The sequence below is a fragment of the Aeromicrobium sp. Leaf272 genome (genome assembly GCF_001422865.1).
GTDB lineage: Bacteria > Actinomycetota > Actinomycetes > Propionibacteriales > Nocardioidaceae > Aeromicrobium.
On record NZ_LMMY01000010.1, the window covers coordinates 42258 to 98374 of the forward strand.

General features: G+C 72.2%; 56 protein-coding genes and 1 other RNA gene. 20 read left to right on the forward strand and 37 right to left on the reverse strand.

Features of this window, described 5'->3' with window-relative positions; all coding sequences use genetic code 11:
- The first annotated feature begins 2 nt into the window (after positions 1-2).
- Both ASF38_RS05470 and ASF38_RS05475 read left to right on the forward strand, forming a co-directional pair.
- Positions 3-437 (forward strand): tRNA (cytidine(34)-2'-O)-methyltransferase, encoded by a 435-nt coding sequence (locus ASF38_RS05470; protein ID WP_056574707.1) that lies wholly within the window; start codon positions 3-5, stop codon positions 435-437.
- A 107-nt stretch (positions 438-544) separates the two neighbouring features.
- Positions 545-1255, forward strand: coding sequence for an SGNH/GDSL hydrolase family protein (locus ASF38_RS05475; protein ID WP_082480466.1), 711 nt, complete (start codon positions 545-547; stop codon positions 1253-1255).
- Between the two features lie 6 nt (positions 1256-1261).
- On the opposite strand, the gene rdgB is transcribed toward ASF38_RS05475, so the two are convergent.
- From rdgB to ASF38_RS05525, 10 genes are all read right to left on the reverse strand, one after another.
- Positions 1262-1918 carry an RdgB/HAM1 family non-canonical purine NTP pyrophosphatase gene (rdgB, locus tag ASF38_RS05480; RefSeq protein WP_056574277.1) on the reverse strand — a complete coding sequence of 219 codons (657 nt, stop codon included), beginning with the start codon at positions 1916-1918 and terminating at the stop codon, positions 1262-1264.
- On the reverse strand, positions 1915-2637 hold the full coding sequence (rph, locus tag ASF38_RS05485; protein ID WP_056574280.1) for a ribonuclease PH: 723 nt from the start codon (positions 2635-2637) through the stop codon (positions 1915-1917). The genes rdgB and rph overlap by 4 nt, the downstream gene beginning before the upstream one ends.
- A gap of 24 nt (positions 2638-2661) precedes the next feature.
- Positions 2662-3411, reverse strand: coding sequence for an MBL fold metallo-hydrolase (locus ASF38_RS05490; protein WP_055968727.1), 750 nt, complete (start codon positions 3409-3411; stop codon positions 2662-2664).
- Positions 3408-4214 carry a glutamate racemase gene (gene murI / locus ASF38_RS05495; RefSeq protein ID WP_055968730.1) on the reverse strand — a complete coding sequence of 269 codons (807 nt, stop codon included), beginning with the start codon at positions 4212-4214 and terminating at the stop codon, positions 3408-3410. Before murI ends, ASF38_RS05490 begins: the two co-directional genes overlap by 4 nt.
- Before the next feature lie 59 nt (positions 4215-4273).
- Entirely contained in the window at positions 4274-5056 is a 783-nt protein-coding gene (locus ASF38_RS05500; protein ID WP_055968732.1) for an amino acid ABC transporter ATP-binding protein, read from the reverse strand.
- Positions 5053-6552 carry an ABC transporter substrate-binding protein/permease gene (locus tag ASF38_RS17100; RefSeq protein ID WP_235497446.1) on the reverse strand — a complete coding sequence of 500 codons (1500 nt, stop codon included), beginning with the start codon at positions 6550-6552 and terminating at the stop codon, positions 5053-5055. Before ASF38_RS17100 ends, ASF38_RS05500 begins: the two co-directional genes overlap by 4 nt.
- A gap of 142 nt (positions 6553-6694) precedes the next feature.
- Positions 6695-7672: a ribose-phosphate pyrophosphokinase gene (locus ASF38_RS05510; protein ID WP_056574283.1), complete on the reverse strand. Its 978-nt coding sequence runs from the start codon at positions 7670-7672 to the stop codon at positions 6695-6697.
- 85 nt (positions 7673-7757) lie between these two features.
- A complete protein-coding gene (locus ASF38_RS05515; protein ID WP_055968735.1) occupies positions 7758-8708 on the reverse strand; it encodes a PLP-dependent cysteine synthase family protein in 951 nt (316 codons plus the stop codon).
- A 5-nt stretch (positions 8709-8713) separates the two neighbouring features.
- The gene (locus ASF38_RS05520) at positions 8714-9001 is read right to left on the reverse strand and encodes a MoaD/ThiS family protein (protein ID WP_055968738.1); all 288 of its coding nucleotides are present in this window, start codon (positions 8999-9001) and stop codon (positions 8714-8716) included.
- A gap of 46 nt (positions 9002-9047) precedes the next feature.
- Complete coding sequence (locus tag ASF38_RS05525; protein ID WP_056552215.1) at positions 9048-9482, reverse strand: Mov34/MPN/PAD-1 family protein; 435 nt, start codon at positions 9480-9482, stop codon at positions 9048-9050.
- A gap of 87 nt (positions 9483-9569) precedes the next feature.
- Here ASF38_RS05525 and ASF38_RS05530 point away from each other — a divergent pair, with 87 nt between their 5' ends.
- Both ASF38_RS05530 and ASF38_RS05535 read left to right on the forward strand, forming a co-directional pair.
- The gene (locus ASF38_RS05530; protein ID WP_082480468.1) at positions 9570-10202 is read left to right on the forward strand and encodes a GntR family transcriptional regulator; all 633 of its coding nucleotides are present in this window, start codon (positions 9570-9572) and stop codon (positions 10200-10202) included.
- Entirely contained in the window at positions 10199-10975 is a 777-nt protein-coding gene (locus ASF38_RS05535) for an ankyrin repeat domain-containing protein (protein ID WP_056574286.1), read from the forward strand. The genes ASF38_RS05530 and ASF38_RS05535 overlap by 4 nt, the downstream gene beginning before the upstream one ends.
- A 12-nt stretch (positions 10976-10987) precedes the next feature.
- Here ASF38_RS05535 and ASF38_RS05540 read toward each other — a convergent pair whose 3' ends face one another.
- Genes ASF38_RS05540 through ASF38_RS05555 form a run of 4 tightly spaced genes read right to left on the reverse strand, consistent with a single transcriptional unit; the run spans position 10988 to position 14553 of the window.
- Positions 10988-11500 (reverse strand): hypothetical protein, encoded by a 513-nt coding sequence (locus ASF38_RS05540; protein WP_055968746.1) that lies wholly within the window; start codon positions 11498-11500, stop codon positions 10988-10990.
- Positions 11497-12078 (reverse strand): DUF2017 domain-containing protein, encoded by a 582-nt coding sequence (locus ASF38_RS05545; RefSeq protein ID WP_056552223.1) that lies wholly within the window; start codon positions 12076-12078, stop codon positions 11497-11499. Before ASF38_RS05545 ends, ASF38_RS05540 begins: the two co-directional genes overlap by 4 nt.
- Complete coding sequence (clpS, locus tag ASF38_RS05550; protein WP_200914431.1) at positions 12078-12377, reverse strand: ATP-dependent Clp protease adapter ClpS; 300 nt, start codon at positions 12375-12377, stop codon at positions 12078-12080. The genes ASF38_RS05545 and clpS overlap by 1 nt, the downstream gene beginning before the upstream one ends.
- Before the next feature lie 46 nt (positions 12378-12423).
- Complete coding sequence (locus ASF38_RS05555) at positions 12424-14553, reverse strand: acyltransferase family protein (RefSeq protein WP_056574288.1); 2130 nt, start codon at positions 14551-14553, stop codon at positions 12424-12426.
- An 80-nt stretch (positions 14554-14633) separates the two neighbouring features.
- Here ASF38_RS05555 and ASF38_RS05560 point away from each other — a divergent pair, with 80 nt between their 5' ends.
- Both ASF38_RS05560 and ASF38_RS05565 read left to right on the forward strand, forming a co-directional pair.
- The gene (locus tag ASF38_RS05560; protein WP_056574290.1) at positions 14634-15920 is read left to right on the forward strand and encodes a nicotinate phosphoribosyltransferase; all 1287 of its coding nucleotides are present in this window, start codon (positions 14634-14636) and stop codon (positions 15918-15920) included.
- 116 nt (positions 15921-16036) lie between these two features.
- On the forward strand, positions 16037-16603 hold the full coding sequence (locus ASF38_RS05565; protein ID WP_056552228.1) for an isochorismatase family protein: 567 nt from the start codon (positions 16037-16039) through the stop codon (positions 16601-16603).
- Here ASF38_RS05565 and ASF38_RS17440 read toward each other — a convergent pair.
- From ASF38_RS17440 to ASF38_RS05580, 4 genes are all read right to left on the reverse strand, one after another.
- Complete coding sequence (locus ASF38_RS17440; protein ID WP_156364645.1) at positions 16590-16727, reverse strand: hypothetical protein; 138 nt, start codon at positions 16725-16727, stop codon at positions 16590-16592. The two genes, ASF38_RS05565 and ASF38_RS17440, sit on opposite strands and share 14 nt — an antisense overlap.
- A 65-nt stretch (positions 16728-16792) precedes the next feature.
- On the reverse strand, positions 16793-17830 hold the full coding sequence (locus ASF38_RS05570) for an LLM class flavin-dependent oxidoreductase (RefSeq protein ID WP_056574293.1): 1038 nt from the start codon (positions 17828-17830) through the stop codon (positions 16793-16795).
- 90 nt (positions 17831-17920) lie between these two features.
- A complete protein-coding gene (locus tag ASF38_RS05575; protein ID WP_056574296.1) occupies positions 17921-20473 on the reverse strand; it encodes a hypothetical protein in 2553 nt (850 codons plus the stop codon).
- A 98-nt stretch (positions 20474-20571) separates the two neighbouring features.
- Positions 20572-21456, reverse strand: coding sequence for an oxygenase MpaB family protein (locus ASF38_RS05580; protein WP_056574299.1), 885 nt, complete (start codon positions 21454-21456; stop codon positions 20572-20574).
- A gap of 130 nt (positions 21457-21586) precedes the next feature.
- Here ASF38_RS05580 and ASF38_RS05585 point away from each other — a divergent pair, with 130 nt between their 5' ends.
- Entirely contained in the window at positions 21587-22210 is a 624-nt protein-coding gene (locus ASF38_RS05585; RefSeq protein ID WP_056574302.1) for a TetR/AcrR family transcriptional regulator, read from the forward strand.
- A 132-nt stretch (positions 22211-22342) separates the two neighbouring features.
- On the opposite strand, the gene ASF38_RS05590 is transcribed toward ASF38_RS05585, so the two are convergent.
- From ASF38_RS05590 to ASF38_RS05605, 4 genes are all read right to left on the reverse strand, one after another.
- Positions 22343-23299, reverse strand: coding sequence for an alpha/beta hydrolase (locus ASF38_RS05590; RefSeq protein ID WP_056574313.1), 957 nt, complete (start codon positions 23297-23299; stop codon positions 22343-22345).
- Positions 23300-23319: 20 nt separating this feature from the next.
- Positions 23320-25014 (reverse strand): DEAD/DEAH box helicase, encoded by a 1695-nt coding sequence (locus ASF38_RS05595; protein WP_055968767.1) that lies wholly within the window; start codon positions 25012-25014, stop codon positions 23320-23322.
- Entirely contained in the window at positions 25007-25288 is a 282-nt protein-coding gene (locus ASF38_RS05600; protein WP_235492853.1) for a DUF3039 domain-containing protein, read from the reverse strand. Before ASF38_RS05600 ends, ASF38_RS05595 begins: the two co-directional genes overlap by 8 nt.
- A 79-nt stretch (positions 25289-25367) precedes the next feature.
- On the reverse strand, positions 25368-25928 hold the full coding sequence (locus tag ASF38_RS05605) for a YqgE/AlgH family protein (RefSeq protein ID WP_055968771.1): 561 nt from the start codon (positions 25926-25928) through the stop codon (positions 25368-25370).
- A gap of 17 nt (positions 25929-25945) precedes the next feature.
- Between ASF38_RS05605 and ASF38_RS18380 the strand changes: the two genes are divergently transcribed.
- Positions 25946-26785, forward strand: coding sequence for a MerR family transcriptional regulator (locus ASF38_RS18380; RefSeq protein ID WP_056574316.1), 840 nt, complete (start codon positions 25946-25948; stop codon positions 26783-26785).
- Positions 26786-26875: 90 nt separating this feature from the next.
- Here ASF38_RS18380 and ASF38_RS05615 read toward each other — a convergent pair whose 3' ends face one another.
- Positions 26876-27406, reverse strand: a complete 531-nt coding sequence (locus tag ASF38_RS05615) for a hypothetical protein (protein ID WP_056574318.1) — start codon at positions 27404-27406, stop codon at positions 26876-26878.
- A 136-nt stretch (positions 27407-27542) separates the two neighbouring features.
- Between ASF38_RS05615 and ASF38_RS05620 the strand changes: the two genes are divergently transcribed.
- Positions 27543-28205, forward strand: coding sequence for a TetR/AcrR family transcriptional regulator (locus ASF38_RS05620; RefSeq protein ID WP_055968778.1), 663 nt, complete (start codon positions 27543-27545; stop codon positions 28203-28205).
- Positions 28206-28252: 47 nt separating this feature from the next.
- Here ASF38_RS05620 and ASF38_RS05625 read toward each other — a convergent pair whose 3' ends face one another.
- Complete coding sequence (locus ASF38_RS05625; RefSeq protein ID WP_056574322.1) at positions 28253-29293, reverse strand: DUF3048 domain-containing protein; 1041 nt, start codon at positions 29291-29293, stop codon at positions 28253-28255.
- A gap of 88 nt (positions 29294-29381) precedes the next feature.
- Here ASF38_RS05625 and ASF38_RS05630 point away from each other — a divergent pair, with 88 nt between their 5' ends.
- Together ASF38_RS05630 and ASF38_RS05635 are read left to right on the forward strand one after the other, a co-directional pair.
- Positions 29382-34145, forward strand: a complete 4764-nt coding sequence (locus ASF38_RS05630) for an ATP-dependent helicase (protein ID WP_235497447.1) — start codon at positions 29382-29384, stop codon at positions 34143-34145.
- A 65-nt stretch (positions 34146-34210) separates the two neighbouring features.
- Complete coding sequence (locus ASF38_RS05635; protein WP_056552245.1) at positions 34211-34990, forward strand: DNA-formamidopyrimidine glycosylase family protein; 780 nt, start codon at positions 34211-34213, stop codon at positions 34988-34990.
- Here ASF38_RS05635 and ASF38_RS05640 read toward each other — a convergent pair.
- Complete coding sequence (locus ASF38_RS05640; RefSeq protein WP_055968784.1) at positions 34959-35609, reverse strand: DUF998 domain-containing protein; 651 nt, start codon at positions 35607-35609, stop codon at positions 34959-34961. The genes ASF38_RS05635 and ASF38_RS05640 overlap by 32 nt on opposite strands.
- A gap of 25 nt (positions 35610-35634) precedes the next feature.
- A complete protein-coding gene (locus ASF38_RS05645) occupies positions 35635-37107 on the reverse strand; it encodes an NAD(P)/FAD-dependent oxidoreductase (protein WP_200914432.1) in 1473 nt (490 codons plus the stop codon).
- Positions 37108-37223: 116 nt separating this feature from the next.
- On the opposite strand from ASF38_RS05645, the gene ASF38_RS05650 reads away from it, so the two are divergent.
- Positions 37224-37844 (forward strand): vitamin K epoxide reductase family protein, encoded by a 621-nt coding sequence (locus ASF38_RS05650; RefSeq protein ID WP_056574328.1) that lies wholly within the window; start codon positions 37224-37226, stop codon positions 37842-37844.
- Between the two features lie 26 nt (positions 37845-37870).
- On the opposite strand, the gene ASF38_RS05655 is transcribed toward ASF38_RS05650, so the two are convergent.
- The gene (locus ASF38_RS05655; protein ID WP_055968788.1) at positions 37871-38167 is read right to left on the reverse strand and encodes a 4a-hydroxytetrahydrobiopterin dehydratase; all 297 of its coding nucleotides are present in this window, start codon (positions 38165-38167) and stop codon (positions 37871-37873) included.
- A 16-nt stretch (positions 38168-38183) separates the two neighbouring features.
- Positions 38184-39032, reverse strand: coding sequence for an alpha/beta fold hydrolase (locus ASF38_RS05660; RefSeq protein ID WP_056552254.1), 849 nt, complete (start codon positions 39030-39032; stop codon positions 38184-38186).
- Positions 39033-39181: 149 nt separating this feature from the next.
- Between ASF38_RS05660 and ASF38_RS05665 the strand changes: the two genes are divergently transcribed.
- The gene (locus ASF38_RS05665; RefSeq protein ID WP_156366809.1) at positions 39182-39781 is read left to right on the forward strand and encodes a hypothetical protein; all 600 of its coding nucleotides are present in this window, start codon (positions 39182-39184) and stop codon (positions 39779-39781) included.
- A gap of 274 nt (positions 39782-40055) precedes the next feature.
- On the opposite strand, the gene ssrA is transcribed toward ASF38_RS05665, so the two are convergent.
- The 8 genes from ssrA to ftsE form a co-directional block, all read right to left on the reverse strand.
- Positions 40056-40426: a transfer-messenger RNA gene (gene ssrA / locus ASF38_RS17105) on the reverse strand.
- A gap of 188 nt (positions 40427-40614) precedes the next feature.
- Positions 40615-41427 (reverse strand): endonuclease I family protein, encoded by an 813-nt coding sequence (locus ASF38_RS05670; RefSeq protein WP_082480473.1) that lies wholly within the window; start codon positions 41425-41427, stop codon positions 40615-40617.
- 81 nt (positions 41428-41508) lie between these two features.
- Positions 41509-42885, reverse strand: coding sequence for an MFS transporter (locus tag ASF38_RS05675; RefSeq protein WP_235497448.1), 1377 nt, complete (start codon positions 42883-42885; stop codon positions 41509-41511).
- A complete protein-coding gene (locus tag ASF38_RS05680) occupies positions 42882-43757 on the reverse strand; it encodes an amidohydrolase family protein (RefSeq protein ID WP_056574336.1) in 876 nt (291 codons plus the stop codon). The genes ASF38_RS05675 and ASF38_RS05680 overlap by 4 nt, the downstream gene beginning before the upstream one ends.
- Positions 43757-44233 (reverse strand): SsrA-binding protein SmpB, encoded by a 477-nt coding sequence (smpB, locus tag ASF38_RS05685; RefSeq protein WP_055968797.1) that lies wholly within the window; start codon positions 44231-44233, stop codon positions 43757-43759. Before smpB ends, ASF38_RS05680 begins: the two co-directional genes overlap by 1 nt.
- Before the next feature lie 35 nt (positions 44234-44268).
- A complete protein-coding gene (locus ASF38_RS05690; protein ID WP_056574339.1) occupies positions 44269-45531 on the reverse strand; it encodes a M23 family metallopeptidase in 1263 nt (420 codons plus the stop codon).
- A 194-nt stretch (positions 45532-45725) separates the two neighbouring features.
- The gene (ftsX, locus tag ASF38_RS05695) at positions 45726-46640 is read right to left on the reverse strand and encodes a permease-like cell division protein FtsX (protein ID WP_055968800.1); all 915 of its coding nucleotides are present in this window, start codon (positions 46638-46640) and stop codon (positions 45726-45728) included.
- Between the two features lie 10 nt (positions 46641-46650).
- Positions 46651-47340, reverse strand: a complete 690-nt coding sequence (gene ftsE / locus ASF38_RS05700; RefSeq protein ID WP_056552262.1) for a cell division ATP-binding protein FtsE — start codon at positions 47338-47340, stop codon at positions 46651-46653.
- 67 nt (positions 47341-47407) lie between these two features.
- On the opposite strand from ftsE, the gene ASF38_RS05705 reads away from it, so the two are divergent.
- Positions 47408-47932: a hypothetical protein gene (locus ASF38_RS05705; RefSeq protein ID WP_055968803.1), complete on the forward strand. Its 525-nt coding sequence runs from the start codon at positions 47408-47410 to the stop codon at positions 47930-47932.
- 44 nt (positions 47933-47976) lie between these two features.
- Here ASF38_RS05705 and ASF38_RS05710 read toward each other — a convergent pair whose 3' ends face one another.
- Positions 47977-49176, reverse strand: coding sequence for an ROK family protein (locus tag ASF38_RS05710; protein WP_055970206.1), 1200 nt, complete (start codon positions 49174-49176; stop codon positions 47977-47979).
- Positions 49177-49284: 108 nt separating this feature from the next.
- On the opposite strand from ASF38_RS05710, the gene ASF38_RS05715 reads away from it, so the two are divergent.
- The 6 genes from ASF38_RS05715 to ASF38_RS05740 all read left to right on the forward strand — a co-directional run bounded on the left by ASF38_RS05715 (position 49285) and on the right by ASF38_RS05740 (position 55959).
- Positions 49285-50844, forward strand: coding sequence for a sugar ABC transporter ATP-binding protein (locus ASF38_RS05715; protein WP_056574342.1), 1560 nt, complete (start codon positions 49285-49287; stop codon positions 50842-50844).
- Complete coding sequence (locus tag ASF38_RS05720) at positions 50841-51887, forward strand: ABC transporter permease (protein ID WP_055968807.1); 1047 nt, start codon at positions 50841-50843, stop codon at positions 51885-51887. Before ASF38_RS05715 ends, ASF38_RS05720 begins: the two co-directional genes overlap by 4 nt.
- Before the next feature lie 18 nt (positions 51888-51905).
- The gene (locus tag ASF38_RS05725; RefSeq protein WP_055968809.1) at positions 51906-52949 is read left to right on the forward strand and encodes a substrate-binding domain-containing protein; all 1044 of its coding nucleotides are present in this window, start codon (positions 51906-51908) and stop codon (positions 52947-52949) included.
- A gap of 73 nt (positions 52950-53022) precedes the next feature.
- Positions 53023-54240, forward strand: a complete 1218-nt coding sequence (locus tag ASF38_RS05730) for a Gfo/Idh/MocA family protein (protein WP_056552268.1) — start codon at positions 53023-53025, stop codon at positions 54238-54240.
- A gap of 2 nt (positions 54241-54242) precedes the next feature.
- Entirely contained in the window at positions 54243-55250 is a 1008-nt protein-coding gene (locus ASF38_RS05735; RefSeq protein WP_055968812.1) for a sugar phosphate isomerase/epimerase, read from the forward strand.
- Positions 55251-55320: 70 nt separating this feature from the next.
- Positions 55321-55959 (forward strand): DinB family protein, encoded by a 639-nt coding sequence (locus ASF38_RS05740; protein ID WP_082480474.1) that lies wholly within the window; start codon positions 55321-55323, stop codon positions 55957-55959.
- Positions 55960-56117 lie beyond the last annotated feature (158 nt).

Here is a 56117-nt window from a genome sequence, read left to right on the forward strand (position 1 = left end):
GCATCCCGGGCAACACCGGGAACACGATCCGACTCGCCGCCGCCACCGGGGCGGAGCTGCACCTGGTGGAGCCGCTCGGCTTCGACCTGTCCGAGCCGAAGCTGAAGCGCGCCGGGCTGGACTACCACGACCTGGCGACCCTCCACGTGCACGCCGACCTCGACACGGCGCTGGCCGCACTCGGTGACGCGCGGGTGTTCGCGTTCACGACCGGGGCCACTCGCTCCTACGCCGACGTGTCGTACGAGCCGGGCGACGTGCTGCTGTTCGGCGCCGAGCCGTCAGGTCTGCCCGACGAGGTGCTCGCACACCCTCGCGTGACCGACCGGCTGCGGCTGCCCATGCTGCCGGCGCGGCGGTCCATGAACCTCGCCAACTGCGCGGCGATCGTGGTCTACGAGGCCTGGCGCCAGCACGGCTTCGCCGGCGGTTCCTGACACCGACCCCGTGCCGATGACGTTTCGGTGACTTCTCCGCATCCATCGGTTCCTGGCCGTCCGCGGACGTAGGCTGGTGCTCTTCTCGGGGAGGACAGCAGGGGACCATGGCACGACACGGACACGGACGACGCGTGCTGGTCACCGTCGCCCTGGCCCTGCTCATCAGCCTCGGCGTCACCGCAGGGCGGCAGGGTGCCATCGGCACCGAGCCCGGCACCGGACCCTTCCCCCAGGGCGTGGTCGTGGTGGGCGACTCCATCACCGCGCGCTACGACGACGACCCCGGCAGCCCCGAGCAGGGCTGGTGGAGCTTCGTCGGACGTCACTTCGACACCGAGGTGCGCACCTTCGCGCAGTCCGGCTCGGGCTACCAGCGCCCCGGCCACCGGTGCGGAGGGAACCGGTTCATCGACCGGCCCGAGGCCTTCGAGGGACCCGCACCGTCGGTCTTCATCGTCGAGGGCGGGCGCAACGACTGGGCCACCTGCCGCCAGGGCGGCCTGGTCGAGTCCACCGACGCCGCCGTCCAGCAGGCCGTCGACCGCTACTTCGACGTGGTCGAGCGGAGCCTGCCGCGCACGACCCGCATCGTGGTGCTCGGCCCACCGTGGGGCCCGCTGGACCCGTGGCAGCAGCGCCGGATCACGTCCATCGTGCACACCGCCGCGAAGCGTCACGGTCTCGAGTACGTGGCCACCAAGGGAAGCCTGGACCGGCCGGGCCGCACCGTCGACGGCGTGCACCCCACGCTCGCGGGCAGCAGGGCGCTGGGCGACGTCGTGATCGACGCCCTCTCGAACCGCCCGCCGCGCTGAGGCCCGTCAGGCCGAGAGCGCCGCGGCGACCAGCGGCGCGACCTGCGCGAGCGCCCGTCCGCGGTGGCTGATCGCATCCTTGTCGGACGGGCTCAGCTCGGCGGTCGACACGTCGAACCCGTCGGCGGCGAAGAGCGGGTCGTAGCCGAATCCGCCCTCGCCCTGCTCCCCCGCCAGGATGCGGCCGGGCATCTCGCCCCGGACGACGTGCTCCTGCCCGTCGGGCGTGCAGAACGCGACGGCGGCGACGAAGGTGGCGCTGCGTCGCTCCGGCGGGACGTCGGAGATCTGCGACAGCAGGAGCCGGTTGTTCGCCGCGTCGCCCCCCTGGTCCTTCGGCACGCCCGACCAGCGCGCGGAGAGCACGCCCGGCATGCCGTTGAGCGCGTCGACGCACAGGCCCGAGTCGTCGGCGAGCGACGGCAGCCCCGTGGCCTCGAGGCACGCCCGCGCCTTGATCAGAGCGTTGCCCTCGAACGTCGGCTCGGTCTCGGCCGGCTCCGGGTAGTCCGCGACGTCGGCGAGCCCGAGCACCTCGACCCCCGGCACGAGGGGCGCGAGGATGCGCTGCAGCTCCGCCAGCTTCTTCGCGTTGTTCGAGGCGAGCACGACGGTGCTGGTCTGCCGCCCACGGCCCGGCCCCCCCGCCGTGTCGTCGGTCATCGGGCGAGCGCCTCCTGCTGGAGGCGGGTGAGGTCGGTGCAGCCCTTCTCGGCCAGGGCCAGGAGGGCGTCGAGCTCGGAGCGGACGAAGGGCGCGCCCTCGGCGGTGCCCTGCACCTCGATGAACGCGCCGCTGCCCGTCATGACCACGTTCATGTCCGTCTCGGCGCGCACGTCCTCGACGTAGGGCAGGTCCAGCATGGGGGTGCCGTCGATGATGCCGACGCTGACCGCGGCCACCGACTGCACCAGGGGCTCCCCCGCCAGCGCACCCTTGTCGCGCAGGTGCGCGACGGCGTCGGCCAGGGCCACGTAGGCGCCGGTGATGGCCGCCGTGCGCGTGCCACCGTCGGCCTGCAGGACGTCGCAGTCGATCGTGATCGTGTTCTCACCGAGCGCCGTGTAGTCCACCGCAGCGCGCAGCGAACGGCCCACGAGCCGCGAGATCTCGTGCGTCCGGCCACCGATGCGACCCTTGACGGACTCGCGCGCGGAACGGTCGTGCGTGGCCTGCGGCAGCATCGCGTACTCGGCCGTGACCCAGCCCAGTCCCGAGCCCTTGCGCCAGCGCGGCACGCCCTCCGTGGCCGACGCGGCGCACAGCACCTTCGTCTTGCCGAACTCCACCAGGCAGGACCCCTGCGCGTGGTCGAGCCAGTGGCGGGCGATCGTGATCGGGCGGAGCTCGTCGACGGCGCGGCCGTCCTCGCGGGAGGTCATGTCCGCGACCCTACCGACGGGCGCTCAGACGTCGTAGACCTGCCCGGCCTCGACCAGGACGAAGTCCCCCGCGAAGGTGGAGCGGGTGTCGGCGGCGACCTCGTCGCGGTCGGTCCACGACGGCACGTGGGTCACGAGGAGGCGGCCGACGCCGGCGCGGGTGGCGTAGTCACCGGCCTCCGCACCGGTCAGGTGCAGGTTCGGCGGATTGGTCGCGGACTCCACGAACGAGGCCTCGCAGAGGAAGACGTCGGCGCCGAGCGCCACGTCGTCGAGCGCCTCCGTGGGTGCCGTGTCGCCGGAGTACGCCAGCACGCGTCCGTCGGCCTCGATCCGCATCCCGTAGGCCTCGACGGGATGGTCCATGAGCGACGGGGTCACCAGGAACGGACCGATCTGCACCGCCTCGCCGTGCACCCAGGAGCGGAAGTCGAACTGGTCGGCCATCTGCAGTCCCTCGGACCGCCCGTAGCTGCTCGCGAGGAACGGACCGGCGCCCTGAGGGGCGTACACGGGGATGGTCGGCAGCGCGCCCGTCGGGTGGTACTTGCTGACCACGTAGAAGCCCGACAGGTCGAAGCAGTGGTCGGCGTGCAGGTGCGAGAGCAGGACCGCGTCGACGTCGCGCAGGTCGAGGTGGCGCTGCAGGGGGCCGAGGGCTCCGCTGCCGAGGTCGACGAGCAGGCGGAAGTCGTCGTGCTCGACGAGGTAGCAGCTCGACGCCGAGTCCGGCCCGGGGAACGATCCGGCGCAGCCGACGATCGTGAGCCTCATGCCACCACCTGCGCGAACTGTCCGACCGTCTCGACCTCGGGCCCGAGGAAGCGACGGCCGAGCACACCGAACTCGTCGGGCCGGCCGGTGGTGAGGAACCGGTGCTCCGGTGCGGGCGCCTCGACGTCGCGCAGCAGCCCGCCCTGCACGAGCCGCGCGTAGACGTCCTTCGCCGTCTCCTCCGCACTCGAGACCAAGGTGACCTCCTCGCCCATGGCCAGGGCGATCGCCCCGGTCAGGAGAGGGTAGTGCGTGCAGCCGAGCACCAGGGTGTCGACACCCGCGTCGCGCAGCGGGGCCAGGTACTCCTCGGCCGCCGCGTCGACCTCGGGGCCGGTCGTGACGCCCCGTTCGACGAGGTCGACGAAGTCGGGGCAGGCCTGCGTGACGAGCTCGATGCCGGGGTTCGCGGCGAAGGCGTCGTCGTAGGCGCGCGACGCGGCCGTGGCGCGGGTGCAGATGACGCCCACCCGACCGTTGCGAGTAGCGCGGGCCGCCCGACGGGTGGCGGGGACGATGACCTCGACGACGGGGACGTCGTAGCGTTCGCGCGCGTCACGCAGCACGGCGGCGCTCGCGGAGTTGCAGGCGATGACCAGCATCTTCACGCCCTGGGCGACCAGGTGGTCGAGGCACTCGAGCGCGAACTCCCGCACCGCGGGGATCGGCTGCGGGCCGTAGGGCTGGCGGGCGGTGTCGCCGAGGTAGAGCACCGGCTCGTGCGGCAGCTGGTCGATCACGGCTCTGGCGACGGTCAGTCCGCCGAAGCCAGAGTCGAAGATCCCGATCGGTGCGTCCGCCACGAGGTGAAAGCCTACGGACGCGGCGGGGGCACGGCCACCCCTGGCCGCCGACGACGGGCTCACCCGGGGTGCAGGATGCGATCGAGGAAGCGCTGCGTCCGTTCCTCGCGCGGCGCGTCGACGACCTCGCGCCCCGGCCCCTGCTCGACCACGTGGCCGCCGTCGACGAAGACCACGGTGTCGGCGACGTCGGCCGCGAAGCGGATCTCGTGCGTCACCACGACCATGGTCCAGCCCTGGGAGGCGAGGTCGCGGACGACCGCGAGGACCTCGCCCACGAGCTCGGGGTCGAGCGCCGACGTCGGCTCGTCGAGCAGCACCACGCGCGGCCGCAGGGCGAGGGCGCGCGCGATGCCCACGCGCTGCTGCTGACCCCCGGAGAGCTGCGAGGGGTAGGCGTCCTCACGGCCCGACAGTCCCACCTGCTCCAGGAGCGCCCGGGCGCGGGCGGCGGCCTCGTCGGGGTCCTCCCCCTGCACCTGCACCGGGCCCTCGACGAGGTTGCCCAGCACGGTGCGGTGCGGGAAGAGCTCATGGGACTGGAAGACCATCCCGCTCTGACGGCGCAGCAGCTCGGCCCGGCGCCGGCCCTCCCTCCCCCTCGGCAGCGACCCGAAGTCGACCGACACGTCGCCGATCGTCACGACCCCGGCGTCGGGCACGGTCAGTGCGTTGAGCGAGCGCAGGAGCGTGGTCTTGCCCGACCCCGAGGGGCCGATGACCGCGGTCGTCGTGCCCTCTGGGACGTCGAGGTCGATGCCGTCGAGCACCGCGGTGCCGTCGAAGGCCTTGCGCAGGCCGCGGGCCTGGAGGAGCGGGGTCCGGCCGGTGGGTGCACTCATGTGGTCACGTACCTGTTCAGTCGCGTCTCGAGCCGGTTCTGCACCGCGGTGAGCAGCGTGCAGATGACCCAGTAGAAGAAGCCCAGCATCACGTACAGGGGCAGGTAGTCGAACGTGGTCGATGCGGCCTGCGTGACCACCCGGAAGGGGTCGGTCAGCAGGACGACCGAGACGAGCGAGGTGTCCTTCACGAGCGAGATCAGGGTGTTCGAGAGCGGCGGCACCGCGATCCTTCCTGCCTGCGGGAGGACCACCCGACGCAGCGTGAGGCTCCGGGACATGCCGATCGTGGCCGCTGCCTCGTGCTGACCCGCCGGAACGGCGAGCAGCGCGCCGCGCACGGTCTCCGCGGCGTAGCCGGCCACGTTGACGCTCAGCGCCAGCGTGGCCGCCAGGAACGACGGCAGCTCGACGCCGAGCTGCGGCAGGGCGAAGAACACCACGAAGAGCTGCAGCAGCAGTGGGGTGCCGCGCACCGCCGAGATGAAGAAGCGCGCCGGCCACGAGAGCAGCCGGGACGAGGAGATCCGGGCCAGCGCGATGAGCACGGCCGCGACGAGTCCGATGGCGAAGCTGAGCGCGGTGAGCGGGATCGTGATCTTCAGGAGAGCGACGAGGGTCGGCGACGCGTTGTCACGGACGGAGTCCCACCAGGAGGTGCCGGAGCGGCCGCCCACCTCGGCGGCGCCACCGTCCTCGACGGAGACGTCGGCCTTGAAGTACTTCTCGCTGATCTCGGTCAAGGTCCCGTCGGCACGCAGGGAGTCCAGGGCCTGATCGGCCTCACGGGTCAGGGCCTCGTCGTCCTGACGGAAGGCCAGCGCCTGCGCGCCGACCTCCTCGCCGGCGTCGCCGACCACCTCGATCTGGTCGTCACCGGTGGTGGCGAGGTAGTCGAGCACGGCGATGTTGTCGTTGACGATCGCGTCGACCCGGCCGCGGGCCACGAGGTCGGCAGCCTGGGCGAACTGCTCGACGTTCTCGACGCGGGCGCCGGCGTCCTTCGCGACCTGCGACCAGTTGCTGGTGGCCGATTGCGCCGTGACCTTGCCCTCGAGGTCGGCGAGGGTCCGGATGTCCGAGCCCTTCTTCGCGACGATGACGCCACGCGAGTACGTGTACGGCGTGGAGAACGCGTAGCTCTCCTCGCGCTCGGGGTTGACGGTGATCTGGTTGGCGATCACGTCGATGCGCCCGGAGTCGAGCGCCCCGAACAACGCGTCGAACTGCGACTGCACGAACCGCAGCTGCCAGCCGGCCTCGTCGGCGACGGCCTCGATGACCTCGATGTCGTAGCCGGTCAGCTCACCGCCCTCGTTGAACGAGAACGGGGGGTAGGTGCCCTCCGTGCCGACGACGACCTCGCGGCCCCCACCCTCGCCGGCACTGCCGTCGCCAGAACCGCCGTCGGCGGCCTGCGCCGGACCTGCCAGCAGCAGGGGCGCCAGCACCGCGAGCACGAGCCCGGCCAGCACCCCCATGAATCGTCGCCTCACGCGCGACCCCCTTCGTCGTCGCTCGACCCTAGTCCGGTCCCGGGACGTCGGCACGCCCGTCCCGGTGCGTGAGAGGCGACCCGCTCACCACGGACCTCCGTCGGGCGGCCATCGCCACCCCGGGGCTGGACTGCCGGAGCGCCTAGAGCGGGAGCTTGGGCTGCGGCGGCGCGTGGGTGGGGTCGACGCCGTCGAAGAGGCTGCTGACCGACTCGCCGGCGTGGATGCGGGCGATGGCCTGGGCGAACAGGGGCGCGACCGAACGGACACGCAGCTCGGGCCAGTCAGCGGGCGGCGGCACGGTGTCGGTCGTGACCACCTCGGCGATCCCCGGGTGGTCGCGCAGCCGCTCGACCGCCTTGCCGGTGAACAGCCCGTGGGTGCAGGCCACCGAGATCTCGGTGACGCCCTGGGTCTCCAGCATCGACACGAGCTCGACGATGGAGCCCCCGGTGGCGATCTCGTCGTCGAGCACGATCGCGCGCTTGCCCGAGACGTCGCCGACGATGGCGTCGATGACGACCTTGTCGTCGGCCTTGCGCTGCTTGCTGCCCGCCGCGACCGGCAGGCCGAGCAGCCGCGCGAACTGCGAGGCCGTCTTGGCGTTGCCGAAGTCGGGCGAGACGACCACGGCGTTGCTCAGGTCGGACCCGCGGTAGTGGTCGGCCAGCTCACCGATGGCGGTCAGGTGGTCGAGCGGCATCGAGAAGAACCCGTGCACCTGGGGCGCGTGCAGGGTCATGGTGACCACGCGGCTCACGCCGGCCGTGGCCATCATGTCGGCCACCAGCTTGCCGCCGATGGAGATCCGCGACGCGTCCTTCTTGTCCGAGCGCGCGTAGGCGAAGTGCGGCACCACGACGGTGATCGAGGCCGCCGACGCACCGCGCGCCGCGTCGACCATGAGCAGCAGCTCCATGAGGTGGTCCTGCGTCGGCGGCACCAGCGGCTGGACGATGTAGACGTCGCGCTGACGGCAGTTGGCGTGCAGCTGCGACTGCAGGCAGTCGTTGCTGAAGCGCACGGTCTCCGACGGGGAGAGGGTGGTGCCGAGCTCGTTGCAGATGGCCTCGGCGAGGGAGCGGTGGGCGCTTCCGGAGAAGACCACGATGTCGCGCACACCGTGAGGCTAGCGGAGGGAGCGGCGACCCGGAACCGTGAGCGGCACCGTCCCCGCCGACCAGCCCCGCCGACCAGCTGGGGGCTCAGGCCCAGAGCTGGCCGTCGAGGGCGTCCTCGGCCTCGTCGAGCGTGCCCTCGTAGGCGCCGGTCGACAGGTACTTCCAGCCGCCGTCGCAGACGATGAAGACGATGTCGGCGCGCTCGCCGGCCTTCTGGCTCTTGGCCGCCTGGGCCAGTGCGGCGTGCAGGATCGCGCCGGTGGAGATGCCGGCGAAGATGCCCTCGGCCTCGAGGAGCTCGCGCACGCGGCGCACCGCGTCACGCGGGCCGACGCTGAACCGGGCGTCGATCAACGACGCGTCGTAGAGCTCGGGCACGAAGCCCTCGTCGAGGTTGCGCAGTCCGTAGACGAGCTCGCCGTAGCGCGGCTCGGCGGCGACGATGCGCACGTCGGGCTTGGCCTCGCGGAAGTACCGTCCGGTGCCCATGAGCGTGCCGGTGGTGCCCAGCCCGGCCACGAAGTGGGTGACCTCGGGCAGGTCGGCGAGGATCTCCGGGCCCGTGCCGCGGTAGTGCGCCTCGGCGTTGGCGGGGTTGCCGTACTGGTACAGCATCACCCAGTCCGGGTGCTCCTCGGAGATGCCCTTCGCGACGCGCACGGCCTCGTTGGAGCCGCCGGCGGCGGGCGACGGGATGATCTCGGCGCCCCACATGCGCAGCAGCTGACGGCGCTCCTCCGAGGTGTTCTCGGGCATGACGCAGACCATCCGGTAGCCGCGCAGCTTGGCGACCATGGCCATGGAGATGCCCGTGTTGCCGCTGGTGGGCTCGAGGATCGTGCAGCCGGGCGTGAGCCGACCGTCGGCCTCGGCGGCCTCGATCATGGCCAGCGCAGCACGGTCCTTGATCGAGCCGGTCGGGTTCTGGTCCTCCAGCTTGGCCCAGAGGCGCACGTCGTCGCTCGGCGACAGCGCGGGCAGGCCGACGAGCGGGGTGCCGCCGACGGTGTCGGCGAGCGAGTCGAAACGCGCCACGAGGTTCAGCTACCGCCCGCGACGGCGGGCAGGATCACGACGGTGTCGCCGTCGGAGAGAGCCGTCTCGAGACCCCCGGTGAACCGGATGTCCTCGTCGTTGACGTACACGTTCACGAAGCGCCGGACGGCCACGCCCTGGTCGCCCTCCTCGACGAGGCGGTCCTTGATGCCGGCGTGGGCCGACTCCAGGTTCTCGACGAGCTCGGCCACGGTGGCGCCCTTGCTCTCGACGGCGCGCTCGCCGTCGGTGTACGTGCGCAGGATGGTCGGGATGCGGACCTCGATGGCCATCGGTGCCGTCACTCTCTTCCGGTTCTCGGGGGATGTGGTCGGGGGTTCACTCGTCGTAACGCTCGACGACGCGGACTTCTTCCTCCGTGACCTCGCCGTCGACGATCCGGTAGGAGCGGAAGTCGACCGCCGTCCCCTCGACGTCGGCGCCGTCACGGGTGGAGACGAGCACGTAGTGGGCGCCGGGCTCGGAGGCCAGGTTCACGTCGGTGCGTGACGGGTAGGCCTCGGTGGCGGTGTGCGAGTGGTAGATCACGACGGGCTCCTCGTCGCGGTCGTCCATGTCGCGGTAGAGGCGCAGCAGGTCGGTCGAGTCGAACTCGTAGAACGTGGGCGACATCGCCGCGTTCACCATGGGCACGAGCCGGGCGGGACGGTCGGAGTCGATCGGCCCCGCCACGACCCCGCACGCCTCGTCGGGGTGGTCCCGGCGGGCGTGGGCGATGATCGCGTCGTGGGTCGCGCGGTCGATGGTGAGCACGGCCGCGAGTCTATCGACGCCTGCCGCGGGCGCAGGGCGACGCCTGAGCGCTGAGACGAACGTGCATCCGTCCGGTACGATTTTGGTATGCCAAAGTCTCGCGCCCAGGGGGCTCTCGCCGTCGACGACGCCACCGACCGGCTACGCGCCCTGGTGGTCTCCGGCGAGATCGCTCCGGGCGAGCGTCTCGTGGAGCGTCACCTCGCCGGACGTCTCGGGCTGTCGCGCATCCCGGTGCGCGAGGCGTTGCAGACCCTGGTCGCCGAGGGCTTCGCCGTCGAGCGGCGCACCGGCGGAGTGGCCGTGCGCGAGCACCGGGCCGACGACGTCGCCGAGCTGCTCGAGATCGCGCACGCGCTCGACGCCGTGGCCTGCCGACGGATGCTGGTCGCGCGCACGGACGTCGCGGAGCTGCGCGAGGTGCTGGATCGCGGGGCACGGGCCCTGGCCGAGGACCGGCACGACGACGCCGTCGACCTGAATGCCCGGTTCCACGCCGTGCTGACGGACCTGGCACCGGCGCCGATGGTGCGCGAGACGACGCGTCCCCTCCGCCAGGTGCTGGGGTGGCTCCTGCGCAGGCACGCCGACCCCGGGCTCATCCACGCCCAGCACGTCTCGCTCGTCGACGCACTCGAGTCCGGTGACGGCGCACGGCTGGAGCAGGTGCTCGGCGCCCATGCCCGCACGAGCCTCGGCGCCCTGGAGGGGACCCGATGACCTCGCTCGGACCTTCCCCGGTGCTCGCTCTCGCCCTCACGACCGTGCTCGTGCTGGCGTCCTGCACCGCCGGCGACGCTCCCGAGCCCGGGCGGACGACGGCTGCCGACACCCCCGTCCCGATCGCGACCTCGACGCCGTCACCGACGCCCACGACGCCGCCCACCCGGGCCGAGCAGGAGCGCCTCGACGAGCGGCTCCTCGATGCCGCTGCACGTGGTGACGCCCGCGAGACCGCGACGGCCCTGGCGCGCGGAGCACGGATCGAGGCCCGTGACGGGCGCGACCGCACGCCGCTGCTGCTCGCCGCCGCGGCGGACCACCTCGACGTCGCGCGCCTGCTCGTGCGCCTCGGCGCCGACCCGAACGCCGTGGACGACCGGTCCGACACGCCCTGGCTCGTCACCGGCGTCACCGGGAGCGTCCCGATGGGCCGCCTCCTGCTCGCCGCCGGTGCCGACCTGACGCTGCGCAACCGGTTCGGTGGCCTCTCGCCCATCCCCGCGAGCGAGCGCGGCCACCTGGAGTACGTGCGCTGGGTCGTGGCGACCGACGTCGACCTCGACCACGTCAACGACCTGGGGTGGACGGCACTGCTGGAGGCCGTGGTGCTCGGCGACGGCGGCCGACGGCACCGCGACCTGGTGCAGGCTCTGCTCGACGCCGGGGCGGACCCGACGATCACCGATCAGCAGGGACGGACGGCGCTGCAGCTGGCCCGTCAGCGCGGGCACGCGGCGATGGCCGCGGTGCTCGAGGGCGCCGACCGCTGACCCTCCGGGGGCCTACCCGGTGGGGCTCGAGGTGATGGGGCGCGAGGTGACGCGACGGGCGCGCAGCAGGAGCGCGAGCAGGACGAGCGCGGCCAGGACCGAGGCTGCCACGGCACCGAGCGACGCGAGGTAGGCGATGTCGGTGTCGAAGGCGATCCCCTGGCGGACGCGCGGCACCGCACTGGTGCGGATCCCGTACGACGTCGCGAGCTCCTGCAGCAGCCACAGACCGAGCGCGCTCAGCACCAGCGGGACGACGGCGAGCGCGAGGTCGGCGCCGCCGGGTCTGCGCGCGGGTCGGGCCCAGGCCCGGCTCAGCCAGACGAGGTAGCCGACGGCCAGCACCTGCGCGACGAGCGTCGCCAGGAACGGCTCGGGCGTGCGCCACGTGCTCGCCACGCCCCACACCACGGTGGCGACCGGGCACACCAGGAAGAGCGACAGCCCGAGGACCTGGTGCGCCCGGCCGTCCGTGGCACCGAGGCGGCGCGGCCCTTCCGGGTACACGGTCCCGGAACCGGTCACGTGAGGGCCCCGACGAGCGTCTCCTGGACGTAGCCGAGCCAGTCGTACACGTCGGACATCGCCTGGACCGCCGGGTCGTCGCTCTCGGCGACCGAGAGGGCGTCGTCGTCGGAGTCGATGCCGAGCCGGACGGCGATCGAGAGCCTGATGTCGGTGAGCGTCCGCAGCCAGGCCTGGACCTCGGCGTCGTCGAGCTCGACCTCGACGACGACCTCGGGGCCGTCGTCCTCGTCCAGCCCCATGCCACCGGAGACGAGGGACGCGATGAGTCGCTCGGCGTTCTCGACCTTGGCGCTCGTGAGGGACCGCTCGGTGAAGCGGCGGAACTCGGCGGAGTCCTCGGCGTCGTCGCCGTAGGCGTCGGGCAGGAGGCGGCGCAGCACCGGGTCCTCCGGCGGCAGGGAGGGACCGCCCATCCCCAGCTGCGCGGCGAGCGGGTCGGGGTCGGACTCCGGCGTGCCGTTGCGGTCACGGAGCAGCTCGACGACCTGACCGGCCAGGTTGGCCAGGACGTGCGCCTCCTCGGGCTCGAACGTCGCGACGACCCCACCGCGTCGGCGGCGCTTGAACGGGCGCATCAGATCGTGTCCGACGTCTGCAGCGTGGCCCACAGGCCGTACTCGTGCATGGCCTGCACGTGGCGCTCCATCTGCTCGCGGCTCCCGCTCGACACGACCGCGCGACCCTCGTGGTGCACGGCCAGCATGAGCTCGGTCGCCTTCTCGTCGGAGTAGCCGAAGTAGGCGCGGAACACGTAGGCCACGTACGACATGAGGTTCACGGGGTCGTTCCACACGATCGTGACCCACGGGTCCTCCAGCGCGAGGCGGAGGTCGGAGGCGGGCTCGTCGAGCTCGACCGGGGCCGGAGTGGTCACCTCGCCATTGTGACGCAGCGCCGCGCGCGGGCGAAACCCGACGGGGTCACCGGGGCTGCTCCAGCGCCGCGACCAACGACGGCTCGAGGTACGGCGCCAGGGTGCGTGAGTAGGTCGCCGAGATGTGCGAGGAGTCGAAGTAGGCCAGGGCCCCTCCGATGACGGGGTAGCAGGTGTCGTCGCAGAAGAAGTCGGTCAGGTCGGCGACCGACGCGGCCGGGGTGTCGAGGTCGCGCACGGCGTCGGCCAGCGGGTCGGGGATCTCCCAGTCCTCGCGTGGCGCGGAGCACGCGGCCAGGTCGTCGGTGTGCTCGGCCACGCAGTCGGGGATGTTGGGGACGGTGCTCTGGGGGAACGGGTTGTCGCGGATGACCAGCAGGCGCGCCCCGGAGTCCAGCCACCGCTTCGCGTAGGACCGGTACCCGTCGTACCAGCCGTCGTAGGACTCGGCCCGTCCATCGACGCCGACCACCGGCAGCCCGGTGCGCGTCGACTCCACCACGAGGTCGAACGCGTCGCCGGAGGTCGCCTTCTGGACCTTCTCGCCCCATCCCACGCAGTTGCGGCGGAACTCCTCGGTCTCCAGCTGGATCATCGCGTCCGTCGGGAAGCACTGCGAGGCCAGGAAGGTGGTGATCCGCCAGCCCCGCTCCTCGGCGATCGACTGGAGCGCCGGCAACCAGTGCCCGGCGTGGGAGTTGCCGACGAGGGCGATGCTCACGTCGGCGTCACGGTCGCCGTACGTGCACGTGGTGAGGTCGTCGAACGGGCGGTAGACCCAGCAGTCGTCGGCGTAGGCGTCGGACTTGTCCTCGGCCGCCTGCGTCGGGTCGGGGATGATCGTGTCGCCCAGCACCGGCCCGCAGTCGAGCTCGGGGTCGAGGGCTCCGGCACCGAAGCAGGGGTCGTTCCCGGACAGGGCCGCCCGGACCTGCTCGCGGGCGTCGTCCTGCCGACGGTCGACCTCTGCGCCCTGGGCCACCCCCATGCCCACGACCACGGACATCGCCACCGCGGCCGCCGCGAACGGCCGCCACAGCGGCAGGCCGCGCGGGTGGCTGCGGAAGCGGTCCTCGACGAAGCGCTTGGTCAGCCCGGCGAGCACGAGGGTCGCGGCCACCGCCGCCAGCGAGTCGAGGACGCCGCGCTCCCCCGCGACGTGGCCGAGGAGCACGATGATCGGCCAGTGCCAGAGGTACACCGAGTAGGACACGTCGCCCAGCCACTGCACCGGACGCGAGGACAGCAGCTGGGTCGGCGACCCCGCACCGGAGGCGGCAGCACCGATGACGAACGCCGTGCCGAGCACCGGGACGAGGGCGGCGGACCCGGGGAACGGGGTGGCGTCGGTGTAGGTCCACGCCGCCCACCCGATGGCGGCGAAGCCGACCCACGCGAGGACCGACCGCACGACGGGCGGCAGACCGGCGACCCCGCCGTCGCCACCGTGCTGCGCGCCCACGACGCCCGGCTCCGCGGACGCCCGGCTGCGCAGGGCCACGAGGATCGCGACCAGACCGCCGACACCCAGCTCCCAGACCCGCGTCGGGGTGACGAAGTAGGCCGAGGACGGGTCGGCCGCGGTGGCGTGGATCGAGTACGCCAACGAGCCGACCACGACGACCACGAGGGCGACACCGAGCACGTGGACCAGCCGCAGCCCGAGACGGCGTGCCACGAGCACGCACAGCAGCACGAGGATCGGCCAGACGGCGTAGAACTGCTCCTCCACGGACAGGGACCAGTAGTGCTGCACGGGCGTCGGGGCGTTCTCGGCCGCGAGGTAGTCGACCGCTTGACCGGCCAGGCGCCAGTTCTCCACGTAGAGCGAGGCGGCCACGGCCCCCAGCGCCGTGTCCTTCCAGAGCGTGGCCGGCGCCAGCAGCCGGGAGAGCACGAGGGTGACGGCCAGGACCAGCAGCGCCGCGGGCAGCAGCCGTCGCACCCGCCGCATCCAGAACGTGACGAGGTCGCGCCCGCGCGACGGCGCGGCGGTGATCAGGTGGGAGGTGATCAGGAACCCGGAGATGACGAAGAAGACGTCGACGCCGGTGTAGCCACCGGTGATGCTGCTCGGCCACACGTGGTAGACGACGACCAGGCTGACCGCGACGGCGCGCAGCCCCTGGATGTCGAGACGGTGCCCCCGGGCAGGGGTCGATCGGGTTCCGGACACTCGCTCGAGGGTAATAGGTGCGCCCACGTCGAGCACCATCGTGAAGTGCCGACCCGGCTCGACCGCCTAGGGTGGCGGGTGTGACGACGGCACTGCTGACCGACCACTACGAGCTGACGATGCTGCAGGCGGCCCTCGCCGACGGGACCGCGCACCGCAGGTCCGTCTTCGAGCTCTTCGCCCGGCGACTCCCCACCGGGCGCCGCTACGGCGTGGTCGCCGGCACGGGTCGCCTGCTCGACGCCCTCGAGTCGTTCCGCTTCGACGCCGACGCGGTCGCCTGGCTGCGGGAGCGTCGGGTCGTCGACGAGGCGACGTGCGACTGGCTGGCCGACTACCGCTTCACCGGTGACGTCTGGGGCTACGCCGAGGGCGACCTGTACTTCCCCGCCTCGCCCGTCCTCGTCGTGGAGGGCACCTTCGCCGAGGCCGTGGTCCTGGAGACGCTGTTCCTGTCGATCCTCAACCACGACTCGGCGATCGCGTCGGCCGCGGCACGCATGGTCGGCGCCGCGGGCGGTCGCCCGTGCATCGAGATGGGCTCGCGCCGGACCCACGAGTGGTCGGCGGTCGCGGCGGCGCGTGCCGCCTACGTGGCGGGATTCGCCACCACCTCGAACCTGGAGGCGGGCCGGACGCACGGCATCCCCACGGCCGGCACGAGCGCGCACTCGTTCACCCTGCTCCACGACAGCGAGCGCCACGCGTTCACCGCGCAGGTGGAGTCGCTCGGCTCCACGACCACCCTGCTGGTCGACACCTACGACATCGCCGAGGCGGTCCGCACCGGCGTCGAGGTAGCGGGACCGTCGCTCGGTGCCGTCCGGATCGACTCAGGCGACCTGCCCTCGCTCGCCCACCAGGTCCGCGAGCAGCTCGACTCGCTCGGGGCCACCGAGACGCGGATCGTGGTCACGAGCGACCTCGACGAGCACGCGATCGCCACCCTGGCGGCCGCCCCCGTCGACGGCTACGGCGTCGGCACGTCGCTGGTCACGGGGTCCGGCGCGCCCACGTCGGGGTTCGTCTACAAGCTCGTCGCGCGCGAGGACGACGCCGGGACGATGCAGCCGGTGGCCAAGAAGAGCGTCGACAAGGCCAGCGTCGGCGGACGCAAGTGGGCGCTGCGCAGGCTCTCGTCATCCGGGACCGCCCAGGCCGAGGTCGTGGGCATCGGCACTCCCCCGGTCGACGACGGCGACGACCGCGCGCTCCTCGTGCCGTTCGTCGAAGGGGGTCTGCGCGTGCACCACGACACCTTGGACGACGCCCGCGCACGTCACGCGTCGGCGATCGCCGAGCTGCCCGCCGCGGCGCGCAAGCTCTCGCGGGGTGAGCCCGTGATCGAGACCGTCCTCGAGCACTGAGTCCTGCGGCACCACGGGCCGTCGCACGACGACCGGGACCACCGCCCGACGTCGTGCGCCTGCAGCTCGTCCCGCCTGCGACCTACCCTGGACCGAAGCCGAACCGAGGAGGACCCGTGCCCGACCAGACGACCGCACTCGTGGTGGTGGACGTGCAGAACGACTTCTGCGAGGGCGGGTCGCTCGCGGTGGCCGGCGGTGCCGACGTCGCCCGTCGGGTCGCCGACCTGGTCGCCGAGGGACGGTACGCGACGGTCGTCGCCACGCGCGACCACCACGTCGATCCGGGGCCGCACTTCTCCGACACCCCGGACTTCGTGGACTCCTGGCCACGGCACTGCGTGGTCGGGACGTCCGGCGCGGAGCTGCACGCGCCGCTGACGACCGACCTGTTCGACGCCGTCTTCCTCAAGGGCGAGTACGAGGCGGCCTACTCCGGCTTCGAGGGCGCCACGGAGGCGGGTGACTCCATGACCGCGTGGCTGCGCGAGCGCGGCATCACGACGCTCGACGTCGTGGGCATCGCGACCGACCACTGCGTGCGCGCGACGGCGCTCGACGGCGTGCGCGAGGGCTTCACGGTGCGCGTCGTCGAGGGACTGACCGCAGCGGTGAGCCCGGCCGGCCTCCCGGCGCTGCGTCAGGAGCTGGCGGCGGCGGGCGTCCGGGTCACGGAGCGCTGACCGCGGAGGCGGTCGACGCGTTCTGCGGCTGGTCGGGGGCGGGCGGCAGCACGAACAGCAGCGCGCCCAGGGCGACCACCGGGATCGAGGCGAGGACGTCGCGACGGGTCGGTGTGTGCTTCATGGCGCCAGCCTGACCGGCGCACCTGAACGCGCGGCGTCAGCGCGGTGAACGCGCGCCGCACACCCTCAGAGCAGCTCCTTGGCGAGCAGCTCGAGGGTCTCGTCACGCGCCGGCGAGGTGCGCGGGTCGGTGCCCAGGCGGGCCGACCCGACCGGGTGCAGCATGACCTCGTCGACGTCGAACCGCTCGGCCAGCTCGCGCACCTGCGCGGCGGCACCGGCCGGGTCGCCGACGACCGAGCGGGCGGACCCCGCGTCGACCATGGCCTGCTGCTGCGGCGGCAGGTCGGTCGCCAGCGCGGTCTCGACGAGGTCGAGTGCCGTCAGGGGCTGGCCGGTGCGCAGCCGTGCCATGTTCTGCAGGTTCGGCAGGGCCTGGGCGTGGGCCTCGGCCTCGGTGGCGGCGACCGAGGCGTTGACCGTGAGGAAGGTGGTGGGCCGGTCCGCCAGGTCCGAGGGACGGAAGTTCGCGCGGTAGTGGGCGAGCGCCTCCTCCGTGCCGTGACCGGAGAAGTGGTGGGCGAACACGTAGGGCAGACCCTTGGCAGCCGCGAGCTGCGCCGAGTACATGGACGAGCCCAGCAGCCACAGGCGCGCCGTGGAGGCGGCGACGGGCGTGGCCTTGAGGATGTACTCGCGCTGCGGGATCGGCACGCGGACACCGCGACCGTCCATCAGCGCGGTGACGTCGTCGAGGTACTGCGGGAAGTTCTCGACGTCGGTGTCGTCGCGCCCGGCGGCACCCCGCAGGGCCCACGACGTGACGGGGTCCGACCCCGGGGCGCGACCGATCCCCAGGTCGATGCGGCCCGGGTAGGCGGCCTCGAGCAGCGCGAACTGCTCGGCCACAGCGAGCGGCGCGTGGTTCGGCAGCATCACCCCGCCGGATCCGACCCGGATCCGGCCGGTGGCCGACGCGAGGATGCCGATCAGCACCGGAGGACTGGTGGCGGCGACCGCGGCCATGTTGTGGTGCTCGGCCACCCAGTAGCGCTCGAACCCGAGCCGGTCGGCGGTCTGGGCGAGCTGCACGGAGGCCGCGACGGCGTCGGACGTCGTCTGGTCGGTGCGGACGGGGACGAGGTCGAGGACGGACAAGCGCATACGGGGGTCAACGCCGGAGGGCGCCGAAGACTTCCCTCGCCGGCCGGGCGCCCCCGAGACGGGGCCCGGACGGGTCCAGCACGACGGGCCTCAGACCACCTTCTTCAGCGTGCCGCTCGGGGTGAAGGTGGCGGTGCGCTTCTTGGTGGCACCCGCCGAGGTCTTCGTGCAGTAGCCGAAGCTGGTCCCGAGCCGGCTGTGCGGCTGACCCACCTTCCTGAGGACGCTCTCGACGGACGAGCCCGTCCTCAGCCGCGTGACGACTGCGTCGCTCGGGCGGGCCGCGCGGTCGCGACAGCCGTCGTTGGCGACGCCCTCGGCGCGCTCCCACGTCTGCAGGTACGCCTCGGCGCCTCGGGCCATGTCGTCGACGATGGCCTGCCCGCCCTGCTTGCGCAGGTCCTCGATCCAGTCGGGGTACAGCCCGTAGTGGGCCACGCCGTCGGTGTTGATGTCGTACACGCGGGTGCCGCTCACGTTCTTGTCGATCGTCACCCCGCCCAGCCCCTTGAACGGGTAGGTGACCTTGTCGGGGACGTCGGCGCCACGCGGGTCTCCCTGGGCGCCGAGGCCGTTGATGTCGGCGCCGAACCCGAACCCGAAGTAGTACCGCGGGTCGGCCCAGGCGAGGTGCTGGCGCCACTTCTCGACGAAGCCGTCGCTGTCGCCGGCGTAGGGGGTGATGACGCCACCGGCCCGGTAGATGCGGGGGTAGACGTCGGGGGTCGACCACGAGTGGCTCGACAGGACGCCCGGGTAGTCGATCCGCTCGACCAGGTCGAGGGAGGACTTCCGTGCCGCGACGCTCATGTGGTCCGGGTCGAACAGCATCTTCTTCTCGGCCATCCGCAGGATCGTGTGGTCACCGAGCGACGTGAGGCCGCGCGCGTTGCAGTGCGGACCCGAGGCGTACAGCGGGAGCTTGACCGGGATGTAGAGCTTCGCGATCGCGCCGAACAACGCGTCCTGCTCGGGCACCAGCGTGGGCGCCGTGAGCTGGCTGCGGTCCTCGACCCCCTCTTGGCCGTTCTCGCACGTCCTCATGTCCCAGAAGGACCCGGTCTCCAGGAAGTTGGCGCCGTTGATGAGCGGCGCGATGCCACCGGTGTCGCCGGCCACGCCGGACAGGGCGTTGTCGAACTTGTTGACCAGCTCCATCTGGCGGACACCGAGGTCGTGCACCTCGTCGAGCTGACGGTCGATCTCCGCCTTCGTGCACTGCGGCTGGTCGAGCTTGGTGGAGCAGCCGAACAGCACGCTGGTCTCGATGCCCATGACGACGGCGAGCTTGCCGTCGTTGATGACCTTCCGCGCCTCGAACGGGTCGGTGACGATCCGGTACCAGCCCTTCCCGGGGCCGCCGTACTGGGCGTCGACGTACCGCTCCAGGTTGCGCATCTGCTTGGCCTGCAGACGGATGCTGTCCATGTCGTCGCAGGAGTTGCGCTTGAGCGGGTAGACGGTGCACAGCTGGTTGTTCTCGACCAGGAGGTTCACGAACAGGCGTTGCCCGCCGCGCCACGACCGCTCCATCCACTTGTAGTAGGTCCCCTCGTGGGTCAGGGAGTCCGGCGCCGGCCAGTCCTTGAACGTCGGCCAGCCGACGGGGTCGTGGAAGCCGACGGGCGTGCCGCCCTTGCTCATGAGGTTCTCCAGCAGGGCACCCGCACCGTTGGCCAGCTGGTGGTCGAGGCAGTCGACGAGCGCGGCCTTGACGCCGTACGGGCTCCACGGGCGACCGCAGTGCACCTGCCCGCCGAGGAACTCGAAGGCCATGCCGTGGGTGTGGGCGTCGAGGTAGCCGCGCACCTCCTGGAAGGGCGAGGCACCGCGGTGCGGCTCCCCCTTCACGTTCGTGGTGATCTCCGGCCAGGCCGCGCAGCCGGTCGTGAGCCTGAGGGCGAACGGCGTCGAGTCCCGCTCGGTGAGCCGTCCACGGGCGTCGGCGCCGAGCACCTTCGCACCACGCGCGAACGTGAAGCCCTTCTCGGTGCGATCGACCGTCCAGGTGGTCCTCGCCGACGCGGTGGAGGTGCGGCCCACCACGCCGAGCAGCCCGACCGAGAGGAAGCTCTCGTCCTTCGCGAACAGCAGGTAGCTGCCGAGGTCGGTGGCCTGGAAGTGGAACGGCTCCGCGTCGGTGACGCTCGTCGCCGAGGTGCTCCAGCCGACGCCGGAGCGGCGGACCCACCGGCCGTCGGGGCCCTGAAGCGCGTAGCAGCCGCCCGCCATGGCGTAGCGGTCCGCGGGGACCGACGCCCTCTTCGCCGGTGCCATCCCGGGAAGCAAGGTCGGGTCCTTCTCGGCCCGTTGCGCCTCCACGGCCGAACGACCGGCGGCGGCCTGTATGGCGCTCGTGCGATCGGCGGTCCCTGCGGAGTCCGGTGTCCGTGACACGGCGTTCTTCGTCGCGGGATCGTTGTGCACGTGGTCGTGGCCGTCGTTCCCTGCGCCGCCCTGGAGGACGGAGACCGCGGCGGCGTCGGCCCCGTCGAGGCTCGTGCCGTCGACGGCGGCGTCGGGCGTCGCGTCACCGTGGAACTGCTCGGTCCAGGTGACGTAGGCGGGCAGCATCGCCGCGGTCAGCGTCATGGTCATGACCACGACCGCGATGCCCCAGCTGTGCCGACGCCTGCGTGTCATGCCGGGTCCAACGACGAACCTACCCATGAGTCACCCCTCGATCCGGTACGACCGTACCGGTTCTTCGGCGGTGCGACCAGACCCCGCCGGACGCGCCGTCAGGCCACGTCGGCCGGCATCGACGACGGGAACGTGCCGAGCCGCTCGACCATGAACCCGCCGGGATAGCTGCGGATGCGGTGCGACCGGCGCGGGTCGTAGGGCCGGCGACGCGGTGGCAGCAGGCGCACGACCCTCCCCCGCAGACGCAGGGACCGCCGAGCGAGACCTTGCACCCAGCGCGGGGGGTCGGGGTAGCCGAACGCGCGCCTCAGCGGCGCGTCGAGGAGCGCCACGGCGAAGACCCGCATGACGCGCCTCAGCGGCCGGGGGTAGAAGTCGGCGAAGAGCGCCAACGTCGAGTCGGCGACGGCCCGGCCCCCCGGGTCGAAGGCGAAGTGCCTGGACTCGTACTCGTCCATGTGCCGCTCGAAGCCGGCGAGGTCCTCGGGCATCCCGGTGATCCCCATGAGGCGTCCCAGCCGGCGGTAGTACTGCACGGCCGCGACCTTCTCGGTCTCGGTCAGGGGACGCCAGCCGAACTCCTCGATCCAGCGCACGGGAGCGACGACGAAGGTGCAGAGCACGTACAGCATGTCGTCGCCTGCGATGTCGTAGCTGCCGTGCATCTGGTTCATCCGACGGATCGCCGCACGCCCCTGCGGATTCTCCAGACCGTCCTCGAGCACGGTCTCGAGCACGATCACCGTGTCGTCGTGGCGCTTCTGGGTGCGCTCGGTGAACTCCTCCGTGGCGCCGAGGAGTCGGCCGATGCTGGGGACGGCGTACGTGCGGAACAGCGCGAAGCTGAGCGCCTGCTGGATGTCCCACGGGAACTCGTGGTGTCCCGTGATGCGCGAGATGTCCTCGTAGTCGGTCGTCGGGTCGAGCGCCTCGATGCGCTCGACCCAGTGGTCGCGGGGCAGCAGGCCTGGGATCCGCATCGCTCGATCTCCGTCCGGCGGTCGGGGTGGGTCGCGTCACTCTTGTTGGCGCAGCGCCAACAATGCCACCGCTCGGGCGCGCCGTCAACGCCCGAGCACTTCGGCGGCCCGTCGTGGCAGGCTTCGTCGCGTGACGACGACTCCCGAGGGACCACGCTGGCAACGGCTCGGCGCCGACCAGCGACGGTCGGAGATCCTCGCCGCGGCCACCACCGCCTTCGCGGCACGGCCCTACCCCGACGTGTCCCTGGCGGGCATCGCCCGCGACGCGGGCGTGGCGCGGGGACTCATCAACCACTACTTCGGCACCAAGCGCGACCTCTACCTCGAGGTGGTGCGCGAGGCCGCCACCGTGCCGTCGGTGGCCGTGGAGTCCCTGCCCGAGGGCACCGTGCACGAGCGGATCGACGCCGCGGTGGCCTGGTACGTCGACTCCCTCGAGGCGGCCGGCACCACTTGGATCGCCGCGGCCGACGCCCACGGCCTGGGCCGTGACCCCGCCCTGGAGCAGATCCTCGACGAGGCGGAGGGGGCCACCGTCGACCGCGTGCTCGAGGCGGTCGGACTCACCCCGGGCGGCGCGTCCCAGGAGCTCCTGCGGGCCCTCGTCCGCACCTACGGGAACCTGGCGCGCTCGGCTGCGCGCGAGTGGCTCCTCCAGGGCACGCTCGACCGCGCACAGGTGCACGTGCTGCTCCGCGCCACGCTGGTGACGATCGTCGACGAGGTCGTGCCCACCGTGCTCGACGCCTGAGCGGCCGCACGCCGTCGGAGGTAGGGGACCCACCCATCCCGGTCATGATGAGGTGCGAGACCTACCTGGGGTCCGTCGGTCCGGTGCGTCACCTACCTCTGACGAGTCGAGCCCGGCCCGACGCGGGCGCGCTCAGAGCACGTCGCGCAGGAACGCCGACGTGGCCTGCACCGCGTCGGCGGCCGACGGACTCACGCCCGGCAGGCTGATGAAGCCGTGCAGCGCCTCGGGGAACTCCTGGAGCACCACGTGCACGCCCTGCTCCCCCAGCTGGGCCGCGTAGCGGCGACCGTTGTCGGCCAGCGGGTCGTGCCCGGCCACCAGCACCAGCGTCGACGGCAGCCCTGCGTGCGACGCGGCGCGGATGGGTGACGCGCGCCAGTCCAGCGTGCCGTACTGGTCGCCGAGGTAGCGCCGCACGAAGCCACGCATGTTCGACGAGGTGAGGACGGGCGCGTCGGCGAACTCGTCCTCGCTCGGCCACCGGTCGTACGCCTCCACCCCGGGGTAGACCAGCACCTCGGCGCGCAGACGCGGCGCGCCGGCGTCCCGGGCCATCAGCGCGACCGTCGCCGCGAGGCCACCACCGGCGCTGTCGCCCATCACGGCCACCCGCTCGGGATCGACGTCGAGCTCCTCGGCGTGCTCGACGACCCACTGCAGCGCCGCCCACGCGTCGTCGACGCCGGCGGGGAACGGGTGCTCCGGTGCCAGCCGGTAGTCGAACGACAGCACCACGGCGCCCGTCCGTGCCGCCACGCGGCTCGCGAACCACGCCGACTGCTCGGGGTTGCCCTGCACCCAGCCGCCGCCGTGGAGGTTGAGCACCACCGGCGGCGCGGTCGTGGCGGCCGGACCCCCGACGAGCCGGTGCTGCAGGAACCGGCGCGGACGGCCGTCGACGTCGACCAGGTGCTCGGTCGTGCGCACCGCGGGGTCGGCGGTGCCGAAGAGCCAGCGCCCGACGGGCGAGCGCTGGAGCCTCAGCCGCTGCTCACGCCGCTGCGCGAAGTCGTCGACCTCCTCGATCGGGGTCGACGACAGACGTTCGAGGACGCCGAACACGCGGGTCACCAGAGGCAGGGTCATGGGGCCACGCTACGGCGCGCTCAGCCCGACGCCCGGAGAGCCCAGCTGCGCAGCAGGTCGACGCGCTGCTGCAGCTGCTCGACGGTGGCCAGCGCGGCGGCCGGTCCGCCGGCCTGCGACCTGAGCTGCGCGTGGGTGACGCCGTGGGGCTGCCCGGTGCGCCGGTGCCAGGCACCGACCAGGCCGTTCAGCTCGCGCCGCAGCTCGCTGCGCTTCTCGTGGGCGACGTCGGCGGCGGTGCGCGACGCCGCTGCCCGCGGAGCCGACGCGTGCTTGGACCGCTTCGCGCGCAGCAGCTCGGCGACCTGGTCGGCCTCCAGCAGACCGGGGATGCCGAGGAAGTCGAGGTCGTCGTCGTCCAGGGAGTCCGAGACAGCACCGGCGTACTCGCCGCCGTCGAAGAGCACGCGGTCGAAGTCGGCCTCGCTGCCGAGCGCCTGGTAGGTCCCCTGCTCCAGCTCGGCCGACGCCGACTCCCCTGCCTGGGCGCGGGCCAGCATCTCGGCCTCGGCGGCGAAGAGGTCACCCTCGTCCTTGACCGGACGGCCGACCACGTGGTCGCGCTCGGCCTCGAGGTCGGCGGCCAGACCGAGCAGGCCGGCGACGCTCGGCAGGAAGATCGACGCCGTCTCGCCCCGGCGGCGTGCTCGCACGAAGCGTCCGACGGCCTGGGCGAAGTACAGGGGCGTGGCGACCGTGGTGGCGTACACGCCGACGGCCAGACGGGGGATGTCGACACCCTCGCTGACCATGCGCACCGCGACCAGCCACGGCGACATCGACGCCGAGAACTCGGCGATCCGGGCGCTGGCGCCCGCCTCGTCCGAGAGCACCACGGTGGGGACCTCGCCGGTGATGTCGGCCAGGAGCCTGGCGTACGCACGGGCCGAGTCCTGGTCCGTCGCGATCACGAGCCCGCCGGCGTCGGCGATGTCGCGCCGGACCTCCATCAGCCGCCGGTGCGCGGCACGCAGCACCGTGGGCATCCAGGAGCCCTCCGGATCGAGGGCGGTGCGCAGGGCCTGCGCGGTCGCGTCCTTCGTGAGCGGCTCGCCCAGCCGTGCGGCGACCTCGTCGCCGGCGCGCGTGCGCCAGTGCATCTGCCCCGAGTAGGCCATGAACAGCACCGGCCTGACCACTCCGTCGCGGAGCGCGCGACCGTAGCCGTAGGCGTAGTCGGCCACGCTCTGCTTCGTGCCGTCGCGCTGCGGGGCGTAGGTGACGAACGGGATGGGGTTGTCGTCAGAGCGGAACGGGGTCCCGGTGAGCGAGAGGCGCCGGGTGGCTCCCTCACAGGCCTCCTGCACCGCGTCGCCCCACGAGAGGGCGTCGGCGGCGTGGTGGACCTCGTCGAGGATGACGAGCGTCTTGCGCGCGTCGATGCGCACGCGGTGGCCGTTGGGGTTGACCGCGAGCCCGGCGTAGGTGACGCAGTACCCGTCGAACCCCGGCGGCATGGCGCCGGCGAGCGCCGGCTCGAGCCGGATGCCGAGTCCCGACGCCGCCAGCGCCCACTGGGTCTTCAGGTGGTCGGTCGGGGTGACGACGACGATGCGCTCGACGACACCGCGGTGCATGAGGTCGGCCGCGATCGTGAGGGCGAACGTGGTCTTGCCGGCGCCCGGCGTGGCGACCGTGAGGAAGTCGCGCGGTTGCGTGCGCGTGTAGAGGTCGAACGCGTCACGCTGCCAGGCCCGGAGGCGCTGGCTAGGCATCGGAGCCGGAGTCGCCTTCGCCGCCGGGCTGCATGCCGTCCCAGATCTCCTTGCACTCCGGGCACACCGGGAAGCGCTGCGGGTCCCGGCTGGGGGTCCAGACCTTGCCGCACAGGGCGATGCAGGGGGTCCCCATGACCATGGCCTCGGTCAGCGTGTCCTTCGGGACGTAGTGGCTGAAGCGCTCGTGGTCACCGTCCTCGAGGCGCTCGTCGCCACGCTGGTCGGTGCGCTCGTCTTGGACCGTCTGGGTGCCGCTGCCGAAGAATCCCACGTCGCACATCGTAACGGCTCCGCCACGACGTCGAGGCCCCCCACGCGCCGGCGGTGGCCCCTGCACCCGACCCCGCAGGTCAGTTGCTGGAGGGGTCGTCCGGGAACGTGGCCCAGAAGCGGACGTCGTCGTCCTGACGACGCAGCACCTCGCGCCAGAGCGTCTCGGGCACCGGCGAGAGCACGTCGTCGTCGCGCGCCTCGACCACGAGCCAGGAACCCTCGGCGGTCTCGTCCTCGAGCTGGCCCGGCCCCCATCCCGCGTACCCGGCGAAGACCCGCAGCCCTCGCAGGCTGCCCTCCCGGGGCAGCGGGCCGTCGAGGTCGACCAGTCCGACCCGACCCGCCATGGGTCGCCACCCCTGCGGAGGCGTCGGCCCGACGTCGGCCACGGCTCGCACGCCGACCGCCAACGCCGAGTCGGTGGCCACGGGGCCACCCTCGAAGAGACAGTCCGGGGCGTTCACGGCCCGCCCCCAGGCGGGGAGAACGTCCTCGACGTCGGCGTCGAGCGGATGGTTGAGGATCACGCCCAGCGCGCCGCCGTCGTCGTGGTCCAGCAGCAGCACGACGCTGCGCAGGAACGGACCCGACTCGATGGCCGGGGTGGCCACCAGCAGCTGACCGCGCAGCGACTCCATGCCTCTATGATGCCCGCATGCCTGCGCCGGAGGACGGAACCGGGCCCGCCGACGCCGACGGGTCGCCGCTGACGGCCGTCTCCGAGGCGCCCGGACCCGACGAGGAGTTCACGGTCGACGAGCTCGCGGCGCGCGCGAACATGACGGTCCGCAACGTGCGTGCCTACGCCGCTCGCGGTCTCATCGACCCGCCGCGCCTGGAGGGCCGCACCGGCTACTACCACCGCGGGCACCTGCAGCGCCTCCAGCTGGTGCGTGACCTGCTCGACCGTGGCTACACGCTGGCGGCCGTCGAGAAGGCGGTGCTCTCGAGCCCCGCGACGGCCACCGCCACCGCGCTCGACCTGCTGCACCTGCTCGACGAGCCGTGGAGCGACGTCGAGCCCGAGCTCATGAGCCGCGACGCCCTCGCCGCGCTGGCCCACGTCGACCGCGACGACGCACTCATCGACGCGCTCGTGGAGTTCGGCCTCGCCGCGTGGGTCGAGGACGACCACGAGTCGGTGCGCCTGATCCAGCCGGCCATCGTGCGCAACGGCGCCGCCGCCGTGGCCCTGGGGCTGCCCGCCAACGACATCATCGCGCTGTTCCCCCTGATGCAGAAGAACCTGCGCGCGATCGCCGACGCGTTCGTCTCCAACGCGGTCGCGGCGATCGCCCAGCCCTTCATCGACCACGGACTTCCGGCCGACGAGGCGCCGGAGGTGCTGGGCGCCATCGAGAAGCTGCTGCCGGTCGCGAGCCAGGTGACCTACGCGATGTTCCGCCACGCGCTGGCGGAGGCGATCGACGCGGAGATCGGCACCCAGCTCGACGAGGTCGGCCTGCGCGGCCGCGAGCGACGCACGCGTCACTGACGTCGTCCACGACGGCGCCGGGCCGGGGAAATCACCCCGCCCGCGCTGGAGGGAGGGAACGCGCGGGCGAGGTGACGTGCGGGGACCTGCTCAGGCCGCGAGGGCGTTGCGCAGGCGGGTGATGAAGGCGCTGGTGCGGTTCTCCGAGCCCCCGTGCAGCGGAGGCATCGACTCCACGCTGGGGTACTCGACCTGCTGACGGGCCCGCGAGACGAGGTGCTCGCCCTGGCCGACCAGGTCGGGGTGCCAGCTGGAGATGCCGGCCGAGACCGCGAGCAGCGCGCGCTCCTTGGCGAAGGCCTTGGCCAGCTCCGGCCGGTCACGGTGGGCGTCGAGCAGCGCACGCGCGCCGGGCATCTCGGCGGCGCAGGCCACCCAGGCCTCCACGGCCACGGTCGCCGGCGAGTCGCCCTCGAGGACGGTGCGGTCGAGCTCGCCGCTGAGGCGCTGGTACCAGGCCATCTGGACGTCGAAGAGCAGGGCGAGGTCGTCACCGAACGCGACGCGCGCGTCGGGGACCGCGTCGAGCAGCTGGTCGGCGGTGTCGTGGCGCCGGCGATCGGCCAGGGCCAGGACCTCGCGGAGGGCGGACTTGCGACGGTTGTAGGCATCCCAGGTCATGGAGGTGCTCCTTTCGGGGGACCGTCGTGCGAGGGAACATACCCTCGGTACGTACTTTGAGTATGTTGTATCGGCGCAGGTCAGGCAATCCCAGCGGTTGTGAGGCTCACCACCCCCCGTGCGTAGGATGGATCGCATGAGCAGCCCCGCGAAGGTGCAGAAGAAGGTGCTCCGCGCCGCCCGGAGCACGACCCGCCGCACCGGCTACTCCTCGAGCACGAAGCGTGCGCTCCTCGACAACGCCACGCAGCTGTTCGCCGCCCACGGGTACGCCGGCACGTCGCTCGACGAGGTCGTCGCCGCGGCCCGCGTCACCAAGGGCGCGCTCTACCACCACTTCCCCAGCAAGCTCGCGCTCTTCGAGAGCGTCTTCGACCGCCTCCAGGAGTCGGCCACGCGCGCCATCGAGAAGCGCATCGACACCGTCGACGACCCGTGGGAGCGCGCCCAGATCGGGCTCGAGGGCTTCCTCGAGGTCTGCCGCGAGCCGCAGTTCCGTCGGATCTGCCTGCAGGAGGGCCCGGTCGCCCTGGGCCACGAGCGCTGGGTGGTCGCCGAGCGTGCCGCGTCGTTCGGCATCGTCAAGCGCACCGTCGACGCCCTCCTCGACGACCTCGGAGGCGCCGGCGAGCTGAGCGAGGCCTACGCCGCGATCTTCTTCGGCGCGATCCGGTCGAGCTCGGAGTACGTGGCCGACGCCGAGGACGCCGACCAGGCCGCGGCCGAGGTGCAGGCCTCCATCAGCGGGATCCTCGCGGGCATGCGGCTGCTGCCCTCGCTCGCCGATCCCCCGGCCTGACCAGCCCGAGCCTTCTCCCCGGCCCGTCGACGTGCGCGGTGTCGGGGTCAGCCGACGTCGAGCGCGCCGTCGCCCTCGGGGACGAGCTCGATCCACGTCTTGCCGGGCGTGACCCGCACGGGCGTGCCGTCCTTCGCCTCGAACGTGATCGTGGAGTCGTTGGACTTCTTCGTCCACGTGGTCTCGAGGGCACCGTCGGCCGTGAGCAGCACGGCGCGGCCCGAGCCCTTCATCTTCGTCTCGGGCACGGGGTTGCCGGCCGGGTCGGTGTAGCCGGCGTCGCCGACGTCGGCGAACATCACGACGAGCGTGTCGGCCTTGAACTCCTTGGCGGCGTGCCCGTTGGTGCGCACCCAGGTGTCACCGTCGCGCTTCCACTGCGTGGTCGAGAAGGGCGAGAAGCGCACCGACGCGGTGGAGGCGGGCGTGGGCTTCGGCGCTGCGGAGGCGGACGACTCGGGCGCGGCGGACTCCTCGGCTGCCTCGGACCCCTTCACCGGGGTCCAGGAGAGGTAGGGGCCGGGGATCGGGGCGACCTTGGCCGCCTTGTCGAGACGCTGCAGGTCGATCAGTCGGTTGTACGGCCGCACCTTGGCCGGGTCGCTGCTGAAGCCGGCAGCGCCCTCGTCCTCGGAGAAGACGGTGATGCCGGCCTTCTTGACCTTGCGGATCGTCCCGGAGGCGCCACCGGAGGCCACGATCTGGCCGGCCACGGGAGCGGCGATGCCGATGTCGGTGGCGCGCATGGAGCGCACGTGCCCGACCTGGTCGGGCAGCTCGGAGTAGTAGAGGGCCGCGAGCCGCGTGAGTCCCCCCTCCACGAGCTCCTCGACGACCAGGTCGGCCTTGTCCAGCGCCACCTGGGGTGCGCCGTTGGCGGTGTTCTCGATCTTCACGACGAAGACCGGGTTGTCCGGCGGCCCGTCCGGCAGGGCCTCGCCGGTGACCGGCGAGACCTGGACGAGCTTCGCCCCGGCACCCTTGGAGGCCTCGGGCTCCGCCTTGGGCTCGGAGTCGGACGAGCAGGCGGCGAGCACGAGGCTCGCGGCGACGGCAGGGACCAGCACGGCGACACGACGCGACAGCATGCCGCCAGCATGCCGCACGCCGGACGCCCTCCGCGGGACCGGGGCCGCACGACGCGCAGGTGTCGGCGGTGGCTGCCACGATGGACCGGTGTCCGACCCGTCGAGCGCCCCTGCACCGGGGAGCGATCCACTCAGCACGGTCGCGCCTGCCACGCGGGAGTGGTTCGAGGGTGCGTTCTCCGCCCCCACGCCGGCGCAGGCCGAGGCCTGGGCGGGCATCGCCGAGCGCAAGAACGTCCTCGTCGTGGCGCCCACGGGCTCGGGCAAGACCCTCGCGGCGTTCCTGTCCGCGATCGACCGGCTGCTGCACGAGCCGACGCCCGAGAAGGAGCGTCGGACCCGCGTCCTGTACATCTCGCCGCTCAAGGCGCTCGCGGTCGACGTCGAGCGCAACCTGCGCTCGCCCCTCGTCGGCATCACGCAGGTGGCGGCGCGCCGAGGCGACACGTTCTCCGACGTCCGCGTCGGCGTGCGCTCGGGCGACACGTCGGCACGTGACCGCCGCTCGCTGGTCACCAGTCCCCCCGACATCCTCATCACCACCCCCGAGTCGCTCTTCCTCATGCTCACGTCGGCGGCGCGCGAGACCCTGCGCGGCGTCGACACGGTGATCATCGACGAGATCCACGCCGTGGCGGGCACCAAGCGCGGCGCCCACCTGGCCCTGTCGCTGGAGCGGCTCGACGACCTGCTCGACGAGCCGGCCCGGCGGGTCGGGCTCAGCGCCACGGTCCGCCCGCACGACGAGGTCGCCCGGTTCCTCGGCGGACGGGCGCCGGTGCACGTCGTGGCGCCACCGTCACCGTCGCGCCTCGAGCTCGACGTCGTGGTGCCGCTCGACGACATGACCGAGCTGTCCCGGCCCCCGTCGACCGACGCCGACGAGGTCGTGCGCGACGAGGGTTCCGGGGCACGCTCGATCAGCGACCCTCTGCAGGACGACAACGGCGGCAGCATCTGGCCGTTCATCGAGCACGACGTGGTCGAGCGCATCCTGTCGGTCCGCTCGACCATCGTGTTCTGCAACTCGCGTGGTCAGGCCGAGCGGCTCACCGCCCATCTCAACGAGCTGTGGTCCGACCGCGAGGCCAGGTCCGAGACCTCCGGCGGCAGCCGACTCCCGCCCGCCTCGGTCGGCGGGGTCAGCGGCACCACCTCGGGCCGCGGCAGCGTCGACTCCCGCGACCCCGACGACGTCGGCGCCCTGGCCCGCGCGCACCACGGCTCGGTCAGCAAGGAGCAGCGAGCGCTCATCGAGGACGACCTCAAGTCGGGTCGGCTGCGGTGCGTCGTGGCCACGTCGAGCCTCGAGCTGGGCATCGACATGGGCGCCGTCGACCTCGTCGTGCAGATGTCCACGCCGCCGTCGGTGGCCAGCGGGCTGCAGCGGGTCGGCCGCGCCGGCCACCAGGTGGGCGAGGTCTCCCGTGGCCTCGTCTACCCCACCACCCGACACGACCTCGTGGGCGCGGCCGTCACGGCCGAGCGGATGCGCGAGGGTGCCATCGAACGGTTGTCGGTGCCCGCCAACCCGCTCGACGTGCTGGCCCAGCAGACGGTCGCCGCCTGCGCGCTGGAGCCGCTCGAGGTCGAGGCCTGGTTCGACGTCGTCCGTCGCTCGGCCCCGTTCGCCGCGCTCCCCCGCTCGGCCTACGAGGCCACGCTCGACCTGCTCGCCGGTCGCTACCCCTCCGACCGCTTCGCCGAGCTGAGGCCCCGCGTCGTGTGGGACCGCGACGCCGGCACCATCACCGGCCGTCCCGGCGCCCAGCGCCTCGCCGTCACGAGCGGCGGGACCATCCCCGACCGCGGCCTGTTCGCCGTGGTGCTGGCCGACGGCATCGACGAGGGGCCGTCGAAGCGGGTCGGCGAGCTCGACGAGGAGATGGTCTACGAGTCGCGGGTCGGCGACGTGTTCGCGCTCGGCGCCACGAGCTGGCGCATCCAGGAGATCACCCACGACCGGGTGATCGTCACCCCGGCGTTCGGCGAGCCGGCTCGGCTCCCCTTCTGGCGTGGCGACGCCGCCGGGAGGCCGGCCGAGCTGGGCGAGGCCATCGGCGCCTTCGTGCGTCGGGTCAGCGAGGGCACGGCTCCCGAGCACCTCGACGAGCGGGCCCGGTTCAACCTGATGGCCTTCCTCGACGAGCAGCGCGAGGCCATGCCCACGCTGCCCACCGACCGCACGCTCGTGGTCGAGCGCTTCCACGACGAGCTCGGCGACTGGCGCGTCGTGCTGCACTCCCCCTACGGACGACGCGTGCACGCGCCCTGGGCGCTCGTCGTCGCGGCCCGGGTGCTCGAGCGGTACGGCGTCGACGGGTCCGTGGTCGCCACCGACGACGGCATCGTGGCCCGCATCCCCGACACCTCCTCGCCCTGGGCGCCCGACGACGCCACGTCCGGCCCCGGCGGGGGTTCCGGGCCGTGGGCGGAGAACGGCACCGACGTGCCCGGGGCCGACCTCTTCGTCCTCGACGTCGACGACCTCGAGCGCGTGGTCACGGCCGAGGTGGGCGGGTCCGCGCTGTTCGCGTCGCGGTTCCGCGAGTGCGCGGCGCGCGCCCTGCTGCTGCCTCGACGCAACCCCGGCGCACGCGCCCCGCTCTGGCAGCAGCGCCAGCGCGCGGCCCAGCTGCTCGACGTCGCGCGTGAGCACCCGGACTTCCCGATCCTGCTCGAGACGGCGCGGGAGTGCCTGCAGGACGTCTACGACCTGCCTGCCCTGACCACGCTCGCCGAGCGGGTGGCGCAGCAGGAGGTGCGGATCGTGGAGGTCGAGACCTCGACCGCCTCCCCGTTCGCCCGCACGCTGCTGTTCGGCTACGTGGCCACGTTCCTGTACGAGGGCGACACGCCCCTCGCGGAGCGGCGAGCAGCCGCGCTCTCTCTCGACCCCACGCTCCTGTCGGAGCTGCTGGGCCGGGCCGAGCTCCGCGAGCTGCTCGACCCCGAGGTGCTCGAGCGCACCGAGGCCGAGCTGCAGCGGCTCGCCGACGACCGCCGCCTCAAGGGCACCGAGGGTGCCGCCGACCTGCTGCGCCTGCTGGGCCCGCTCACCACGGCGGAGGTCGACGCCCGCCTGGTCGACGACGCCGTCCCCGCGCTCGAGGAGCTCCAGGACGCGCGGCGCGTGGTCGAGCTGCCGGTGGCGGGCGAGCCGCGCTGGGTGGTGGTCGAGGACGCCGGCCGTCTGCGCGACGCGCTGGGCGTGGTGGTGCCGCTGGGCATCCCCGACGCCCTCCTGCAGCAGGTGGCCGACCCGCTGGGTGACCTCGTCTCTCGGTACGCCCGCACCCACGGTCCGTTCACGGCCGAGGAGGTGGCCACACGGTTCGGGCTCGGCCGTGCCGTGGTCCTCGACGTCCTCTCCCGCCTCACCCGCGACGACCGGCTCGTCGAGGGCGAGTTCCGCCCCGGCGCGTCGGGCACCGAGCACGTCGACGTCGAGGTGCTGCGTCGCCTGCGCAGCCGCTCGCTCGCCGCTGCCCGCCAGCAGATCGAGCCGGTCGACCCGCGCACGTTCGCCCGCTTCCTCCCGTCGTGGCAGGAGGTCGGTGGGTCGTTGCGCGGACTCGACGGCGTGCTCACCGTCGTCGACCAGCTCGCCGGCGTGCCGCTGCCCGCGTCGGCCTGGGAGTCGCTCGTGCTCCCCAGCCGGGTGCGCGACTACTCCCCCGCCCAGCTCGACGAGCTGCTCGGGGCGGGCGAGGTCGTGTGGACCGGCGCCGGCACGCTCGCCGGGAGCGACGGCTGGGTGCAGCTGCACCCTGCCGACCTCGTGCTGCCGGCCCGCCGCGACCCGGTCGAGCCCGACGCGCTCGGCCTGCGTCTGCTGGAGCTCCTCGACGACGGCGGCGCGTACCTCTTCCGCCAGCTCACGCAGGCGCTGGCGGCCGACGAGAAGCCCCCGGGCGACGACGCCGTCGTCGAGGCGCTGTGGCAGCTCGTCTGGTCCGGTCGCGTCGCGGGCGACTCCTACGCGCCGGTGCGTGCGCGCCTCGGCGGCCGCGGCGCGCACCGCTCGCGTGGCGGCTCCACCCCGCGCGCTCGGGTGAGGGCGCGACGCGGCATGGCGGCCTCGCCCCGGGCCGCACGTCTCGGTCCGCCGATCGCCTCGGGCCGATGGTTCGCCGTCGAGCGGCCGGGCGACGACCCCCAGCAGCAGGCGGCGCTGCAGGTCGCGCGCACCGAGGCGCTCGTGGCTCGGCACGGCGTGGTCACGCGCGGTGCGGTCGTGGCGGAGCAGACGCCCGGTGGGTTCGCCGGGGCCTACCGCGTGCTGCGCGAGCTGGAGCAGAACGGCTCGGTGCTGCGCGGCTACTACATCGACTCCCTCGGCGCGGCGCAGTTCGCGTCGGTGGCGACCGTCGACCGGATGCGCACGTTCGAGCGTCCCGACGACGAGCGTGCCGACGTCGACGCGGTGGTGCTGGCCGCCACCGACCCGGCCCAGCCGTTCGGGGCCGCCCTGCCGTGGCCCGCCATCATCGACCCCGCCGACGACCTGAAGCACCGCCCCGCCCGCAAGGCCGGCGCGCTGGTCGCGCTGCACGACGGCCGTGCGGTGCTGTACGTCGAGCGCGGCGGGCGCTCGTGCCTCGCGTTCACCGACGACGCCGACGTGCTCGCCCGCGCCGCCCACGCCCTCGCGGCTCTCGGCCGCTCCGGCCGCATCCCCCGCCTCACCGTGGAGTCGGTCAACGGCCGCCCGTCCGGCTCCAGCCCCACCGGCGAGGCGCTGCTGGCCGCGGGCTTCGAGCGCCACCCCAAGGGCCTGCGACTCGACCTGCGACGCGGCAGCGACACCGCCCGCCGGTCGCCGTCGGCCGGACGGTCCAGCCATGCCTGAAGGGGATACCGGGCGAGGCGTGACACCCCCGCCAGACCACCTCGATCGACGACAGGAGGTCGCCGATGCCCGAAGGTGACACCGTCTGGCGCACCGCGCACCACCTGCGCGAGGTGCTGGAGGGTCGCGAGCTGGTGCGCTCCGACGTGCGGGTGCCGCAGTGGGCCACGCTCGACCTGTCGGGTCGCACGGTCGACGAGGTGCTGAGCCGTGGCAAGCACCTGCTGATCCGCGTGGGTGACGCGTCGATCCACTCCCACCTGAAGATGGAGGGCGCCTGGCACGTGCTGCGGCGGGGCAGCCGGTGGCGGCGTCCGGCGCACACGGCGCGGATCGTGCTCGAGACCGAGCAGCACCAGGCCATCGGCTTCTCCCTCGGGCTGCTCGAGGTCCTCCGGCGCGAGCACGACGACGACGCGCTCGCCTACCTCGGCCCCGACCTGCTCGGTCCCGACTGGGACCTCGCCGAGGCCACGCGCCGGGTGTCGGCCGATCCCGAGCGCCCGATCTTCGTGGCGCTGCTCGACCAGCGGAACCTGGCCGGCCTGGGCAACGAGTACGTCAACGAGCTGCTCTTCCTGTCCGGACTCCTGCCCACGCGACCGGTGGGCGAGGTCCCCGACGTCGCGCGGGTAATCGACCGCGGGCACCGGCTGCTCGACGTCAACAAGGCGCGGGTGGAGCGCACGTTCACCGGGAGCACCCGGCACGGCGAGGATCGCTGGGTCTACCGCCGCGAGCACGCCCGGTGCCGCCGGTGCGGCACGCCGCTGCACCACGGCGAGCTGGGCGACGAGCCCGGCCGTGAGCGGATCACGTTCTGGTGCCCGCACTGCCAGACGTGAGCCGACCGGCCAGTCCCAGCAGGAGCACGGCCAGCCACACCCACGCGGTCGCGAAGGCCAGTCGCTGCCACAGGCCTGCGGCACCCAGGGTGCCGTCCTCGGTGAGCGAGAAGGCGAAGTGCGCCCACAGCGACGCCACCACCGCGACGAACGCCGTCGTGGCGAGCCGTCGGGTCTCGTCGTCGCGTCGCCAGCGCACCGCCTGCACGATCATCACGGCCGGCAGCAGGGTCGAGGCGAGCAGCAGGGCCAGCGTGTTGACCGCGGCCGAGGTCGACGGCTCGGCGGCCACGAGCGGCGCGCCGGCCGCCGCCGCGACGTCGGGGTCGGGCGTGCTGGCCGCGAAGACCACGAGTGCGGCACCGAACCCCGCGAGCAGCACCGGCACGGCGCGCCGACGCCGTTCGGGGTCGAGCGCCCGCCCCACGGTGCCGGCCGACAGCACCACGAGCACCCCGGTCGCGCCCGCCACGATCCGCACGAGCAGCGCCAGGTCACCGAGCAGCAGTTGGTCGACGGGGACGTCGACCACGTCGCCGGGCGAGGCCAGCACGACCACGGCCACGAGCAGGAGCAGGGCGGAGGCGGCGGACCGCAGGATCAGCTGGTCGAGGCGCACGCGCCCACCCTAGTGGCGGTCGTCGTCAGGAGGCCTGGGCCGACTGCCGCGAGGTCTCGTCGAGCCTCGTCCAGACCATCGCCTCGTCGAGGTCGGTGCGACGGTTGTCCCAGGCGTCGAGGAACCAGTTCTGGCGCACGGTCCAGGGCTTCTCGCGACCCTGCTGCGGGAGCACGCCCGCAGCCCGCTGGACGTAGCCGGACTGCAGGTCCAGGGCCGGAGCGGTCTCCCCCTTCGCGCCCTGCGGGTCGGGCGTGCCCGCCGCGTAGCCGTGGCTGCGCATGTGCTCGACCAGCCGTGCCACGTACTGCCACGACAGGTCGGCGCGCAGGGTCCAGGAGGCGTTCGTGTAGCCGATGCACCAGGCGAGGTTCGGGACGCCGCTGATCATCAGTCCCTTGTAGACGAACCGCTCGTTCGGGTCGACCTTCTCGCCGTCGACGTCGATCGCGACCTTGCCGAGCGCCACGACCTTGAGCCCGGTGGCGGTCACCACGACGTCGGCGTCCAGGTGATCGCCCGACGTGAGCCGGATGCCGGTCTCGTCGAACCCGTCGATGTGGTCGGTGACGATCGAGGCCTTCCCGCGCCGCAGCGTGCGCCAGAGGTCGCCGTTCGGCACCACGCAGAGCCGCTGGTCCCACGGGTCGTAGCGCGGGGTCAGGTGCTTGGGATCGAAGCCGTCGGGCGCGGACCGTCCGGCACGCGTGAGCAGGATCTTCTTGGCCGCGCTCGGGAAGCGGCGGCAGAACTCGTAGAAGCCGATGGCCACCGTGGCGTTCTTGACGCGGGTGACCCGGTGGGCCAGGCCTGCCGGCAGGACCTTCCGCAGCCCGGCCGAGACGGCGTCCTCGCCGGGCAGGGACGTGATGTAGGTGGGCGAGCGCTGCAGCATCGTCACGTGCTCGGCCTCCTCGGCCATCGACGGCAGCAGCGTGATGGCCGTGGCGCCGGAGCCGATGACGACGACCTTCTTGCCCCGGTAGTCGAGGTCCTCGGGCCAGAACTGCGGGTGCACGACCGTCCCGGTGAAGTCCTCGAGACCGGGGAAGTCCGGCGTGTAGGCCTCGTCGTAGTCGTAGTAGCCGCTGCACATGAACAGGAACGAGCAGGTCTGCTCGACCAGCGTGCCGTCGACCTCGCTGGTGAGCGTCCACCGGGCGTCCGCGGACGACCAGCTGGCTGCGACGACGCGGTGGCCGTAGCGGATCCGCCGGGCGATGCCGTGCTCGTCGGCGGTGCTGCGGATGTAGGCGCGGATGTCGCCGCCGTCGGCGATGGACTTGCGGTCCGTCCACGGCCGGAACGGGTAGCTCAGCGTGTACATGTCGGAGTCCGACCGCACGCCCGGGTAGCGGAACAGGTCCCACGTGCCGCCCATGGCGTCGCGGGCCTCGAGGATCGTGAAGCTGCTGCCCGGGCTCATGGTGCTCAGGCGGTGGGCGGCGCCGATGCCGGACAGCCCCGCACCCACGATGACGACGTCGACGTGCTCCATGTCCACACCTCTCAGATACTGACGGTATCCGAAACCGTACGGCGAGTATGCCGCCGCGTCAAGGAGTCACGACGACGTCACCCGCCCCGCGACCATCGGTCGCCTACGATCGAGGCGTGAGCGACGTGCTGGAGACCGAACGCGACGAGGACCTCGACGCCCTCGAGGTCCGCGACCCCCGATGGATGATGCTGGTCGGCGGTGCCGTGGGCCTTGCTGCCGCGATCATCCTGACCATCGACAAGGTGAAGTTCCTGACCGCCGAGGCGGCCGGCGAGAGCACGGCGCTGAACTGCGACCTCAACGCCTTCGTCAGCTGCGGTGGCGTCATCAACACCGACCAGGCCTCGGCGTTCGGGTTCCCGAACCCGATCATCGGCATCGTCGGGTTCACCGTGGTGCTGACCCTCGGGGTGCTGCTCGCGTCCGGCGTGCGTCTGCCCGGCTGGATCTGGGCAGGCCTGCAGGTCGGCGTCCTGTTCGGCATCGGGTTCGTGACGTGGCTGCAGTACCAGAGCATCTACGAGATCGAGAAGCTGTGCCCCTGGTGCATGGTCGTCTGGACGATGATGATCCCGCTGTTCGTGCTGGTCACCGCCCGCAACCTTCGCGCGTTCGCGCCCGGCTCGGCCGTGACCCGGTTCCTCAGCAACTGGACGCTGCTCGTGGTCGTGCTCTGGTACGTCGCCGTCATCGCGGCCATCTGGTTCCAGTTCGGCGAGAACCTCTGGGCCTGAGGCCCGCTGCCTGGGTCTCGGGCGACCTACCGTGCGGCGTCGCCGGCCAGCTCGTCGAGCACCTCGGCCAGGCGGACGTCACGACCACTGACACCACTGACGTCGTGGCTGCTGAGTCGCACCTCGACGCGGTCGTACACGTTGGTCCACTCGGGGTGGTGGTCCATCTCGTCGATGCGCGGTGCAGCAGCGGCCATGAAGGCGATCGCGGCCGCGAAGCCGTCGAAGGTGTAGGTGCGGGTCAGCCCCGACACGTCGCCGGACCAGCCGGGCAGGTGCTCGAGGGCCTGGGTCACGCGCGCGGGGTCGAACGGCTCGTCCATGCCCCGACCGTACGCGTCAGGCCGCGACGGCGCGAGCCCGTCGAGTGATCGCGTCCACCAGCACCTGCGGCTCGTGGTCGGGGATCCAGTGGCTGACCCCCTCCAGGACGACGAGCTCGTACGGCGCGTCCACGTGCTGGGGCGTGAGGTCGACCCCCTTGCGACCGAGGGCCACGTCGCCCGTGCTCCAGACCATGGTCGTGGGCACCCGCACCCTCCCCTGCACCGAGCTCATCGAGAACGGGAGGCCGCGGTAGTAGCCGAGGCCACCGGCCAGGGCACCGCCGTCGATCATCTCGGCCTGGAACCGCTCACGGAGCCCACGGTCCATGCCCGCGTGGGCGAGGGCGCGCTCCCGGACCCCCTTCGCCCGCGTGAGCACCAGCTCGGGCACGACCGGCAGCTGGAAGAAGCCCATGTACCAGGACTTCAGCAGCTGCGTGCTGCGCAGCATCGACGTCATGAAGGCGGCCGGGTGCGGGACCGAGACCGCTGTCCAGGACTGCAGGAGCTCGGGTCGGGAGGCAGCGACGTACCAGCCGATGGCCGAGCCCCAGTCGTGGCCCACGAGGTGCACGGGCCTGCCGACGATCTCGAGGAGCGCGGCCACGTCGGCGGCGATGAGGTCACCGGCATAGGCCTTGCGGCCACGGGGGCGGGCCCCCGGGGAGTAGCCGCGCAGGTCGGGGGCGATGGTGCGGTACCCCTCCGCGTGCAGCAGCTCGCTCACCCGCTCCCACGAGGTCGCCTTCTGCGGGAACCCGTGCAGCAGCACCACCGGGTCTCCCCCGATCGGCCCGGTGTCGGTGACGTCGAACGTCAGACCGTCGTGGGAGTACGTGTGGATGCGTCGCGCAGCAGACATGCCGCGAGCATACCGACGGTACGCGTCAGCGCCAGCGCCTCGCGCTCCACGAGCGTGGACGCCCAGCCTCCGCAGACCCCGACCACAGGCTCACCACAGGGTGGGCAGCCACCGTGGACGAGGTCCGCACCACCGAGGAGAGAGACACCATGAACAGCTCGACCGCAGCACGCATCGGCATCGCCGGCATCGTCGCCGGAGCCGGACTGGCCGCCGGCGGCATCGCCGTCGCGTCCGCCGAGGACACCGCCGGGAGCACCGCGAGCTCCAGCGCCCACCCGGGCGGTCATCGCGGCGGACCCGGCGTCCTCGCCGAGACGCTCGCCGAGGAGCTCGACCTGGAGCAGTCCGACGTCGAGGACGCGCTCGCCGCCGTCCGGGAGGACCTGCGCCCCGACGCGCCCGCCGAGGGCGAGAAGCCGACCCCGCCCTCCGACGAGGAGCGAGCCGACCGCCAGGCCGCCCTCGCCAAGGCTCTCGCGAAGGAGCTCGACGTCTCCGAGGCGAAGGTCGAGTCCGCGCTTGCCGTCGCCGAGAAGCAGGCAGCGAGCGATCGCGAGGAGCGTCAGGCCGAGAGCCGCACCGCCCTCGTCGAGCGTCTCGACGCCGCCGTGGAGGACGGCACGCTCACGAAGGCCGACAAGACGTCCGTCCTGAAGGCCTACGACGCTGACCTGCTCGGCGGGCCGGGGCCGGGTGGGCGTGGTGCGGGTGGGCCGGGCGGGCCGAAGGCCGACGCCGCGTCCTGACGGTCGCTCACCGTCGCTGGCCGTCGCTGGCCGTCGCTGGCCGTCGCTGGCCGTCGCTGGCCGTCGCGCGATGGTCTTCCGAGTCGGGACGGTCACGCTGTGCGCGGCCTGGCATGGACGGGTGGGGAGCTGCCGGGATCCCTCCGCTGGGCGCTTCGCGCCGGAGGGTGGGGCCCACTCGATTCACGGTGTCTGTTTCACCGAGCCTCGAAGGCCCCGCACGGCACACGAAGGCCCCGCACCGTCACGTGGACGGTGCGGGGCCTTCGAGGCTCGGTGGAGCTGCCGGGAATCGAACCCGGGTCCTTTGGCGCTGAGTCAGGTCTTCTCCGGGTGCAGTGCGTCATGTCGCTTTTCTCAGCCCTGGTGCTCGGACGAACACGTCACCAACAGGCTCAGTCACGAAAAAGTCCCGATCGCGTCACGTGACGCTACGCGATCAGCAAGTCCCCTAGATGAGACAGACGATCCGGGACGGGGACGCTCCCGGGTCTGCCCTTCACCAGTCGCTGTCAGGCAGCGAGGGCGAAGTCAGTGCGCTTGGAATCGGCACTTGTGGTTTGCGACGAACGTTAAAGAGATGACGTCGCGTTCTCTACCCGCTTCTCCTGAGTCGAACGACCAAAGTCGAAACCGATCAGCCCCTCTTGAGTTGTCAACCGACACCCACCTTCACAGGCACGGTGTCTCCATCACTGTACAACCGCGCGACGACACCGCGCATTCCTCGCGCCACCGGACCCCACCATCGGTGGATGCGCAACGTCAGCAGGACTCCTGCGGTTGCGCATCCACCGATGCGGGCGGTGGCGGGCCCTACGGCCGGATCGGCTCTAGCCGAAGACGGACTGCGCCCACTCCGGGTGGTCGATGAACGGGTTGCGGTTGCCCTGGTAGCGGGTGTCGATGAGGTCGTTGCGGCGCTGCTCCGCCGCCGACGGCGGGTCCTGCGCGTGCCACTGCAGCAGCACCGAGATCCGGCCGAGGTAGGGCGTCGTGCCGTTGACCTGGTTGTTGGCCTCCAGGTCGGCGAAGCCGTCGCCGCCCTCGTAGCGCACCGCCATGTACATGACCATGCGCGCCACGTCGCCCTTCACCGCGGCCGGCGGCTCGAACGAGTCACCGTCGGTCAGGCACGACGAGCAGCCGCTCACCGACGACCCGCCCGCGTCGAAGTCCTTGTTGCCGCGGGTGCCGTTCACCTGCACGTCCTCAGGACGCAGGTGGTGCAGGTCGGTGCCGGGGCCGGTCGACGTCCCGAAGTCCCCGTGCGACTGCGGCCAGACGTGCTCGCGGTTCCAGTCGCCGACGTTGCCGCCGTTCGCCGACTTCGAGCGCGAGACCTGCGAGTAGAAGAGCTTCACGTTGTTGCTGTTGGTGGGGTCCTGGTCGGTGACCTTCAGGGCCTCCCAGACGGCCGAGTACGAGATCCGCGTCTGCACCGAGATGATGTCGTGCAGCTCGTCCTTCAGCGCCGCGCCGCTGAGGCCCTGAGCGCTGTCGTAGTAGCCGGGCTCCGGTGCGGCGTCGGCTGCCCGAGGCAGCACGGCGAGGACGAGCGTGATGATGATGGCCAGGCCGGCGTGTCGGGGCGTGCGTCGGCTCGTGGCCGCGCACCCCCGCCCGGCTCCCCCGAGTCGAGTCATGGGCACCACCCCACACCATCGGGTCGCCCGTGACCAGACCTGCGACCGGACGTTCACCCGATCGTCACGCTCGGCGGGCGGCTAGACGGAGGTCGGGGCGCGGTCCGGGTCGGCCGAGCGTCCGTGCACCAGGGCAGCGGCGCAGCCTGCAGCCACCACGAGCAGCCCGACGCAGATCCAGGTGCCGACGCGGAAGCCCGGCCCGAAGACGTCGGGCGAGGCGAAGTCCGGCCCCGCGATGCCCGCGAGCGGCGGGATCGCGGCCACCGCGAGGAGGCCTGCCGTCCGCGAGACCGCGTTGTTGATGCCCGAGGCGATGCCGGCCTGGTCGTCCGGTGCGGCAGCGAGCACCGCCGTGGTGAGCGGCGCCACCAGCAGGGTGAGGCCGAGCCCCATGAGCACCGCTCCGGGGAGCACGTCGAGCCAGAAGCTCGCATCGGCACCGATGCGCAGGTACAGCAGCAGGCCCGCCGCCGACAGCAGCGGCCCCACGGTCATCGGGACACGGGGTCCGATGCGCTGGCCCAGGGCACCCGCCCGCGAGGAGAACAGCAGCATGAGCACGGTCAGGGGCAGCGTCGCCAGGCCGGCCTCGAGCGGCGAGTACCCGGCCACGTACTGCAGCTGCAGCACCAGCAGGAACATGGAGCCGCTGAGCGCGCCGTAGATGGCGAAGGTGCAGATGTTCGCCGCCGTGAACACGCGGTCGGCGAACAAGGACAGCGGCACCAGCGCGTGCGGAGCGCGCCACTGGTGCACCACGAAGGCGACCAGCAGGGCCAGGCCCGCGAGGCTCGGGACCCACTCCTGCTGGACCAGTCCGTAGGTCAGGAAGGCCAGGGTGCCGACCGTCAGCAGCGAGCCCTCGACGTCGAGCCGCTCCTGCGCACCCGTCGACTCCGGGACGTGCCGCCACGTGACCCAGACGACCACAGCGGCCAGGGGCAGGTTGATCCAGAAGACCGATCGCCAGCCCACGGCGTCGACGAGCGTGCCGCCGACGAGCGGGCCGAGCGCCGTCGTGACGCCGGCCAGGCCCGACCAGAGGCCGATGGCGCGGCCCCGGTCGTCGGGGTGGATCGAGGCCGAGATGATCGCGAGGCTCCCCGGCGTCAGCAGGGCCCCGCCGACCCCCTGCAGCCCCCGAGCCGCCACGAGCACCTCGATCGTCGGCGCGAGCGCGCAGGCCAAGGACGCCACGGCGAACCACACGACGCCGAGGAGGAAGACCCGACGTCGGCCCCACCGGTCGCCGAGCGAGCCACCGACGAGGATGAGGGCGGCCAGGGTGAGCGTGTAGGCGTTGACCGTCCACTGCAGGCCCGCCACGCCCGCGTCGAGGTCCCCGTCGATCGCGGGCAGGGCCAGGTTGACGATGGAGCCGTCGAGGAACGCCATCCCCGTGCCGAGGACCATCGCAGCGACGAGCCACCGTCCCGCGGCGGAGTCGAGCCTCACGAGGTGTACCCGAACAGCTCGGCGCCGTTGCGCCAGAGCACCCGCCGCAACCAGTCCTCGCCGAGGTCGAGCCGCTGGAGCACCTCGACCTGGTGGGCGTAGGGGTACGGGATGTTCGGGAAGTCGGTGCCCAGCAGGATCCGGTCACCCAGGTCCGCGAGCCTGGGCGCGACGTCGACCGGTGGCGGGCCGTCCCAGAAGTCCACGAGCGCCATCGTCACGTCGAGGCGGACGTCGGGGTGGGCGTCGGCGAGGTCGAGGAACGCCGCGTACTCGGGCATGCCGAGGTGCGCCACGATGATCCGCAGGCCCGGGAAGCGGTCCAGCACCCGGGCCAGTCCGTCGGGCCCGGTGTGGGTGCCCGGGGCGGGCCCGGAACCGGCGTGCAGCACCACGGGGGTGCCGCTCTCGGCGAGCGTGCCCCACACGGGGTCGAGGAGCGGGTCGTCGGCGGCGAAGTCGCCGACCTGCAGGTGGGCCTTGAAGACCTCGACCCCACCCTCGACGAGCCCCGGCACGTAGGACGCCGCCTCGACCTCGGGGTAGAAGGTGGCCGAGCGCAACGCCTCGGGCACACGGTCGGCGAAGCCCAGCGTCCACTCGTTCATGAAGGCCGCGACCCCGGGCCGGTGCGCGTACGACAGGGCGGAGAAGTGCTTGACGCCCATCGCACGCAGCTGCTCGACGCGTTCCTCGTCGCTCCCTCGGTACGCGATCGGCCACGCACGACCGAGCAGGGGGCCGGCGGCATCGAAGTACGCCCACACCTTGGCGAGCACCTTCGGGTGCATGAAGTGCACGTGCACGTCGAACAGGCCCGGCAGCCCGAGGTCGTCGGCCAACCCCGGGAGGTCGGCGTCGGACAGCGTCACTACCGGATGCCCTTGATCTTGCGTCCGATCTCGCGCTGGGCGTCGGCCTTGGCCTGCCGCTCGGCGATCGCGTGCCGCTTGTCGTACTGCTTCTTGCCTCGGGCCAGCGCGATCTCGACCTTCGCGCGACCGTCGAGGAAGTACAGGGCGAGCGGCACGATCGTCAGGCCCTTGGCCTGGATGCGCTGCTCGATCTTGTCGATCTCCTGGCGGTTCAGCAGCATCTTGCGGCGACGCCGGGTCTCGTGGTTGGTCCACGTGCCCTGGCTGTACTCCGGGATGTGGACCTGGATCAGCCAGGCCTCGCCGTTCGCGATCTCGCCGAAGCCGTCGACCAGGGACGCGCGACCGGCACGCAACGACTTCACCTCGGTCCCCGTGAGGACCAGTCCGGCCTCGTAGGTGTCCTCGATGTGGTAGTCGTGGCGCGCCTTCTTGTTCTGCGCGATGAGCTTGCGCCCGGTCTCCTTGGCCACCGACCCATCCTAGGGGGTCGGACCCGACGTCCTCGTCAGAGCCAGCTCATCGGGTTGGTCGTGCCGCCGTTCGCCAGCACCATGAAGTGCAGGTGGCACCCCGTGGAGTAGCCGGTGCTGCCGACGTAGCCGATGACCTCGCCACGCGAGACCTTCGCACCGCTGCCGCGGGCGAACCGCGACAGGTGGTTGTAGGTCGTCACGATGCTCTTGCCGCGCTTGACGCCGTTGGCGAGGATCACGCGGTTGCCGTACCCGGCGTTGTAGTACTGCTGGATGATCGTGCCGCTCGCGGCCGCACGGATCGGCGTGCCACTACCGACGCCGAAGTCCGTGCCGTCGTGCAGCTTGTACACGCCCGTGACGGGGTGCACGCGCATGCCGTAGGGCGAGGTGACCGGCCCGCTCACGGGGTAGGAGAGCGCACCGCCCTTGTCGCCCCCGGAGACGCCTCCACTGGTGCCGCCGCCCTTGCCGCCCTTGTTGGCCTTCTCGAGCTCGCGCCGGGCGAGCTCCTCCAGCTGGGACTGCAGGCGGTTGCGCTCGGCCTCGTACGCGGCCAGGAGCTTGGCGTCCTCGGCCCGCGCGGCCTTCGCGGCGGTGCTGGCACTCGCGCGGGCGTCGACGAGCTCGCCGACCTCGGCGGCCTGCGCCTCGGCGGCCGCCTCGAGCTCGGTCATCTTCTGCAGGTTGGCGGCGGCGGCCTTGCGGGCCACGGCCACCTGGTCGCGCAGCTCCTCGACCTTGTCGCGGTTGAGTCGCAGCATCACCTTGGCGGCCGCGAGCTTCTGCATGCGCGAGACCTGCGCGTCGCCCACGGAGGCGTTGAGGCTCATCCGGTCGGTGAACGTGGTGGGGCTCTCGCCGCCCAGCAGCTCGCCGAAGGCGCGCATGCCGCGGTCGCCGTCCTGCACGGTCTCCACGGTGAAGGCGGCGACGGACTCCTCGGACTTCTTGAGCCGCTTCTCGCCCTTCTTCAGGGCGGCGACGGCCTTGTCGAGCGCCGCTTCGCTGCGATCGAGCTCGGCCTGCATTCGCGTGTCCTCGGCCTGGGAGACCGCCAGCTGACCGCGGGTCTCACCGAGCGTGGCGCGTGCCGAGGTCAGCTTCGACTGCGCCGCCTCGAGAGCGGCGGCGGCCTTGTTGTAGGCCGCGCTGGAGGAGTCGAGGGCCTTCTGGGCGCCATCGATCTTGCCGCTGACGCCCTTCTTCTGCCGCTCGAGGTCGTCCTTCTTGTCGGCCAGGACGGGGTTCGTGAAGCCGACGACGATCAGGCTCGCCGCGAGGGCCGCGACCACGGCCCTGACCACATGACGCCCGAGCAGGTGGCGGCGGGGGGCATGACGACGGGCCGCGGGTCGAGGATCGCGGGACGTGGGCACAGACATGGGACCTCGGCGTTGGGGAAGGAATGGTGCGAGGCAGGCCGCCGGCCATCTCTCGATGAGGCGGATGGTGCGGGTGTTACTGGTGTGACTCTAGGCCATGGTGCTCAGACGTCAAGGTACTTCCGCGTCATCACGAGGGTCGGGACCAGCGCGAGCAGCAGGGCCAGGACCGTCGTGTAGCCCATGACGGCGGCGGCCTCCTGCCATCGGATCCAGGTCGTCAGCTCGCCCAGCGTGGTGCGCAGGTAGCCGTAGACGACGAACCACATGAAGGCCGCCAGCCCGGCGGCCGCCAGGGCCGCCGACAGCACCGCGGCCAGCATCGACTCCAGCACGAACGGCAGCTGGATGTGCCAGCTGGACGCTCCGACCAGGCGCATGATGCCGATCTCGCGGCGTCGCGCGTAGGCGGTCATGCGGATGGTGTTGGAGACCTGGAGGATGGCCGCGACGATGAGCAGGAGCGACGTGGCGAGGGCGGCCCAGCGCATCTTGTCGAGGATCTCGAACAGCGGCCCGAGCAGCTTCTTGAGCGACTGCACGTTGCCGACGCCGTCCATGCCCGAGACCTGGCTGACGAGGCCGTCGAACTCCTGCGGGTCGTTGAGCGTGACGAAGTAGGACTCCGGGAAGTCGGCCGGCTCGACCGTCTCGAGCTGGGCCTTGCCGCTGTCGGTCTGGCCGAGCAGCTCACGTGCCTTGTCGTAGTTCTCCTGCGGGGAGCGCACGTCGTAGGACTTGACCTCGGGGTTCGTGGAGAGCGCCTCCTGGACCGCCGCGGTCTGCTCGTCGGTGGCCGCCCCGCCCACGCACGTCGGCGCGGTGGAGTTGTCGGTGCACAGGTTGACCTGCACCTGCAGCTTGTCGCCGTAGAACTGCTCGGTGCGGTCGGCCTGGCTCTGCAGCAGCAGGCCGAGGGCGGCCAGCAGCAGCGAGACGGTCATGGTGACGATCAAGGAGATCGTCATGGACGTGTTGCGGGACAGGCTCGCGCGGAGCTCGCTCATGATGGTGCGCACGGTGATCGCCTCAGGACTGGTAGCCGTAGATGCCGCGGGCCTCGTCGCGCACGACGCGCCCCTCGTCGAGCTCGATGACGCGCTTGCGCATCTGGTCGACGATCGAGGAGTCGTGGGTGGCCATGACGACAGTGGTGTCGGTGCGGTTGATGCGGTCGAGCAGCTTCATGATGCCGACGCTGGTGGTGGGGTCGAGGTTGCCGGTGGGCTCGTCGGCGATGAGGATCATCGGTCGGTTCACGAACGCCCGGGCGATGGCCACGCGCTGCTGCTCACCACCGGAGAGCTCGTCGGGCATGCGGTGCCCCTTGCCCTCCAGGCCGACCATCTCGAGGGTCTCGGGCACGAGCGTGTCGATCTCGGAGCGGTGCTTGCCGATGACCTGCAGCGCGAAGGCCACGTTCTCGTGGACCGTCTTGTTCGGCAGGAGGCGGAAGTCCTGGAACACGGTGCCGACCTGGCGGCGCAGCTTGGGCACCTTCCAGCTGGAGAGCTTGTTGATCTCCTTGCCCGCCACGTGCACCCGGCCGGTGGTGGGCCGGGCCTCGCGGAGGACGAGCCGCAGGAAGGTGGACTTGCCCGACCCCGAGGACCCGACGAGGAAGACGAACTCCCCCTTCTCGATCTCCAGGTCGACGGCGTCCAGGGCAGGACGCTTCTGGCCCGGGTAGGTCTTGGTGACCTTGTCGAAGCGAATCACCCGTCGAGTCTAGGCAGGTCGCTCCACGTCACCGTGCAGACTCGCCCGCCGTGGGTACGGTGACCAGATGCTGCCTCGTCTGCCGGATCCTCGCCGCCTGCCCGAGCTCGTCGACGCGGCGACGTCGGCGCTGCCACGCGCGCTCGGCCTGCTCGACGCGGCCGAGGACCTGGTGCGGCGGGCGCATCGCCTGGTCGACGACATCGACGCCACCCGGGTCGCGGCGGACGCCGTGGTGGTGCGGACCGCCGGCACGGTGGCCAGCGTGCAGCCGACGCTGGACCGCGCCCAGGCCATGGTCGAGACGTTCGGGCCGGTGCTCGACGACCTCGCGCCGATCGCGAAGAACCTGATGCCCACGCTGCAGCGGATCTCCGAGACGACGTCGCCCGAGGAGATCGAGGCGCTGGTCGGGCTCATCGACCACCTGCCGATGCTCGTCGACAAGCTCGAGGCCGACATCGTGCCGATCCTCGAGGACATGCGGAACGTGGGACCCGACATCCACGCCCTGCTGGACACCGCCACCGACCTGGCGGCGATGCTCGAGAAGGTGCCGGGGCTCAATCGTCGTCGCCGCGACGACGACTAGGCGGGGCGCGCGGCGAGGACGGCCGAGGGTCCCGACGGGATCGCTCAGGCCGTGCGCTGGGACGCGCCCTGCGCGACGTAGGCGTCGACGGCGGCCGGCGACAGCACCTCGTCGATCACCATGGCGCCGGCACCGATGACGCCCCCGAGGCTGCCGACGGTGGTGGCGACGATGCGCAGGTGGTTGGTGGCGAGCGGGAGCGACCGCTCGTAGACGACCTCGCGGACGCCGGCGAGCAGGTACTCCCCCGCCTCCGACAGCTTGCCGCCGATGACGATCACCGACGGGTTGAGCAGGTTGACGCAGGTGGCCAGCACCTCGCCGAGGCTGCGGCCGGCGTCGCGCACGGCGTTGAGCGCCACCACGTCGCCGCGGTTGACCGCGTCGACGATGTCCTGGGACGTCTCGACGGACAGACCCTGCTCCCGCAGGCGTGCCGCCACGGCGGGCCCGGCGGCCACGGCCTCGAGGCAGCCGGTGTTGCCGCAGCGGCAGTGAGCGTCGGCCGCGTCGGAGACCCGCACGTGCCCGAGGTCACCCGCCGACCCGAGGGCGCCGCGCAGCAGCTGGCCGTCGGACACGATGCCCGCTCCGATGCCGGTGGCGACCTTGACGAGCAGCAGGTGCTCGCCGCGGTGGCCGCGCACGTGCTCGCCCAGCGCCATCAGGTTCACGTCGTTGTCCACGAGGACCGGACCGGAGAACGTGCGACCGAGGTGCCCGGGGACGTCGAAGTCGTGCCAGCCGGGCATGATCGGCGGACTCACCGGTCGACCGACGGCGTGCTCGACCGGACCGGGCAGACCGATCCCGACGCCGGCGACGTCGGACACCGGGCGACCGCGGTCGGCGAGCAGCTCGAGCCCGATCGAGGTGACCCGGTCCAGCACGACGGTGGGGCCGTCCGCGATGTCACACGGAACCGTCCGCTCGACGAGGACCTCGCCGGCGAGGTCGAGCAGGGCGACGCTCGCGTGCGAGGCACCGAGGTCGACCGCCAGGACGACGCGCGCCTCGCCGTGGAAGCGGAACCGGGTGGGCGGCCGACCGCCGGTCGAGACGGTCTCGCCGGTCGGGCGCAGGAGGCCGACGGCCAGCATCGCGTCGACCCGCGCCGTGACGGGAGCCCGCCCCAGCGCCGACCGCTGGCTGAGCTCGGCCCGCGTCCAGGCCTGCCCGTCGCGCAGGTGCTGGAAGAGATCGCCGACGCCGACCAGCGTGGTCGGCAGCGACGACGACGTCATGACCATGAGTCTCCCACACCCCTTCTGTCGGCCCTGCTCAGCAGATAAGTCGAACACAATCAGACTTTTGCTTGACGAGCAACAAAAGAGGTGACTAGGGTCACAGCCATGCCCACCCCCCAGGCACCGCCCCTGCTCGAGATGCGCGGGATCGTCAAGGAGTTCCCCGGAGTCCGGGCGCTCGACGGCGTCGACCTCGTCGTGCGCGCCGGCGAGGTGCACTGCCTCCTGGGCCAGAACGGTGCGGGCAAGTCGACGCTCATCAAGGTGCTCGCCGGCGCGCACGGCGTGGACGCCGGCACCATCACCTGGCGCGGCGAGGACGTGACGTTCGCGGGCCCACAGGCCGCGCTCGACACCGGCATCGCCACCATCTACCAGGAGCTCGACCTCGTCGACGGCCTGAGCGTCGCGGACAACATCTTCCTCGGCCACGAGATGTCCCGCGGCGGCGTCACCCGCACCGTCGAGGCGAATCGGGCCGCCCGCGCCCTTCTCGAGCGCCTCGGCCACGCGGAGATCCGACCCGGTCGCGAGGTGGGCAGCCTCTCGGCCGCCGGCAAGCAGATCGTCTCCATGGCCCGTGCGCTCTCGCGCGACGCCCAGGTCATCGTCATGGACGAGCCGTCCGCCGTGCTCGACCCCGACGAGGTCGACGGCCTCTTCCGCGTCGTCGAGGACCTGCGCGCAGCCGGGACGGCCATCATCTACATCTCCCACCGCCTCGAGGAGATCCGGCGCATCGGCGACCGGCTCACCGTCCTCAAGGACGGGCGCACCGTGGCCGGCGACCTGTCGGCGAAGGACACGCCCACGTCCGAGCTCATCACCCTCATGACCGGCCGCGAGGTCTCCTCCGTCTTCCCCGAGCGTCCCGTCGTCACCGGCACCGACCCGTTGCTGCGCGTCGAGGGGCTCTCCCGCACGGGCGAGTTCGAGGACGTCAGCTTCGACGTGCGGCCCGGCGAGGTCGTCGGGATCGCCGGCCTGGTCGGCGCGGGCCGCAGCGAGATCCTCGAGACCGTCTTCGGCGCCCGACGCGCCCACCGCGGCACCGTGACCGTCGACGGCTCCGACCTGCGGAACGGCTCCGTGCCGGCGGCGGTCCGCGCCGGCATCGGCCTGTGCCCCGAGGAGCGCAAGTCCCAGGGTCTGGTGCTCGACGACCTCGTCTACCGCAACGTCTCGCTCGCGAGCCTCGGTCGCTTCGCGCGGCTCGGCGTCAGCACGGAGGGCGAGGAGCTCGCCGCCGCCCACGCCGCCACGCGCTCGGTCGACGTCCGCCCCGACGCCCCCACCCGCGTCGTGCGCACGCTGTCGGGCGGGAACCAGCAGAAGGTCGTCCTGGCCCGCTGGCTGCTGCGCGGCTGCAAGGTGCTGCTGCTCGACGAGCCCACCCGCGGCGTCGACGTCGGCGCGCGGGCCGAGATCTACGCGCTCGTGCGCACGCTCGCCGACGAGGGTGTCGCCGTCGTCGTGGTCTCGAGCGACCTCGACGAGGTGATCGGTCTGTCGCACCGCGTGCTCGTCCTGGCCGACGGCCGCGTCGTCCACCACTCCCCCGCCGACGCGATCGACGCGTCCGGCGTCCTCGAACGCATCCTCGCCGTGCACGAGCACGGTGCGGACCATCCGACCACGACCGACCAGAGAGGCGACGTCGCGTGACCGTCACCCCCGATCCCTCAGGCAGCACCGCCCACGACAGCGGGAAGGACCCGGCCCTCTCGGTCCCGGCCCCCTCCCGCCGGTCGATGTCCGGGGGCTCCGGCCTCGGCCGCAACCTCGGCCTCGTCGTCGCGCTCCTGCTGCTGTGCATCATCGGCGTCGCGACGTCGGGCGAGCGCTTCGCGAGCGTCGACAACATGCTCACCGTGCTGCGCGCCGCGTCCGTCATCGGCGTCGTCTCCATCGGGATGACGTTCGTCATCACCGGCGGCGGCATCGACCTCTCCGTGGGCGCGATCGTGGCGCTCTCCTCGGTGTGGGCCACCACCACCGGCACGCAGGCCATGGCCGACGACATCGGCTGGGTCGCGATGGTCTTCGCCGCCGTGGTGGTGGGAGCCGCCTGCGGCGCGGTCAACGGGCTGCTGGTCGCGTACGGCCGCATCGTGCCCTTCATCGCCACCCTGGCGATGCTCGCCGCGGCCCGGGGCCTCGCGGAGATCATCTCCGACCGCAAGACCCAGATCATCCGGAACCAGGGCTTCACCGACCTCTTCGGCTCCGAGCCGCTCGGCATCCCCTTCATCGTCGTGATCTTCGTCGTGGTGGCGGCCGGCGGGTGGTTCCTGCTGAACCGCACGACCTTCGGCCGACGGACCTTCGCGGTCGGCGGCAACCCCGAGGCCGCGCGCCTGGCCGGCATCAAGGTCCAGCGCCACACCGTGTACCTCTACGCCCTGCTCGGAACCACGTGCGGCATCGCCGCCGTGATGCTCATGTCGCGCACCACCACCGGCACGTCGACGCACGGCCAGCTCTACGAGCTCGACGCCATCGCCGCCGTCGTGATCGGCGGCACGCTGCTCAGCGGCGGCCGCGGGACCGTGACCGGGACGCTCTTCGGCGTCCTGATCTTCACCGTCCTCACCAATGTCTTCACGCTCAACAACCTGTCGATCTCGGCCCAGGCCGTCGCCAAGGGCGTGATCATCGTGATCGCTGTGCTCCTGCAGCAGCGGATCGCGAACCGCACCACCACATAACCCCCACCCAGGAGTGTCATGACCACGATCCGCCCCCGCCGCCGCACGGTCGCCGCCTTCGGCGCCCTCGCTGCCGCCACGCTCGTCCTCGGCGCCTGCACCAACAGCTCCGACGACTCCGGCTCCACCGGAGCCAGCAAGAGCAACACCGACAACGACAAGTCCGGTGACACCGTCACCATCGGCTTCTCCGCCCCTGCGGCCGACCACGGCTGGATGGGTGCGATCACGAGCTCGGCGAAGGCCCAGGCCGAGCAGTACGACGACGTCGACCTGAAGGTCGCCGAGGGCACGAACGAGGTCGGCCTGCAGATCTCGCAGGTGGAGACCTTCATCAACGACAAGGTCGACGCGATCGTGCTGCTGCCGTTCGACGGTGCCGCCATGACGCCGGTCGCGCTCAAGGCGATGGAGGCCGGCATCCCGGTCATCAACGTCGACCGCGAGTTCGACTCCCCCTTCGCCGCCCGCACCACGGTGCTCGGCGACAACTACGGCATGGGCGTCTCGGCCGGCACCTACGTGTGCGAGCAGGCCGCGGGCGACGAGGACAAGGTCGTCGCGGAGATCGCGGGCATCGACTCCCTGCCCCTGACGCAGGAACGCTCGAAGGGCTTCTCCGACGCCCTGAAGAAGTGCGGCCTCGAGGTCGAGAACCGCGTCGCCGCCGAGTTCACGGTCGAGTCCGGCGAGCGCGTGGCCTCGAACCTGCTCCAGGCCGCCCCGAAGATCGACTACCTCTGGAACCACGACGACGACCAGGGTGTCGGCGTGCTCGCCGCGATCAAGAACGCCAACCGCGACGAGTTCGTCATGATCGGTGGCGCCGGCTCGGCCAACGTCATGCGCGACATCAAGGCTGACAACACGGTGCTCAAGGCGACGGTCATCTACCCGTCGACGCAGGCCGCCGACGGCATCAAGCTGGCGCGTCTGATCGCGCAGGGGAAGTCGATGTCCGACCTCGCCGAGGTGCAGGTTCCGCGCAAGGTGCAGCTGGCCGCCCCGGTCGTCACGAAGGACAACGTGGACGAGTACATGGACTCCGCCTTCGAGTCCTGAGCCCCACCACCCGGGCCCGCCCGCGCCGACTCCATGCGGTGCGGGCGGGCCTCCCTTCACGACGAGGACACACATGAGCGAGACGACGAACGGGCCCACGAAGGAGCCCACGAACGAGCCCAAGGATGAGCTCGGTGTCGCGATGGTGGGGTACGCCTTCATGGGCGCCGCGCACTCGCAGGCCTGGCGCACCGCCCCGGCCTTCTTCGACCTCCCCCGACGACCCCGCCTGGCCGCGATCTGCGGACGTGACGCCGACGCCGCGGGCGCCGTGGCCGACCGTTTCGGCTGGGAGTCCGTCGAGACCGACTGGCGTCGGCTCCTGGAGCGCGACGACATCGACGTCATCGACATCTGCACGCCGGGCGACACGCACGCGGAGATCGCGATCGCCGCCCTCGAGGCCGGCAAGCACGTCCTGTGCGAGAAGCCGCTGGCCAACACCGTCGAGGAGGCCGAGGCGATGGCCGAGGCCGCAGCGGCCGCGTCGGCCCGGGGCGTGCGCGCCATGGTGGGCTTCACCTACCGGAGGGTCCCCGCCGTCTCGCTGGCGCAGCGCATCGTGGCGTCGGGACGCCTCGGCACGATCCGGCACGTCCGTGGTCAGTACCTCCAGGACTGGCTGGTCGACGAGGACGCCCCGATGAGCTGGCGGCTGGACAAGAGCAAGGCCGGCTCGGGCGCGCTGGGCGACATCGGCGCCCACGTCATCGACATGGCCCAGTTCGTGACCGGCAGCGCCATCACGACCGTCAGCGGCCTGATGGAGACCTTCGTGACGAGCCGTCCGGTCGCGGGCGAGCGCGCGACGCTCGGCGGCACCGGCGGCTCGGGCGAGCGGGCCGACGTGACCGTCGACGACGCCGCCGCGTTCACCGCCCGCTTCGACGACGGCGCCCTCGGCGTGTTCGAGGCGACCCGGTTCGCCACGGGTCGCAAGAACGCCCTGCGCCTGGAGGTCAACGGCTCGCTCGGGTCGATCGCCTTCGACTTCGAGGACATGAACGTCCTCGAGCTGCACGACGCGACGCTGCCCGCCGAGGAGGCCGGGTTCCGCCGCATCCTCGTCACCGAGGCCGACCACCCCTACGTCGCCGCCTGGTGGCCCCCGGGCCACGGGCTCGGCTACGAGCACGGCTTCACCCACCAGGTCGTCGACCTGGTGCACCACATCGCCGAGGGCACCGACCCGGCCCCGTCGTTCGCCGACGGGCTCGCCGTGCAGCGGGTGCTCGCGGCCGTCGAGGCCAGCAGCGACGCAGCCGGCACCATCCAGAAGACGGGAGCATGACGATGGCACGACCGATCACGCTGTTCACCGGCCAGTGGGCCGACCTGCCCTTCGAGCAGGTGGCTGAGCTGGCCGCCGGCTGGGGCTACGACGGTCTGGAGATCGCCTGCTGGGGCGATCACCTCGACCCCTGGGCCGCCGTGGAGGACCCGGACTACATCGCGACGCGCAAGGAGATCCTCGACCGCCACGGTCTCCAGGTCTTCGCGATCTCCAACCACCTCAAGGGCCAGGCGGTCTGCGACGACCCGATCGACCAGCGCCACCAGGACATCGTCGGCTCGCGCGTGTGGGGCGACGGCGACCCCGAGGGCGTGCGTCAGCGCGCCGCGGAGGAGATGAAGAACACCGCCCGTGCGGCCCGGATGCTCGGCGTCGACACGGTGGTCGGCTTCACCGGCTCGTCGATCTGGAAGTACGTGGCCATGTTCCCGCCGGCCACGCAGGCCATGGTCGACGCGGGTTACCAGGACTTCGCGGACCGCTGGAACCCCATCCTCGACGTGTTCGACGAGGAGGGCGTGCGCTTCGCCCACGAGGTGCACCCCAGCGAGATCGCCTACGACTACTGGACCACGCAGCGGGCGCTGGAGGCCGTGGACCACAGGCCGGCGTTCGGGCTCAACTGGGACCCGTCGCACTTCGTGTGGCAGGAGCTCGACCCGCTCGGCTTCCTGTGGGACTTCCGCGAGCGGATCTACCACGTGGACTGCAAGGACGCGAAGAAGCAGGTGGGCAACGGACGCAACGGCATCCTCGGCTCCCACCTGCCGTGGGCCGACCCGCGACGCGGCTGGGACTTCGTGTCCACCGGTCGCGGTGACGTGCCGTGGGAGGCGTGCTTCCGCATGCTGAACACCATCGGCTACGACGGTCCGGTGTCGGTGGAGTGGGAGGACGCCGGCATGGACCGTCTGCTCGGGGCACCGGAGGCGCTGGAGTACGTGCGCCGCAACCTGTTCGACGCGCCGGACGCGGCGTTCGACGCGGCCTTCAGCTCCGGCGACTGACGGCACGGATCACCTGCCCACCGATCTCGGGGGACTCGACCCTGTCACCGCACGGTGGCAGGGTCGAGTCATGCCCGACCCCATCGGAAGCGACCCCGTCAAGAGCGACACCCTCAGGACCGACACCGTCAAGGACGACCTGCACCGCTACCTCCACGGGGCGCGCGACGCCCTGCGCTTCAAGATCGACGGGCTGGGTGAGCTCGACGCCCGCCGCAGCCTCACCCCCACCGGGCTCAGCCTGCTCGGTCTCGTGCACCACACGGCGGTCTGTGCGGCCGAGTACTTCGGCGTGGTCTTCGACCGGCCCTTCCCCGAGCCGACGCCCGACGTCGACGCCGACCCGCACGCCGACTTCGTGGTCCCGCCCGAGGTCTCGCTGGACGACGCGCTGGCCTACGTCGACCGTGCGTGGGCGCATGCCGACGCCACGATCGCGGCGCTCGCGATCGACGCCGAGGGGGCGGTGCCCTGGTGGAGCGGTCCGCGAGCCCGGGTCACGCTGCACCAGGCCCTGGTGCACATGATCGCCGAGGCCCACCGCCACGCCGGGCACGCGGACGTGCTGCGTGAGGGTCTCGACGGCTCCGCGGGCCTGCGCCCGGACTCCACCAACCTGCCCGAGGGCATGGACTGGGACGAGCACGTGGCACGGGTCGACCGCGTGGCCAACGCGGCAGCGGCGCGGGCCGTCGGACCCACGGCCTGAGGCGTCCGCTCAGGCCCAGGCGCCGAGCTTCTCGGGGTTGACCGTGATCCACACGTCGTGGATCACCTCGCGCACGTCGAAGGCGACCACACCGGCAACCTCGGACCCGCGTCGGACCAGCACGCCGGTGCGGCCCTCGACACCCACCGGCTCGAAGG

What these genes read in the sequence shown, in the direction of transcription:
- ASF38_RS05475 (WP_082480466.1), top strand. Translation starts at nt 545, where the DNA reads ATGGCACGACACGGACACGGACGACGCGTGCTGGTCACCGTCGCCCTG.
- rdgB (WP_056574277.1), bottom strand. Translation starts at nt 1,918, where the DNA reads ATGACCGACGACACGGCGGGGGGGCCGGGCCGTGGGCGGCAGACCAGC.
- rph (WP_056574280.1), bottom strand. Translation starts at nt 2,637, where the DNA reads ATGACCTCCCGCGAGGACGGCCGCGCCGTCGACGAGCTCCGCCCGATC.
- ASF38_RS05490 (WP_055968727.1), bottom strand. Translation starts at nt 3,411, where the DNA reads ATGAGGCTCACGATCGTCGGCTGCGCCGGATCGTTCCCCGGGCCGGAC.
- ASF38_RS05500 (WP_055968732.1), bottom strand. Translation starts at nt 5,056, where the DNA reads ATGAGTGCACCCACCGGCCGGACCCCGCTCCTCCAGGCCCGCGGCCTG.
- ASF38_RS05520 (WP_055968738.1), bottom strand. Translation starts at nt 9,001, where the DNA reads ATGGCCATCGAGGTCCGCATCCCGACCATCCTGCGCACGTACACCGAC.
- ASF38_RS05530 (WP_082480468.1), top strand. Translation starts at nt 9,570, where the DNA reads ATGCCAAAGTCTCGCGCCCAGGGGGCTCTCGCCGTCGACGACGCCACC.
- ASF38_RS05535 (WP_056574286.1), top strand. Translation starts at nt 10,199, where the DNA reads ATGACCTCGCTCGGACCTTCCCCGGTGCTCGCTCTCGCCCTCACGACC.
- ASF38_RS05545 (WP_056552223.1), bottom strand. Translation starts at nt 12,078, where the DNA reads ATGCGCCCGTTCAAGCGCCGCCGACGCGGTGGGGTCGTCGCGACGTTC.
- ASF38_RS17440 (WP_156364645.1), bottom strand. Translation starts at nt 16,727, where the DNA reads ATGAAGCACACACCGACCCGTCGCGACGTCCTCGCCTCGATCCCGGTG.
- ASF38_RS05570 (WP_056574293.1), bottom strand. Translation starts at nt 17,830, where the DNA reads ATGCGCTTGTCCGTCCTCGACCTCGTCCCCGTCCGCACCGACCAGACG.
- ASF38_RS05575 (WP_056574296.1), bottom strand. Translation starts at nt 20,473, where the DNA reads ATGACACGCAGGCGTCGGCACAGCTGGGGCATCGCGGTCGTGGTCATG.
- ASF38_RS05580 (WP_056574299.1), bottom strand. Translation starts at nt 21,456, where the DNA reads ATGCGGATCCCAGGCCTGCTGCCCCGCGACCACTGGGTCGAGCGCATC.
- ASF38_RS05590 (WP_056574313.1), bottom strand. Translation starts at nt 23,299, where the DNA reads ATGACCCTGCCTCTGGTGACCCGCGTGTTCGGCGTCCTCGAACGTCTG.
- ASF38_RS05595 (WP_055968767.1), bottom strand. Translation starts at nt 25,014, where the DNA reads ATGCCTAGCCAGCGCCTCCGGGCCTGGCAGCGTGACGCGTTCGACCTC.
- ASF38_RS05605 (WP_055968771.1), bottom strand. Translation starts at nt 25,928, where the DNA reads ATGGAGTCGCTGCGCGGTCAGCTGCTGGTGGCCACCCCGGCCATCGAG.
- ASF38_RS18380 (WP_056574316.1), top strand. Translation starts at nt 25,946, where the DNA reads ATGCCTGCGCCGGAGGACGGAACCGGGCCCGCCGACGCCGACGGGTCG.
- ASF38_RS05615 (WP_056574318.1), bottom strand. Translation starts at nt 27,406, where the DNA reads ATGACCTGGGATGCCTACAACCGTCGCAAGTCCGCCCTCCGCGAGGTC.
- ASF38_RS05620 (WP_055968778.1), top strand. Translation starts at nt 27,543, where the DNA reads ATGAGCAGCCCCGCGAAGGTGCAGAAGAAGGTGCTCCGCGCCGCCCGG.
- ASF38_RS05625 (WP_056574322.1), bottom strand. Translation starts at nt 29,293, where the DNA reads ATGCTGTCGCGTCGTGTCGCCGTGCTGGTCCCTGCCGTCGCCGCGAGC.
- ASF38_RS05635 (WP_056552245.1), top strand. Translation starts at nt 34,211, where the DNA reads ATGCCCGAAGGTGACACCGTCTGGCGCACCGCGCACCACCTGCGCGAG.
- ASF38_RS05645 (WP_200914432.1), bottom strand. Translation starts at nt 37,107, where the DNA reads ATGGAGCACGTCGACGTCGTCATCGTGGGTGCGGGGCTGTCCGGCATC.
- ASF38_RS05655 (WP_055968788.1), bottom strand. Translation starts at nt 38,167, where the DNA reads ATGGACGAGCCGTTCGACCCCGCGCGCGTGACCCAGGCCCTCGAGCAC.
- ASF38_RS05660 (WP_056552254.1), bottom strand. Translation starts at nt 39,032, where the DNA reads ATGTCTGCTGCGCGACGCATCCACACGTACTCCCACGACGGTCTGACG.
- ASF38_RS05665 (WP_156366809.1), top strand. Translation starts at nt 39,182, where the DNA reads ATGAACAGCTCGACCGCAGCACGCATCGGCATCGCCGGCATCGTCGCC.
- ASF38_RS05670 (WP_082480473.1), bottom strand. Translation starts at nt 41,427, where the DNA reads ATGACTCGACTCGGGGGAGCCGGGCGGGGGTGCGCGGCCACGAGCCGA.
- ASF38_RS05705 (WP_055968803.1), top strand. Translation starts at nt 47,408, where the DNA reads ATGCTGCCTCGTCTGCCGGATCCTCGCCGCCTGCCCGAGCTCGTCGAC.
- ASF38_RS05710 (WP_055970206.1), bottom strand. Translation starts at nt 49,176, where the DNA reads ATGACGTCGTCGTCGCTGCCGACCACGCTGGTCGGCGTCGGCGATCTC.
- ASF38_RS05715 (WP_056574342.1), top strand. Translation starts at nt 49,285, where the DNA reads ATGCCCACCCCCCAGGCACCGCCCCTGCTCGAGATGCGCGGGATCGTC.
- ASF38_RS05725 (WP_055968809.1), top strand. Translation starts at nt 51,906, where the DNA reads ATGACCACGATCCGCCCCCGCCGCCGCACGGTCGCCGCCTTCGGCGCC.
- ASF38_RS05730 (WP_056552268.1), top strand. Translation starts at nt 53,023, where the DNA reads ATGAGCGAGACGACGAACGGGCCCACGAAGGAGCCCACGAACGAGCCC.
- ASF38_RS05735 (WP_055968812.1), top strand. Translation starts at nt 54,243, where the DNA reads ATGGCACGACCGATCACGCTGTTCACCGGCCAGTGGGCCGACCTGCCC.
- ASF38_RS05740 (WP_082480474.1), top strand. Translation starts at nt 55,321, where the DNA reads ATGCCCGACCCCATCGGAAGCGACCCCGTCAAGAGCGACACCCTCAGG.